Here is a 41,271-nt window from a genome sequence, read left to right as displayed (position 1 = left end):
TTTAAGATTGGGGAACTCTATGGTTTTAAAATACTTGTCAAAACGGAGGAAAGCCAAAAAGAAGGCTCGATGTTTAAAGACAACCGTTTCTTTATTGAGGGAGAGGGTAATATCAAATACTCCTATAACAACGGGCATATTGCGACAGACCCAATATTGGCATCAGTTAACTTCCTGAAAGCATTGGAAAGGATTCCTGCTCATATTGAGAAATACCAATCGGACAATCAAAAGCTGGAAAAAGATCTGCCTGTACTCAGAGAGGTAATGGATTCGGTATGGAAGAAGGAACCGGAACTAAAAGAGCTTAAGTCGCAGTTGGATTCACTCAGCAGGCAGATCAACCTCTCATTGGAGAATAAGGACAAAAACCAGGGACAAGCGCAAGCGACGAATGTTCAGGGGGAGAAGGATATGAAACCGGAAGTATCTGTTTCGGCGCCTACCGCAAACATCCGGGAAGAACCCTCCGGTATTCGTTCCGGACAGCCTATGTCTATCAAAGACATAGTGGAGGCCAATCCCGGCAGAATTATTATCGCCAGCCCTGATACGGGATTCCGGCAAGAGTCACAACCGGTAAAACCCAAAGGCTTTAAATTGTAAAGCAAGTAAAAAAAACAGATTGTAGAATATAATAAGCAGCAAAATATGGAAGTAAAAATGATAGAAGGCAAGGTTTATGAGCAACTCAGGCAATGTATAAAAGCCCTGTTGAGCCGGACCGCCAAATTAAGACCAAAGCCAGTGAGTGAAATATGGTACAACAACGAAGAGGTCTGCCGCCTGCTGGGCGTGTCGCTCAGGACACTGCAAACCTACCGGGACAAGGGACTAATCCCTTATTCGCAGGTGGGGCACAAGTGCTACTACAAGATAAAGGATGTGGAATGCTTTATTGAGAAGAACAGGACAGAAATGGGTTAAAAGAAGAGATAGATAATATTTAAACTTATAAAAGACTAACAGATATGGATGTACATGATATTTTAAATTACAGGTCTTCCGAGATACTCGATTTATTCCACGATTTTGAAAAAATAAATGAAGATATTTCCGGCTATGTGGATACCCATAAGCATAGCTTGTCAGACGAATCCTTTCTGGGGAACAAGGAGGTGTGCAGGCTATTGAAAATTAGTCCCCGTACTCTCCAGGATTACCGGGACAAGCGGCTAATCGCCTTCTATAAACTGGAAGGCAAAATCCGGTACAAAATGTCCGATATCCTCAGAATGCTGGAAAACAATTATTATGACGTATGGAAGCAGAAGAGGTAATTCCGGACCATTGACAGCGACAGCTAAGAATAAAAATACCCGAATGAACATTTGCCATTCGGGTATTTTTTATGTGATAAACGAATCCGGCTTCAATCCAGACAAAATCTGCCGTTCCCAATAATGGAGCCGAAACACCGGTTCCCGTTGGTAGCCTGTGTCTTTATCTATCGATGATTTGAAATACCTGTGGGTTTATTCTTTCTGTTATTTAGATATTTGTTAAATTTGGGGGTAAATCACAAAATACCTTTGAATGCAAAGAAATGGAACATTACAAAAAGATTACTAAATACTGGAGGGATTCTCTCGTCGACAAACAGTTTTCACAGGGAAAATATAAGTCGTCCGATTTAGCAAAAAACTTTCTGCTGAATGACAAAAACGCATTCTTTAGAGTAAATAGTAAAAATGTACTCCAACGTTTATTTTCATCGGAAGACAACACTGTTGAAACCTCATATATTCCATTTTCATTCAAGAAGGTCACCAGCCACAATAAATATGAAAAAGATTACCGACCGGAAATACTTTTCCCTGTAATTTTCAAAGTTCAGGTTTCTGAGTATGGTTTTATCTATCCTACCGATAAACCGGTTATTCCGAGGGATTTATTGCTTCCTTTGGACAAAGAGGATTTTTTCATAGGCAATATGGATGATTATGATTCGTTTGTAACCAAAAATGATATCCCCGCATTTGAATTCTCTGAAACTTCCGAATGGGAGAAATATTATTCGGAAAGCATTGAATCCGGGTATACAAAAGGATTAGTCGCCCATTTATTGGAAGAGTCGGTTATCGATGGCAAACAAGCTGAAGAAGATCATAAAAAATTAGTCAAATTGCTACTTGGAAAGAAAAATGCAAAAAGGAAGTTTCTTGACATTGTCAGCAGATATAATGGTGAATGGGAGAAAACTATTGAAGATGTATTGGCCGGTGACCCGGAATTTAATAAAGCTATCGAACCGTATATTACAAAATGGAATGATTATTTAAGATACATTGATAATCTTTTAGATAACGTTATTGAATCTAAAGAAGTATTCAACCATTATGAAAAAACAAATTCCGCTTATTTTACCAATGGCGAATTGGATATTTCTTCAAAAATCACCGCTGTTTATGAAGATATTTATACGCGTGACGAGAATCCGGATCTGAGCCTTTTTAGAAATTATACAACAGTTGAAGAAGGAAGCGAAATACCGGTAATAGGCTCTAACAATTTCTTCTCCAAAAGGTTAGGACACAATAACAATAAACATCCTTTAGCCGATGCGCAACGAACCGCTGTTTCTGCCCTGCTGGGTGCGCAACGGGGAGAAATACTGCCTGTAAACGGTCCTCCCGGTACAGGAAAAACAACGATGCTGCTTTCGGTAGTTACCTGTTTATGGGTGGAGAATGCCGTAAAAGAAACAGACCCACCGGTAATTATAGCCAATTCTACAAACAATCAGGCTGTAACCAATATAATAGATGCTTTTGCCAAAGATTTCTCTGAAGGAGAAGGCGATTTTGCAGGCAGGTGGATTGACGAGGTAAACAGCTTTGGAAGTTATTTCGTATCGAGTATGCGTTCAGCTGAAGCCAGGGATAAAGGCTACCTCACAGAGGATGCCGTAAAAGAGATGGAAACGGAGGATTTTTATGTCAAAGCAAAACAATCTTTTTTAGAAAAATCAGAAAAGGCTTTTCACAACAAAAATATAACGGTTGAAGAGTCGGTTCGAAGATTGCATAAATTATTGCTGGAAAAAAGGTCTTTATTGACAGATATCGAAAAGACTTATGAAAATTACCACAAGTCAGGGACACAGATTAGTGAGATTTTAGAGATTGACTATAAAAACAAAGATGCTGTAACAGATATTGGTGAAACACTCGATGAACACCAAAAAGATATAGAAGGAATTAAAGACAAGTGGGAGAGATATTTAGCGTCAGAAAGTCTTTTTCTATCCGCATTGTCATTTCTTCCATTTGTCAGAAAAAAGCGTAATCTGAAAGCAAAGGTATTTGCCAAAGGGAACGGTTTTTCCAAACATTTTGATATAGATAATCTGGATGCCGGAAGATTTATCGATAAAGTAAACGATAAAGAAGCGATTATCCTTGCCAACATCCAAAAACATGACTCATTCAAGGAGGCATTGAATGATTATACTCATGCGCTTAATAAATTAGAAAATAATACGGACCCGAATTTAGCGTTTATAGAAATTGACAAAAAAGCGGATACCAAAATAAGGTTTGAAATGTTTCTGGTAGCCACCCATTATTGGGAGGGGCAATGGTTGCTCGAGATGGAAAAACTGCTCGAGAAAGGGCATCTGAATAATACCCACTGGAAGTATAAAAATATATGTGAAAATAACTGGCGCAGGAGAATGAAAATTACACCATGTGCTGTAATGACCTCTTACATGCTGCCCAATTACTTTTCTTTTTCAAGGAAAATTCATGATAATCTGAATAAGGTAGATTATTTATATGACTTTATCGATCTGTTGATAGTCGATGAAGCAGGACAGGTATCTCCCGAAGTAGCAGGGGCCGGATTCTCTTTAGCTAAGAATGCGCTGGTTATCGGGGATACCAAGCAAATTCCTCCGATAAGCAAACTGACCAAAAGTATTGATATCGGGAATCTCCATAAGGCAAATCTGATTTCAAAAAATCAGGGGACAGATAAAATAGACGAGGCCTACAAAGAATTACAAGCAAAAGGAATTGCCTCAGATGGAGGCAGTGTGATGAAAATCTCACAAAACAGGTCAAAATATTATCCTGAAAAGAAATTGGAAAGAGGTTTATATTTATATGAGCACAGAAGGTGTTACGATAATATCATAGCATTCTGTAACGAATTATGTTACAAAGGAGTCCTCAAGCCTATGCGCGGTGAAGTTATGAAAGATGCCATCCTTCCCTCAATGGGCTATCTAAACATTGAGGGTAAATGCATGAATGTTTCAGGGAGTAAGCAAAATGAACTGGAAGCTAAAGTAATAGCGGGCTGGATCATCAGCAATTATAAAAAACTGAGAGAGGCATATAATGGAGATGAGATAAAGGACATCGTTGCAGTAGTAACACCTTTCAGGGAACAGTCCCGAAAAATAACAGAGTATTTAAAGGAGTCCAAAGATAAAAGTATAAAAGAAGAGCTTTCTCAGATAACCGTAGGAACAGTTCATTCGTTGCAAGGTGCGGAAAGAAAAGTCGTATTGTTCTCCCCGGCCTATTCCAGGCACAATAAAGGTAGTTTTATTGATAATGACAGAAGTATGCTGAACGTTTCCGTATCACGGGCGAAAGACAGTTTTTTGGTTTTTGGCGATATGTCGCTATTTAACAGGCAATCCGTATCCCTGACCGGCATATTGGCAAGATACCTGTTTGAAAATGAGATTAATGGACTATCATACGAGTATCAATATTCAAGGGTATTTGTAAGGGATGATCTGGTGTCTAAAGAACATTTCCCTCAGATTCTCACGAATTATGAAGAACATGATGAGTTCCTGAAAAAAGTATTCAGTGAAGCTGCCCGAAGAATAGTTATTATTTCTCCGTGGATCATTTATTCTACCATTGAGAAAAACGGATATGACAAATTACTATCCGGGAATACGAAGGTTACCATATATACGGATGAAAAATTCAATACTTATACTCAAAATAAACCCGATAAGAAAAAAGAAGAGGAATTTGATTTAACCTTGAACAAACTAAATGAACTGGGCGTTGACGTAAAAGTCAAAAATAATATCCACAGTAAAGTTGTTATAAAGGATAACGATACGATGTGTATCGGCTCTTTCAATTGGTTTAGTGCACAAAGAGGAGGCCTGTATTGCAACACAGAACATTCCATCGTGTATCAGAGTGAAAGTGCTAAGGATGAAATCGAAAACATTCTGATGCAATTAGTATGAAAGAGACTGATGTTTAAATAATATTGGAAATAACTATGACGCATGGAAGCCGGAACAGTAAATTCCGGATCATTGACAACAACAGCGAAGAATAAAAAATACCCGAATGGCAACATCCATTCGGGTATTTTTGTAATATACAGAGCCGGGATTAATTCAAACAAAAACCAGCCGTTCCAGATAATGGAGCCGGAATATTACTGCCCGGATAAACACATCGCCCGACAAACCACTGCCTGAGTATTTTTGCATTGTATGAATCAATACGGAAAGCCATTGCTATAATCACAACCAGATTCACTTCCCGTATATCATATCTGATGTGTTTTCTGTTGACATATAACTCATATTTACAGGATTCTTCCACATCAATGATATTTTCTTTAAGTACTGCATCCAGACAGGTATTTACCTTTTGGATGCTGACACCGAACAACTCCGGCAATTCCGCTTTTCGAAGCCATACCGTCGAATTTACAGGCTGGAATACAACCCCCGGTTTATTGTTATAGTCCGGTTCTATGGATAATTTTCCCTTATCTTTCATATAGCCTCCTGTTTTAGTTCATTAACCGTATTTGTGTCCGTACCTGTTTTTACCTGTGTCCCGGGAAGCATGTATTTGTTTCCCAGGCGTTTTTCCAGTGCCTGCATGTCTTCCTCTACTTTCTGATGGGTTATCTTGGCATAGATCTGTGTCGTATTTAAATTCTTATGCCCCAGCATACGGCTGAGCGTCTCGATAGGGATACCGTTCGACAGGCAAACGGTAGTCGAGAATGAATGCCTGCTCATGTGGAATTTTAAAACATCCAGTTTGATTGCCACCCTCAGCTTTTCCAGGTATATACGTGCTAAAGAATAATTTGGTACAGAAAAAACCTTCGCTTTTGCATTCATATCAGCGTTTCTATATTTGTTGTAGATGGCAAGCGGTATCTCCAACAAAGGCACAACAGCCTGTGTTCCCGTTTTCTGCCTCCTGATGCGTATCCACACCATGCCTTTGCCATCGGTGGAGATGTCCTTATTCCGCAGGTTCTGTAAATCGCTGAACGACAATCCTGTAAATGCAGCGAAAATAAACATGAGGCGTATGTATTCCACATCTTTATCCTTTTGCGTTGCATTCAGGATTGTATCCAAATCTGTTTTGGACAGCCACTTGCGGGTGGTATCTCCGGGACTGCATGGAAAGGAAGCAAACGGATTTTTACGGATAATCCCCCGGTTGATGGCTTTGCGAACCATACGCTTCAATTTCATAACTACATTGAACACGGTAGAAGGGGCATATCCAAGACCGACTTTCAGGAAGAATTCAAAGTCTTGTATAAACGAAGGCTGCAAATCATCGAAGGCAATATCTTCCAGTCCATATTTTTGGGTGATGAATTTCCCTAAAGCTTTATAAGCCTGGTCATACCCATCATAGCTACCCCTCGACTTGGTGATACCGACACTTTTGATATATTCTTCATTATGCGCCTTGAAGCCAGCCAAAAGCATCGGGACTTGTGATTCCCCGCCAAGAAAAGCATTCTTCAACCGTTCGGCTGTTACGCACGACTCTTTCTCAATCAGCCTGTGGTAATGCTTTTTTAGTTCATTGCGACAGGTCTCCAGTTTTTGATTGAGAGCCTTATCCGGTTTCTCCTTTCCTGAAGAGCGTCCCTCCTCTACAGACCATAAGGAAGGTGAGACTTCCTCTTTTATACTGAACTGCGCTATTTTCCCGTCTACGGTAATCCTGCACATGACAGGGCATTTCCCGTTCTTCCTGATTTTCTGTTTGTTGATGTAAAACAATATATTGAATGTACTGCGCATAGTTGATTGTTTTTTTATCGGTTCAGTTAATAAACTATTCAAATGCCTGTTAGAGCATGGTTAAGGTAAATTTTCCTGCTATTTGTTTCGACAGCAGCTGCATATCCTCCCTGATCTTGTCGATAGACAGTTCAGCATATCGCTGGGTTGTTTTGATGTATTTATGGCCGAGCATGCGGCTGACTGTTTCAATAGGGACACCTTCGGAAAGCGTAACGATACTGGCGAACGAGTGCCGGCTCATGTGGACTCCTATTCCCCTGTCGAAACCACATCGTTTTGCAATGGCGTTAATGCCCCTGTGTACTACCATTTTATCCGGCACATCAAGTACCCGCCCGTCTGTCATAACTCCCCTGTATTTGTCGATAATGGCAAGGGGGACAGCCAGGAGCCTGACACGGTATTCAACGCCCGTCTTTTGCCGTTTGGCTACAATCCACCTGCTGCCGTCTCCCATTGTTTTTATATCATCGCAGTTCAGGTGTTTCATGTCTATATACGAAAGCCCCGTGAATGTCCCGAAGAGGAAAACGTCTTTTGACTTTTCCTGCCGTCCGTTTTCAGGTACTGCCTGCATAAACCTGTCCAGTTCTTCTTTTGTCAGTGTTTTATGGACAATATCAGCTTTCTCCATTTCAAAACCATCAAAGGGGTCACGGGATAAAATCCCGTCATTGACTGCATTGCGTATGACTTTCCGGAAGTAAATCAGGTAAGAGTTGCTCGTGCCGGTTGATAACTTACGGTCTACACGCAAATAATCGTAGTAGTCCTCGATATAAGAAAAAGTCAATGCTTTGAGTGGAATATCGTTCAGTTTAAGTTTTTGACGTATAAACTGTTCCTGCGCTTTATAAGCGAAGCGATACTGTTCATAACCGGCCCGGCTGTAGTCAATTCCTGTACGCCGGGCGATTCCCTCATTCATCTTTGTGAACAAGTTCAGGATTGTGTCCTGTGCCGAAGCAATACCCTGGACTGCATTTTTCAGGTCACCGGCATCTACTTCCCTGTGGATTCCGGCAAGTTCCCTGTAACGGATATGGATGATCAGGTTGATGTGGTCGATGGCGCGGTTGACATCCCGGGCCAATTTGCTTTTTCCGCTCATCCGTCCTGCCTTGGTATCCCACAGTCCGGGATCGGCGTCTGTTTTCAGGCTGAATACCGACATGCCCCTGCCGGTTTGGATGCGTCCCATCACCGGGCAAAGTCCATTCTTTTTTACATGGTTCTTTTTCAGGTAGAACAAAACCTTTAGTTCCTGTTTCATAGGCTCATTTTTAGTTTTTTGAAATTACTGTTTATGAGCTGTCTGATCCTGTGAAATATAAAGCAGGCAGGGACAACAAAGCCTCACTGCTAAATTTGATTGCCAAAAACGAAATAACTTTGCCTTTTTACCCCCAAATCACTGTCGTTTTACTATCTTTAGCAGCGGATTTCGTTATAAAAAACAGGTAACGAACTGGTAACGGAAAGACTGCTAAAAGGCGCTTTTTCCTGCTTTTTTGAATGAGGAAGAATAACGCAACCTGATACCTTATCTACTGATTGACTGATTGATAATATTAAATTTTATTAATCGGCAAATAGGTGTTACCTTTGTTACCTTTTTATTCTGCCTGAGATCAAGCAATTATCCTTAAACAACGTGACAAAGGTGACAAAAGTGACATCTTTTTCTCTTTTTTTATTCACCCTTTTTTAGTTTTCATTTTTATCGTTTTCAATATTCCAAAGAACCCTCTTTGTATATAGATAAAAATAACACGTACCTATAATCGAAAATAGAGACATATCCCTGATATAATAAGGAGATTACTATAGCCGGATAATCACAAGGATTATGCCTACTTTTGGGTGGAGTAGCCCTCCTACTGCTAATTATTCATTATACCCTTACATTCTTTATTCATTAGAACGCAAGCAGCACAACATAAAACAGGTATTATTAAATGAACCTTTCAACTACAGGTTCGCATTATGTAACAAGAAAAAGGGGAGCCATGGCTCCCCTTTTATCTTTATCCCAGCAAGAAATATACAATTATTTAGTCTTGTCTTTTTCCACTCCATCTACTACTTTCTTTGCATCGGGAGGTGTTTGTTTTTTCTTCACTCCACTTCTTTCCAATAGTGCATCTATGGTAGGTTCTTGTCCTCTGAACTTCACATACAATGCCATCGGGTCTTCGGTATTCCCTTTCTCCAATACATTTTTACGGAAAGCTTCCGCTGTTTCTTTATTGAAGATTCCATCTTTCTTGAATGCTGCAAAAGCATCTGCATCTAATACCTCAGACCACTTATAGCTATAATATCCGGCAGCATATCCTCCTGAGAAGATATGTCCGAATGCAGTCGACATATTTGCGCCATCCGCTACGGGAAGCAGTGCAGTAGTAGCCATAGCTTTGCGTTCGAAGTCTTTTACATCTCCTTCGTATGGAGTTTGTAAAGTATGCCATGCCATATCCAGATATCCGAACGAAAGCTGACGATAGGACAGATATCCGGCGTTGAAATTCGAAGCATCGATCATTTTTTGTACGAGTGCGGCAGGAATAGCTTCTCCTGTTTTATAATGCTTTGCAAAACGATCCAGATATTCTTTTTCAGTCAACCAGTTTTCCATCACCTGAGAAGGCAGTTCAACAAAGTCGCGGGCAACATTTGTACCCGATAATGTTTCGTAATTACATGCGGTAAGCATTCCATGTAATGCATGACCAAATTCATGCAAGAAAGTTTCAACCTCGTCAAATGTCAGTAATGCAGGTTCTGTTTCAGTCGGACGGGTAAAATTCATCACAATAGAAACGTGCGGACGAGAGTCTACTCCATTTACTTTATACTGTCCTTTATATTCGGTCATCCAAGCACCCTGACGTTTTCCGTCACGTGGATGAAAATCCGTGAACAACACTGCTAAATATTGTCCGTTAGCATCAAATACATCAAAGGCTTCTACTTCTGAATGGTAAACAGGTATCTCGGTATTCTTTTTGAATGTCACACCATATAAATCTGTTGCCAAACCAAATACGCCTTTCTTCACATTCTCCAATTCGAAATAAGGACGAACCATTTCGTCGTTCAGGTCATATTTCTCATTTTGGAGCTTCTCTGAATAATAAGCCCAATCCCAAGGTTGAAGGATAACTTCTTTACCTTCATATTTAGATGCGAATTTCTGAACATCTGCTACATCTTCTTTTGCTCTTTCTTCAAAAGCATCATATAAGTTGTTCAATAAATTGTAGACACCTTCTTTATTCTTTGCCATCTTATTTCGCAACGAGAATGTTGCATAATCAGGATACCCCATCAGCTGCGCAATTTTCATACGGATATTAGCTATTTGGCGTACATTCTCCTGATTATCGAATTCACCACCGGCAACACACTTCGTATTATAAGCCAGATAAAGCTTTTCACGTAAGTCGCGTCTTTCCGAGTATTTCATAAATGCAATATAACTAGGTGCAGACAGGTCGAACATCCAACCCTCTTTGCCTTTGGCTTTAGCTTTAACCTGTGCCGCATCGCGAACGCTTTGCGGAAGGCCTGCCAACTCTGACTCGTCTGTCAAAAGCATTTCAAACTTATTGCTTTCTTTAAGCGCATTCTGCCCGAAGTTCAAAGTCAACTTGCTTAACTCGCTAGATAAAGCCCTGTATGTTTCTTTATCTTTAGCTGATAAAGTCACACCTTTATTCTCGAAACCTTCGTATATTTTTTCCGTTAACCGGATTTGTTCAGGATTCAGTCCTAAATTATTCCGTTGATCATAAACAGCCTTTACTCTGGCAAACAAAGTTTCGTTCAGGCTGATATTATTGCCATGATCTGATAATTTGGGAGATACACGTTGAGATATTTCCATCATTTCGTCATTGCTCTCGGCGCTCAGCAAGTTAAAGAACACATTACTTACCTGCGATAATAACTCTCCCGATTTTTCGTATGCTTCGATCGTATTGGCAAATGTAGGAGCCTCGGGGTTATTTATAATACGATCTATCTCCGTATTATGTTCTTCCATTCCTTTTTCGAAAGCCGGCTCATAATGCTCGTTCTTGATTTTATCAAAAGGAGGTGTACCATGAGGGGTTTTATATTCGGAGAAAAATGGATTTTGTGAATGTATATTTACAGTCATAATCGATAATAATAAAATTAAGATAAAGCTTTTTCTCATAAAAAACTATGATAATAAGTTAGTAATATTGTCAAAAAGTGTACCAATTAGCCGCAAAGTTCTTCTTTTTTGTGTACAACTACAAATAAATCCGATAATTCATCGGAAGAACGTTTGATTTAAAGCAATATTAAAGTTATTTTTGCATCGTTTGGGATAAAAATACATCCACTCTAAAAGAGCTTATTGCCAAAAGAATAAGTATATTGGCTGATTATTTAGGTCACAGGCCTTTTTATTATTTCATTAAGCATAATAACAACAGTTTGTTATGTTTCGAAACTGGCTCATAAAAGTAATTACTGTTATTTACATTTCTTTATTATGATTGATTATATAAAAGGGGAGATTACAGAACTAACGCCGGCATCTGTTACTCTCGAAACAGGCGGAATAGGTTATTTTATCAGCATTTCGTTGAATACTTACTCAGCGTTAGAGCATAAGAAAAACGAAAAGTTATTTATACACGAATCTATTCGTGAGGATGCACATCAATTGTTCGGATTTATCAACAAGCAAGAGCGTGATTTATTTATATACTTAATAAGCGTCTCGGGGATAGGAGCAAGCACCGCCCGTATGATTCTTTCGTCTATGACCATACCCGAACTCGAACTTGTGATCTCTACAGGCAATGTGGATATGCTAAAAACGGTAAAAGGTATAGGCCTGAAGACTGCACAACGTATTATTGTAGACCTGAAAGATAAAATAAAGGTTTCCGGTGAAGGAAGTCTGGATACCGGAATAAGCAGCGAAACTGCAAGTGAATCGATCGCCGCATTAGTGATGTTAGGCTTTGCCCAGGTGCCATCTCAAAAAGCTGTTGCCCGAATATTGAAGGAGAAACCTGACAGTAGCATAGAACAAATCATCAAAGCTGCATTAAAGATTTTATAAAATTTTTGATCTGGACGTAAAAATCGGGGAAATCTATTGGATAAGAATATTAAATATTTTATTCTAATCACATCACTTCTTATATGTGTATTTAGCCTGTTTTCGATTCCATCGGAGAGGGTTGAAAACAACTTGTCTTTCCCTTACGCCGATTCAGAAATAGCATTACCGGAAGATACGGGAACGATATACCCTGTCCGGAAGACACAAATAAACAATTACGAAGATATAACCCGCAAAACTCCTATAGACTTACGTGATCCGTCGAATGTCCAAACCCAGGTCGAATACGATGTCACACACAATGTCTACTTATTCAAAACAAAGATAGACAACGACGAATGGATAACTCCCTTTACCCTGAATCCTCAGCAATATCTGGACTATAGCCTGAAAGAATCGATGTCGCGGTATTTCAAGGAAAAGAATGATGAGACATTTGCCAACAAAGATAAAAAGGACGGATTCTCGCTGAAAGACATTAGAGTGAACATGAGTAACCTCGAGCGTATTTTCGGTCCGGGTGGTGTTCAGGTCAAAACTCAGGGATATGTGGAATTATCCATGGGTATTAAAAATACGAAAACAGACAACCCTACCCTTTCGCAAAGGAACCGTAACAGAACTATGTTCGACTTTGATGAAAAGATACAGGTAAATGTCGATGCTTCGGTCGGAGACAAGGTCAATTTCGGATTGAATTATGACACGCAGTCCACTTTCGATTTCGATTCGAAGAGGGCTAAACTTGCTTATGAGGGGAAGGAGGATGAGATAATACGCTATCTCGAAGCCGGAAATATCAGTATGAATACGACTAACTCTCTTATAACAGGAGCCTCTTCGCTATTCGGGGTACGTGCAGACCTTCAGTTTGGTAAGTTAAGAATAAATACCGTTATATCGCAAAAAGAGACCCAGAGCCAGACTGCCAATTCGTCAGGCGGTGTTCAGACTACAACTTTCGAGTTTAAGGCAAATGCTTATGACGAAAACCAGCACTTCTTTTTATCCCAGTATTTCCGTGATAATTTTGATTATGGGATGAGCAAACTCCCCTATATTCAATCATCCATACTTATCAACAAAATAGAAGTCTGGGTTACCAACGTACAAGGCAATTTTGATAATGCACGTAACCTTGTCGCTTTTTCGGACTTAGGTGAATATGATAAAATCGGGAATTCGAAATGGTCTAAACAAGGACGGTTAAATATTCCATATAATGCGGCGAACAACCTGTATACTACTATCAACTCTTCGTACAGTGGAGCACGTGACAAAGATCAGGTGAGTACTGTACTAACAGGTGCCGGACTTGAAAACGGGCAGGATTTTGAAAAGCTCGAAAACGCAAGAAAACTGGAATCATCGGAATATACCTTCAATGCTCAGTTAGGATATATATCACTGAATTCTTCACTTAACTCAGATCAGGTTCTAGCTGTAGCTTTCGAATATACCAAAGGCGGAGAAACTTATAAGGTAGGGGAATTTGCCAGTGAGATACCATCTCAATTAGGTAGTGCAACCAAATCAGGAGCTATATTTGTAAAACTTTTGAAACCCGTTGCACTGTATCCTACTTCATATACTTGGGACCTGATGATGAAAAACGTCTACAAACTGGGTTCGACACAAATACAGAAAGACAAGTTCAGGTTAAACATTAGTTATCAAAGTGATACCGTAGGGACTTATACCAACTATATTCCGGAAGGAAATATCAAGAATGAACTACTGCTGAGAGTTATGAACCTCGACCGCCTGAATTCGTCTAACAATACAAATCCCGATGGGATATTCGATTTTCTTGAGGGGTATACAATTAATGCAGAAAGAGGACGGATTATTTTTCCGGTAGTCGAACCTTTTGGCGAACATCTACGCAAAAAGATAGGTAATAATGCTATTGCCGACAAATACGTTTATCAGGAACTTTACGATTCCACAATGACCGTAGCCGAGCAGATTGCCGAAAAGAATAAATTTAGGATAAGCGGTTCTTACCGGGCGTCAGCCTCATCGAGTTCGGTTATCAGCCTTAATGCTATGAATGTAGCCAAAGGTTCTGTTACAGTTACCGCCAACGGTACCCCCTTAACCGAAAATTTGGACTACACAGTCGATTATATAGCAGGTACTGTTACCATTATCAACCAGAGCCTGATAGATACAGGAACACCTATCAGTGTCTCTTTGGAAGACCAATCGCTATACAGTATGCAGCGGCAGACTCTGTTAGGGTTAAACCTGAGTTACGACTTCACCAAGAACTTCAATGTAGGAGCAACTATCCTGCATATGTATGAGAAGCCGTTGACCTACAAGACATCCGTAGGAGAAGAAGCACTGAAAAATACTGTATGGGGGTTAAACACCTCATACCGCACCCAGTCTCAATGGCTGACTAACCTGATAGACAAGCTGCCTTTTGTCAACGCAACGGCTCCTTCCGAGATATCGCTAAATGCCGAATTTGCACAAATGATACCCGGGCATTATGAGAACCAATACACCGGAGGATACTCTTATCTAGATGATTTCGAGTCTGCAAAAACCCGGATATCATTGATCAATGCTTATGGCTGGAAGCTTGCAGCAACGCCTTTCGATAATAGTTCATCCGCTTTATTTCCCGAGTCGCAGCTGACCAACGATATCACATACGGAAACAACAGGGCGCATCTTGCATGGTTCAATATCGATAATCTTTTCACACGGAAAAGCTCGTCCCTGACACCATCCCATATCACCTCGAATGACAAGTCCGACCCGTATGTCCGCGAAATCGGTATTGAAGAAATATATCCGGGAAAAGATGTACTGTCAACCGAATCTTCCGCAATCACTGCACTCAACCTATCTTATTACCCTATACAAAGAGGACCGTATAACTTAGATGCGACAAATATAAATAGCGAGGGTGAACTCCTTACTCCTGAAAAACGCTGGGGTGGTATTACCCGCAAACTTGACAATACAAACTTCGAGAGCAGTAACATCGAATACATCGAATTCTGGCTACTCGATCCCTTTATTTACAATGATACGGCTATAGTAAAAAACACGGGAGGAGACCTGTATTTTAACTTGGGAGAAATATCTGAAGATGTACTGAAAGACGGTAAGAAATTTTTCGAAAACGGTTTACCGACCGATCCTAATTCGACCGACTATGCGACTACGACTTGGGGACGGGTACCTACACGGCAGTCCACGGCGTACGCCTTCGACAATACCTTAAGCGACGATGCCCGTGCACGGCAAGATGTGGGATTCAACGGTTTAAGTACAGCTGACGAGCTTTTATTTCCAACTTATGTTTCCTATCTGAATGCTTTGGAATCCAAACTATCATCGTCTGCCCTTTCCAGAATGAAGCAAGACCCTTTCTCTCCTTTTAATGATCCGGGTGGAGACAACTACCACTATTACAGAGGATCGGACTACGACAGAGATAAAGTAGGCATATTGGATCGTTACAAATACTTTAATGGAACTGAGCGAAATTCTATTACCGACAGTAACGAAAGTTATTCGACTGCGGCAAGTGCTGTTCCCGATGTTGAAGACCTGAATCAGGATTATACAATGAACGAGTCTGAAAATTATTATCAGTATAAAGTTACACTCGATCCTGATCGGATGGCAGTCGGTTCAAATTATATTTCCGAAGTGCGGGAGGTCAATGTAAGACTGGCAAATGGAGAAACAACCACGAATAAATGGTATCAGTTTAAAGTTCCTATCAACGATTATAATAAAAAGGTTGGAAATATACAGGGCTTCAAAACCGTTCGTTTCATGCGGATGTTCCTTACTAATTTTAAAAAGGAAACATTTTTACGTTTCGCGACACTCGACCTTGTGCGTGGCGAATGGAAAACATACGGACAGGTGTTAGACGATGGTGTTAATCAGGGACAGGGAACTATAAATGCCTCGGCTGTAAACATTGAAGAAAATGGTAATAAGACTCCGGTTAACTATGTAGTGCCTCCGGGAGTAAAAAGAATTGTAGACTCCAATCAATCACAGCTTGTACAAGACAACGAACAAGCATTGGCTTTACAGGTTCTTAATCTTGAGCCGAATGATGCCAGAGCCGTTTACAAAAATACGGTATACGACCTTCGCCGTTACAAGCGGATACAAATGTTTACACATGCCGAAGAAATAATAGGAGGAACGGATCTTAGTAAAAACGAAATAAGTGTATTCTTAAGGCTTGGTTCGGATTATAAGAACAACTATTACGAGTACGAGATACCTTTGAGTATTACTCCTGCCGGCAAATACAATACGAATAATACCAATGATCAGGAAATAGTATGGCCACAAGAAAACATGTTTGACTTTACGCTGAAATTACTGACCAACCTCAAACTCGAGCGGAATAAAGAAAAACGTAAAGCAGGATCGTCCACATCCTATACGACTCTGTATACGATCAATGACCCCGACAATCAACAAAACACCGTTAGTATCATCGGTAACCCTTCATTATCGGATATACAGGTAATGATGATAGGTATACGTAACAAATCGAGAACCGTAAAATCGGCCGAAGTATGGGTAAACGAACTACGACTGACCGACTTCGACGAAGAAGGAGGATGGGCTGCTCAGGGAAACCTCAATATCAAGTTATCGGATATCGGATCGGTAAGCTTTACCGGACGTAAAGAGACCATTGGGTTCGGATCGATCGACCAGAGCCTGAATGAGCGACGGAGCGACGATTACTCTTCGTACACTATAGCTACGAATCTCGATTTCGGACGCTTCCTTCCGGAGAAAGCTAAAGCGTCTATCCCATTCTATTACTCATACTCGAATCAGACTACAACCCCAAAATACGATCCTTTGGATCAGGATATAACGCTGGACGAATCACTATCGTTGGTTAGTACAAAAGCGGAGAAAGATTCAATTAAAAATCTGGCTCAGGATAAAACTACAACCAAGAGCCTTAGCTTCTCCAATGTCAAATTCGACATTAAGAGTAAAACCCCGATGCCTTATGACCCCGCCAACTTTACATTCGGATATGCTTATAGTGAAACCGAAGTAACTAATCCAACCACGGTCTATGATGTTTCGAAGAATTACAAAGCATCGTTAAATTATTCGTACTCTCCGACAGGAGGAAAATGGGAACCATTCAAAAATCTTGAAAGCAAAGCTCCGTTAGCAAAATATCCGAAATCGTTATCGATCAACCTGCTACCTAGTAATATTTCTTTCAACTCTTATATCACGAGATTCTATACCGAAACTCTGACAAGGGATCTCGAAAGTTACACACTGGGAGGAAATAACAGTAACAATGAATTTTTGTCATGGAATCAGGAATTCTATTGGGACAGAGATTTCAGTATAAACTGGGACTTGCTGCCCAATCTTAAAATAAGTCTCCAGACAGGAACACGTGCCGAGATAGAAGAACCTTACCTGCAAGTAAACAAAAAACTAAACAGGGACGATTACGAAATTTGGCGCGATTCGGTTATGCGGAGTATTCGTAATCTGGGAGACCCATTATCATACAAGCAAGCAGCAAAAGTAACCTATACCTTTCCGTTCAACAATATTCCGTTCCTGAACTGGATCAATTCATCAGCCAATTACGATAGCCAGTATACATGGGACAGAGGTGCCGAAGTAGACTCTGTAGAGGTTGGTAATATTATAACAAACAATATTACTTTCTCGTCAAACAACAGGTTTGATATGACAACCTTATACAACAAATCACCCTTCCTTCGCAAAGCGAATGAAAAATTCGGCTCCAACAACCGAAGGCCATCTACCCAGCGAAGGCAAACGAATCCGGTCAGGTTAAAGCGTTTTAATCAAGAGGTCGCATTAAATCCCGACTCTGCTACTGTTGTATCCCACGGACTCAACAGTAAAAATATTGATGTTGTAGCCAGACGCGATGGACGGATAATCAAGATAAAGTATAAGCGGATCGATGAAAATAATATCCGCATAAATCTGAAAGACACGGCAAATATACAACTCAGCATCTCACAAAAAGGCGATATTGAGGAAACGACACTCTACAAGGTAGCTCAATATGCAGCCAGAGGAGTGATGTCGTTACGTTCGTTCTCGATTAATTATTCAGCCCGGAACGAAACTGCAATAAGCGGATTCAGACCGAGTATCGGGGATGCCTTCGGACAAAAGAGAACCGAGTATGGAATAACACCCGGACTAGACTTTGCCTTTGGTTTTAAAGGAGGAGAGGAATATCTCGACAGGGCTTTGCATAATGATTGGCTTGTATTAGACGAGAACAATGTATCTCCGGCTGTATATAATTCAATACGGAAACTGGACATCGAGGCTCAACTCGAACCGGTCAGAGGATTTAAGATCAGATTAACGGCTTTACGGGAAAAGAATGACCGTACATCGTATCAATACTACAATTATCCCTCATCCACAATCAAGACTCTGGGCGGTAGTTTCACGATGACGACTATTTCATTATCATCCAGCTTCGATAGTGGAAACTCTAAGAACGGGTACCACTCGAAAGCTTTCGAAAAGTTCAGACAAAACCGGGATGTTATAGCTTACCGTCTGGAACAACAATACAATGGCATTACTTATCCGAACACCGGCTTTATCGCTTCATCCGGATTAGGAGGCAATCAATATCAAACCGGAACAGGTGAGAATGTAAATATCAATTCGTCCGATGTGCTAATCCCTGCATTTATTGCAGCTTATACAGGAAGGAATGTAAACTCTGTTTCGCTGAATCCTTTCATGGCACTTTCATCTATACTGCCCAACTGGCGTATCACATATGACGGGCTTACAACTTTACCTTGGTTTAAAGATAAATTCAAGAATCTCGTAATCAGCCATGGATATGTATCCCAATACAGTATCGGTTCATATAATTCATTCTCCAGCTGGATAGATGCCGGAAACGGGCTCGGTTTTATCAAGAATTTAGATGATACCCCCATGCCGGCACCATCTTCGATATATGACATATCGGCAGTCAGCCTGATCGAACAATTCAATCCTTTATTCGGAGCCGAAGGTACAATGAACAATAATCTTACGATCAAGGCTCGTTATAATTATACAAGGTCTTTAAATTTAAGTATCAGCTCATTCCAGATAGTAGAAAACCTACAGAAAGACCTTATCATTGGTGCCGGATACAGAATTAATGAATTTAATAAGATTATGGGATGGAATAAGAAAAAACAAAGCGGATTCAATAATGACCTGCTGTTGAATGTAGACTTATCAAGGAGAACAACCCAGTCTCTGATCCGTAAAATTGAGGACGGGTTTACCGAAGCAACATCCGGTACTACTATCTTCACCCTTAAATTCTCCGCCGATTACAGTCTAAGTAAAGCACTTGTTATGAGAGCCTATTTCGACCGCATAGTGAACTCGCCTCTTATTTCGACCTCGTCCTACCCTACCGCTAACACTAATTTCGGTGTTAGTCTGAGGTTTACACTTGGCGATTGAGAGCTGTACCAACCTTACTTTTTATTTAATAAATCTAATAAAATAAAAAAATACACGACTTCCCTTTTTTTCATAATTTGTTAAACAAAAATAGATTATCTTTGTTAAAACTAAAATTAAAGAAGTAAAATAGAGCAGATATTTAAGTATATACCGACTAAAATGTCGATACCGGCAATATCTTTTTTAGACTTACGGAAGCTATAAAAAGCAAATACTTTAATTTAATGCACTATCGAATAGTGCTTTTATCGAGTTTCGTAAAAAATGAAAAAATCTACAATCTGGCTACTAGCTGCAGTGATGGCAGTTACCTTTTTCGGGCTACTTTCATTACAAATTAATTATTTTCGTGCCACATTAAATATGCGGAACGACCAGTTTGATGAAGCAGTCCGTAGAAGCTTGTATCAAGTATCAAAAAATCTTGAACTCGAACAGACCAGAAAATACCTGTATCAGGAAGCGTCTGACTATTATAATAAAAAAGGCTTATACAAGGACATTCCGGTTACGAATCCAAATGGCGAAAAAGTTGTAACACATTCTCAAAGCATCCGGATTACCGACAACAACGGCGACCCGATCATGAATATGGAATACAATATATCGCAAACGACGAGCATAAAAAACAGCAAATCGTCCAGTTCCCGGCAGAAGGGCTCCAACGCTGTAGCTCAGGCTTCGTACAATATGCAGGAGCTTTTCAAACAGAGATATGAGTATCAACGGCAATTGGTAGACAATGTTATCTCGAAAGATAATGTTATTTCTAAAATCATACAAAGGTCGAGTACAGAGCCTATCAGCGAAAAAATCAATTTCAAGACCTTAAACGGAAATATCAGGGACGAACTTCGCTATAACGGTATAGAGATACCGTTTCAGTTCGAAATTGTTGATTATAACGACAAACCGCTGTACAGGCAGGAGAATTATTCCGACCCCGATAAGAACTCATTATATAAGCAGGTTCTATACCCTAACGACCCCATTGATAAGCTGAATAGTTTATGGGTGTCGTTCCCTACTAAAAATGATTACTTATTGAGTGAGATTTCTTTGCTATTGCCTGCCTTTGTGTTCACATTGATTCTATTGGTCACGTTCATTATAACGATATATCTTATCTTCAGGCAGAAACGCTTGTCGGAGATGAAAAGTGATTTCATGAATAACATGACTCATGAGTTGAAAACTCCCGTATCAACTATTTCGTTAGCTGCACAAATGCTGAAAGATCCGGGTATCATGAAGTCTCCTGATATTTTTAATCATATATCAAGTGTTATCAATGACGAAACCAAACGGCTTAGTTTTCAGGTAGAAAAAGTATTACAAATGTCGCTTTTCGAAAAACAGCAAGCAACTCTTAAGTTCAAAGAGTTGGACGTCAACGATATTATTGTTAATATTGCTAATACTTTTCAGCTGAAGGTCGAAAAATTCGGCGGATCGATCGATATTGACCTTGAAGCGGATGACACATTGGTGAACGCAGATGAGATGCATTTTACAAATGTTGTATTCAATTTACTTGACAATGCCCTTAAATACAGACGCGAGGATGTACCTCTTCAGTTGATGATAAGGACATGGAATCAGAACAATAAGATATACATAAGTGTTGAAGATAATGGTATCGGTATAAAAAAAGAAAATACGAAAAAAGTTTTTGAACGTTTTTATCGTGTTTCGACCGGTAATAGACATGATGTAAAAGGATTTGGGTTAGGTTTAGCCTACGTCAAAAAGATTATCGATGACCATAAAGGTTCGATTAAAGTAGAAAGCGAACTTGGACAAGGAACAAAATTTATAATAAGTTTATTCAATATAAAGTAGAGATATTATGGAAGAGAAGTTGAAATTATTTTTATGTGAAGATGACGAAAACCTTGGAATGCTACTCCGTGAATACCTTCAGGCTAAAGGCTTTGACACAGACCTATTCCCTGATGGAGAAGCAGGATACAAAGGATTCGTGAAAGAAAAATATGACCTGTGTGTTCTTGATGTTATGATGCCTAAGAAAGATGGTATTACTTTAGTAAAAGAAATCAGGGCTATTAATCCTGATATACCCATCATTTTTCTGACAGCAAAAAACATGAAAGATGATATTCTTGAAGGATTTAAAGCCGGTGCCGATGATTATATTACTAAACCATTCAGCATGGAAGAGCTTGTTCTTCGTATCGAAGCTATTTTCCGTCGTGTGAAAGGCAAAAAAGGTAAAGACCAACAAATATATCAGTTCGGAAAGATGGTTTTTGATACTCAGAAACAAATACTTACAATCAGCGGAGAGAGTACAAAACTAACTACTAAAGAATCTGAATTATTAGGTTTACTTTGTGCACATGCTAATGATATACTGGAACGTAATCATGCGTTGAAACAGATCTGGGTAGACGATAACTACTTCAATGCCAGAAGCATGGATGTATATATCACTAAACTAAGAAAGTTATTGAAAGCTGATCCGGAAATTGAAATCATCAATATCCACGGTAAAGGCTACAAACTTATTGCACCGACCAACGAAGAAGCTGAAGAATCTGAAGCTTAACATTATACGTTAAAAAGAAAAACCGCCGGATAATCCGGCGGTTTTTCTTTTTATATACACACTATATAATAAGTTAAGCCTTATTTATATATTTGTTCAATTGTATTATCTTATATAGCTATGGGTAGAACTATTTTCACTTTTACGCTCTTATTGTTCCTGACATCGTGCAGCTTTGGCGAAAAGGTTGCAGATAAATACAATCAGCCTGTCAATCGTAAGCCATACGGAAAGTCGATGAAAGGTAAACGCATCCTCCTATATGGAGACAGTATCTCTTCCGGGTACTATCCTTGGTATCGGTCTGCCCTATTAAGCTTATCGCAAGCCGCAGAGGTATATCCCGCAGGTTTTAGCGGATATACAACAGCCTTACTTGCACAGGATGCACAATTGCAACGCATATATGACTATAATCCTGATATTATTATCTGCCTTGTCGGAGGCAATGACACGGGGGAAGAAAATTCGGTAGGAACTTTCGGTGTTACCAATGAACCGAAAGTGGAAGAAACTGATCTGGAAGAAGATTACAACAGGGGTTATTTTATCCAATCCGTTTCACACATTATGCGTAAACTGGAGAGTCATTATTCAATGTCTGAAAGCAAACCTTTTATTGTATTTTGCACCCCTCTTCCTCAGAAAAGAAGTAACCGGTTCAACATCTTCTCACAGCCCGAAAACTGGTTACGTAAACGGGATGCTGTTGTAGAGGCATGCAATAAATATGATATTAAATGTATAGACTTTTATAACTTGTGTGACTGGGATTTTACAAAAGAACCTTATTTTACAATGCCTCCCGATCTGGTTAATAACCGGGGGATCTTTACAATGGATGGTTTGCATCCGAATCAACGAGGATATGAAGACATGGCGCGAATAATCTGTGAGGAAATGTAAATATGAACTTTATTAATGCTATGAGAAATTTAAAAATACAGAGTTTAATTATCAAATACTCGTCTTTAGTAATCATTGCCTTTTTAGTATCTAGAATCCTATCTGCAATTATTTACGTTTTGTACCCTAATATATTAACCTTTCGTCTCAATGGGGAATACCATACCTATGGCGATGGCTATCTAATAACTGCAATATTCTCGGTTTGTAGTCTTATGATCTCTATTTTTATGTTTAAGGATATGAGGATAATCAAGAAGATTTCGTATCCAATCTTATTCTTAACTCTTTTGTCACCCTTATCTGGTTGCATGTTTTTCTTAATACTTAATTATAAACAATCTAAAAAAATAAATGATGAACGAGAATTTACTGAGGATAATCTATAAATATATTTATCTTCTTATATTTTACTATCTTTTCACCAATTCTTGGTTATGGTTTTTCGCATACAATGACAGCAATGTAGAGGTTATAAATAAGATTATGACAGTAGGTACAATACTTACATCTATATTAATACCCTTTTTGCTATTCATAGATTCCCGCAAGATTGATATACCTACTATCTACCTTATACTGATATTAGTCAGTTCATTTATTTACCCTCTAATGGGAGTCGTTCTATTCAGTCTTATTTTTATATCCCATAAGCATCAATAAATCTATATCGAGACCAGAGTGTGTGTATCTAAAAAAATAAATAATGGTAATAAACAAAGGTAAAATAGCAGACATTGACAGTTTGGAAGCTCTATATAATGATTTAAATGACCATTTTGCCATTACAACCAATTATCCGGGGTGGATTAAACATATTTACCCTATACGTGAAACGGCAATCGAAGGTATTAATGAAGGAACCTTATTTGTCGCTACTGAGGATGAAATTATAGCCGGAAGTATTATCTTAAACCATACTCCTGAAGAAGCATATAATCAGGTAAACTGGCTTATTGATGCAGACTATAAAGATGTATTAGTTATACATACATTAGTTGTACACCCTTCTTTTTTCAGAAAGAATATAGCTCACTCTTTAATGGAATTCGCAAAACAATATGCAATGGAACACTCCATCAAATCTGTTCGCTTAGATGTATCTATTAACAATAAACCGGCAATAGCCCTATACGAAAAGATGGGTTATCAATATATCGGTACTGTTGATCTCGGACTACCCTATGAGCATCTAAAATGGTTCAGGCTTTACGAGTTGGTTATTTGAAGGAAATACTCCACTACATAATCTAAAGAAAAAGCCTGCTAGCAAAATAATTTTGACCAGCAGGCTTACTACATTTATTCCGAATACTATATAAATCTTATACAAGATATTTCTTCAACATAGCCGCTGAAAATATAGCTAAGCTTTTTACCGGAGATAATTCAGCAAATCCATTCAGTAACCCCCAGTCGTGAGTTACACCATTAAAACGAATCGTAGTTACAAATACTCCGGCTTCGTCCAAATGACGGCCTAGAGCTTCTCCTCCATCTCTTAAGATATCATTTTCAGCTACTTCAATTAATGTAGGAGGAAGTCCTTTCAATTGTTCTTTAGTCGCACGCATTGGCGATACATAATAGTTATCCCACTCCGACTTGTTATTTAAATAGTTGTCGCGCATCCATTCCATTAATGGTGTGGTGAGGAACCTTTGTGCTCCATATTTACGGTATGACTCAAAATCTGTTCCGGCATCGCTATATGGCCACATCAATATCTGGCATTTAATCTTGGGTCCGTTTTTCTCTTTTGCTCTAAGGCTTGTACCGATGGTCATATTACCACCTGCACTATTGCCTACTATTGCCAGATTTTTACCGTCGACATTGATTTCATCGCCATGCTCGGCAACCCATTTAGTCGCTGCATATATTTCGTCTAAAGCCTGAGGGAATTTTGCTTCCGGAGAACGTGTGTATTCTACAAAAACACTTGCAAATCCGGACTCTACAACAAGGTCACGAACAAGACGTTTATGAGTAGGATAGTCACCTAAAACCCATCCTCCGCCATGTATAAATATGAAAACCGGGAGTTTCCCACTCTTTCCACTAGGACGCGTAACTACTATCTTAACTGATAACCCGTCTGATTCAATAGTTTTGAATGTCTCTTCAATTCCGGACAAATCTACTTTGACCGAAGATTGAGCTCCTTCGAGCACTTTACGTGCTTCTGCCGGAGGCAGTGATTCTACCGGAGTATCTCCGGCGTTCAATACTTTTAAAAACTCTTTTGTGCCTACACTCAGATTGGGATCCTCTAAATAATTCAGAGGTTTTTCACTATTACTACTCATGATCTTATACTTTTAAAATTAAGCCAATTCAAATGAATTTTTCTTATAAAACAAGCTCTCTATTCAAATTGTTTTTTGCTGATAATTAAAAATACATAATCAACAACCCGAACTACATCACCAAAACATCGATTAATTATCAAACAGTTACAAGAAAGCTTGTCAGTTTGTAAGTTTCTCTTTAAATCAGTCTGCTTTAGAGAGTAACAGGTTTGGTCTCTGTTACTGATGATGATATTCCGGGTAGGTTATTGGTTTTAAAGCTCAGTAAATCGTTAGATATAAATTATACTTTACAGGACTTTTACTCTATAGTTTTCGATATTTTACAGAGTCAACATCTAAAGAATTAAGCATATTTATAGAATAGGCTCAAGACTTTAACTTATCTGAGAAAGAATATTGCTCTAACGCGATTCATTCTGATTCAAGGAAATTTAATTAAATTAGTGATTGAATAATTAAAACCGGATAAATGGAAATTAAATCTCTGGGTGAAATAGATTTCGATACTATTTTCGATGCCTTTAGTCGGGCTTTTGCCGATTATGAACTTCAATTAGATAAAAATCAGCTTCGAGCCATGCTCCAAAGACGTGGATTCAATCCCGACCTGTCGTTCGCCGCTTTTGACAAAAATCAAATAGCAGCCTTCACTTTTAATGGAATTGGAAATTTCAATGGAATAGCAACAGCATATGACACAGGTACAGGTACACTGAAAGAATACAGAGGTAAAGGATTGGCTACAAAAATCTTTGAACATTCCATTCCGTATTTACGGAAAGAAGGTATTAAACAATATTTACTTGAGGTATTACAATACAATACTAAAGCTATATCCGTTTATCGAAAACTCGGATTTAATACGATTCGGGAATTCAATTATTTCAGGCAGAAGAATGAAAAAATTAATTTCGATTTGCCAACCCACAATATTGAGTACCCGGTACGAAAAATTAATATGGAAAACTTTAAATTGCCAGATGCTTTCGGGGATTTTCATCCATCATGGCAAAATAGCCTCGAATCCATTCAAAGAGATATCAATAGTTTTGTGTGTTTAGGAGCATTCAGTGATGATAAACTTATAGGATATTGTGTATTTGAACCTAATTCGGGAGATATTACCTTAATTGCGGTCGATAAAGAGAATAGAAGGAAAGGAATTGCATCCCTATTACTCAAAGAAGTTGCCCTATTGAATAAAAATGATTCTATAAAAATTATAAATACCGATATCTCTTGCAGTTCAATTACAAACTTCCTGAAAGCAAAGAATATAGAAATTACAGGAACACAATTTGAAATGATAAAAGAATTATAGACTATATAACTCGTCAAACTCGATCCTTTATTTTACTTTCCATTCTCTTCTACAATCATAGCAATAATACACCCTTTTCAAGAAAGGAATAGGAAAACCGAGGAGAAGAATGCTTAACGCAAAAGTATATCCGGGCAAATTCTTTCTCACGATATTTGCTCCTCCACAATAAGGGCAGATATTTTTATACTCTGACGAAAACACTTCGATTTTTTGGGGTTCTTCAGACGGATTTTTGTCAATATATCCGCCTTCTTCCAATAGAGATAAGGCTTCTTCTGATTTATCTTTTTCAACAAAAATCTTTACACCTCCGATAGCATTTGAGAGAAAATTATGCATCTGCACAGTTAGTTCATCCTTGATAATTACTTCTATATCGTGGGCTTCCAGAAAAGCTTTAGCAAGATGCGCTTCGTGTGGGTATGTGAATGATATTATATTTATCCAATCTTTCATCTATTCCTTTATGACTCATAGTGTTCAGTACAAATATACGATTATTTGCCAAATAAAGGAGAAGTGGAGAATTGAATGGTTCAACTTACAATACGAATACTTGAAGATTTCTATTTGTAAAATTTAGTACCTAAATACCGAGTTCTTTTTCAGCAAAGACCTTGATAAAATCATTAGCTTTGTTGGATACTAATTTATTTCCGGGAATCTTACATTTAAAAGTAAACAATCCAAAAGTAGACTGTAAATAATTAATGCAATCAAAAACTTTCCGTATTATGGCAAAAAAAGTTCTTTTATTCTTATCTGAAGGGTTTGAAGCTTACGAAGCTAGTGTTTTCACTGATGTTTTTGGATGGAGCCGGGAAGTAAGTATCAATCCTGTTGATTTAGTTACTACAGGATTCCAGTCTACAATTAAATGTTATTGGAATCTTATTATAACGCCCGAACTACCCTTCGACCAAGTAGATATTAATGATTTTGATGCTTTAGCTATTCCCGGAGGGGCAGAAGAAGCCGGCTTCTTTCAGGATGCGTATGACGAACGATTTCTTGACCTGATCCGTGAATTTGACAAACAAGGAAAACCGATTGCTGCAATTTGTGTAGCTGCTATGCCGATTGCCAAATCCGGCATTTTAAAAGATAGAAAAGCAACTACCTGGGATCTAAATAATGGTGTCAGACGTAAACAACTATCAGATTTCGGCGCTAACGTCCAAGATAAAGACCTGGTTATTGACAGAAATATTATAACCTCAACAGGTCCTGCGACAAGCCTAAGTGTTGCCTTTAAATTACTTGAAATGCTGACAGATATTGAACATGTAAATGAGATAAAAAGAAATATGCGATTTAAATTAGACTGATATTAATCCAGCATTTTATCTGATAAAAATCTTAAGTAAAATAATAAACCCTAAAACATTTTAATGGGGATTCTGTGAAATATGTTAGCTTTATAGGTATACCCGAACTTATGGATAAATACTTCGTCGCGTCTTGGTTAATATCCTCAATATTTCATACTGAGAATAATAGTAAAGACTTTAATCTAATAAATGTTATTGCATATGCCGATTACTCCAATCATGCAGTTATGACTTATGATGAATTTTTTGATGGCTTGAAACATCTAATATCTATAGGTTTGGTTATTCAAGTCGAAAAAGAATTGTTTACAACAGAATTATATAAAAATTGGTGGAACGCTCGCTTTCAAAATAAAAAAAGAATATATGCTCTGAAAGAGATATCTGATGTAGAGAAATTTATTAGAAAAATTGAAAACACTAACAATTGCAGAAATTTTGATTTCATTGCAGAAATAAAACAAACCGATTTTGAAAAAGCGATACAACTATATTTGAATAGATTTGAAAACAAATAACTTCCACATTCATTAATGTCGGAAATTATTTATCGTAAAGCATAGTACCAAAAGCATCTAACTCATTTTTTGTAGATTTTGAATAGATCACTAACTTTATAAAGAATAAAATAATTAAAACTTACAATGAGAGCACTATACCCCCTTCTGTTATTAGCTTTTATATATTCCTGCCAATATAATCCATCCAATTATAAATATACAGAAACCGAAACGAACTTGTTTTTAGATAATATCATTCAAAATATAAAAGTACAGATTACTGATATTACTGAAATAGAAAGACAACCAACAAACAAATTCTTAATATATACTAGATATCCCTTATCTGAGATACAACTCGAGGAATACAATAAAGTAGGATATCTTTTAAATAGGGACGATGACATTTCGGACTTTGCAAAATATACTTTCAAAAAGTATGAATTAGTCAATGAAAAGAATGAAAAAGTGCAATTTTTCAACAACGGAAGAGCTATATATTTACAAGAATTTGGAATATGGGAGTATAATAATATTTTGTATCAGAATTTGGGCATTGACACCGAATTAAATATGAACTATGAAAAATTAAGCGGATACATTATCATGGAATTCGAAATGCCTTACAATATTAAGAAAGAAGTGAAAATACCTGTAAATATTAGTATCTACGATACAAATAATCAATAACAAATAAATCCTCAAACATTTCTGTCTGAGGATTCTAAATTCCTGTGGAGCACAGCACCGAAGTCTCGAACTCTTTTTATTAAGGATTATGAGAAATTTGTTAGTTTTATGATAAATATATAATTATCACCATATGTCAAGAAGCATTCACATAACAATTAAAAATTTTAGAGGATTGACAAAACAAGAATTAGAGAAACAGCATAAGGATAAAAACTCTGATTTGAATTTATGGGCTAAGAAGAAAGGTATAAAGAGAGCTAAAATAAGTAGTAGAAAGAAATAAAAACCCCCAAACATTTCTGTATGAGGATTCTAAATTCCTGTGGAGCATATCGGATGCTCCTTTTTTATTTTAAAAATCTTATATTCTGACAGTTATAAGTGTCTATTTTGTGTATGCCGTCTAAATTAAATTATAAGTGTCTATTAATCGCCGGATAATTTCGCCCTCAAAGAACCGACCTGTTGATTTAGTTCTTTTATCTCAATATCCTTTTCTGTTATTTTCTTCTCTAGATATTCTACCATTGCAGTAGTAGCTATATCAGTTTTCTCCAACATATCACCAATCCCTGTAAAGAGCCATCTTACATTCAAGTCTTTATTATCATTTATCAACCGTTCGAAGAATTCACAACTAGGTTTAGATTTTTCATTCCAAATATTTGATATAGTTTGCTTTGAAGCATATCCTGCTATCAATAGATCAATCTGTCTTTTACCCTTAGATTCCAGATATTGAACAATTCGCTGATTGATAGATTCTTCCATTTTATTAACTTATTTTAAGTCTAAATTTATTGACTTTTAGTCTAATTAAATATACCTTGCAGTCTAAATATAAGTTTAAAAAATATATTATGAGCAAAGAAAAAGAAACTTTAACAATCAAACAACGGATGGAATCTTTGTCCGTAAATGATCGAGTAGCTATCAGAGATCGTTTTTTGGCAAAGTTTGAATATGGATATCCTTCGTGGTATCAAAAAATTAATGCAAACAATTTTAAAAAACTTGAACGGGAACATATCGAACAAGAAATAACTAAAGTAGAAAGCGACAAATCACCAAATAATTAACTAAAACAATTACACTTATGAATTTCAAAAAAGCAGAAGATTCACCATTTACGATAGGGTCTACACAAAAAGGAAATACAATTTCTTTTGTTCCAATTTCAGAAGATAAATTGGTTTTTAGAAAAGAACTGGATAAACCCGAAGTATTGGAAGCCATCCGGTTATATACAGAAAAATCATTTGAGCCTGTGCCTAAACCAACACGTATAATCCTGTATTGTAACTTTTACATAAAGCCCTCGATGTTAGACGAATTGAATTCATCTAAAATAATCAGTGTTATCGAGGGTAGCAATACAAAACAGCAAATCATAGCAGAGCCTCTTAACTTTTTCGATTACGAAAAGTTAACCGATATCCTTTTTGACTTATGTAAGAAATTTGATTTATGAAACAACAGTGGGACAACCTCTCTAAATCAATAGGTGAAACACATAAAGTCATTGGTGATCTTTTTGAATGTATGTCTGAGAAAAAATATGACAAGGCTAAAAAGATCATACAGGAAAAATGGAATCGTTTAATTGTATTGCATAACGAATTCGACAAATTAGTTGAGCCCGTAAAACCAATACCTATAAAAATACCATTTGAATCACCTGAGTTCGCTGAAATATGGGTATTTTATAAAGATTATCTTTCTGAATCCCATAAATCATATTTAGGTTCCCGACATGAAGCCATGATACTTCGTAGGCTAGTTAAGTTAGCGAATAAAGACGAAAAGCAAGCTATTGAAATGCTTGAGTTCTTTATGGCTAATGGATATAAATCAATTTTTAAACCAACTGAAAAACAAATTCAGGGAGAAGAACCGGCTAAAACTGAAACACAAGATAATTCATCTTTTGATTCAACAGTTAATGCCGTCGATTTTTAAAATAAAACAGGAATATAATGAAAAAGGAAATAAGGTTTACAAGACAAGTCGAAAAAGGATTTCAACTCTTTAAGATAAATGCAACATATACAGTTACGATTGTTTGCATAGGATTTAAGACTGAGCTCGATGATCTTGGATGTGGTCAGGGCGTTACCGGCTATTCTAGACCTGCAGCAATCGTTGAATTTGAAAACGGAATGATTACGACATTATTTATAGGAGAAGACATACATATAGTAAGAGACATTATTTAAATCAGCAGTCATGATAAAACGATATAATTATGAATATGGCTTCGGAGAAGCAACAGTTTCATTTGAAGTAGATACAGACATTTTCACAGCTGAACTAGCAAATGAAACTTTAACCTTTTTCTGTTGGAATTACGATAAAGATGCAGATCCGGTAGATGAAGTTATGAAAAAATATGCACTGGAAGCCATAAAACAAGCAACCTTCAATAATTATAATGAGTTCGGAGTTATAGACGCTTTCAACAACAATGAAGGATTTGGACGTCTGGACGGTAGTATCGGCATTACTCTCAAGGAAGTAACAGGCTATGAATTTGACGAATCACAATTAACCATAGATTAAAATAAGCCATGAAATATTTGAGTACAGTTTGGATACTTGTAAAGGTTTTATTCGTTATCGGTTTAACCTTATTGATGGAATTACTTATACTGATAAGTAAAGTTATCGGACTTTTAATCGCGATATTTTTCAGTCCGTTTACTCTTATAAGTATACGTGTTATGAAAGAATATGCTATTCATCTGATGGAAGCTTTTAAAGAATAAAAACACTTCCAAATATAACTGATTATGATACCACTAAAAGCAGGCATAAAATTCAGAGCCTTATGGAAAGGACACGAAAACCGGATATATCAGATTAGATCAGTGTACAAAGATTATGAGACAAAACCACATGTACACATCAAAGCGGACTTAGTTGATTGTCCGCACGAAAAACAGTATTCAAGTGGATTCTGGTTTACCATATACGAAGATACCTTAACAGACATCAACAATCCGGAAAACAAAATAGAATTACTTGAAATTAAAGGAGTTCAATGCACCTTATTTAAAAATATGAAACTATTAATAACATGTTCCGGAGGAAAAGATAGTGTAGCCGCTTTGTTATGGATGAAAAACAATGGGTATAAAAATGCAGATATAGTATTTTGTGACACTAATTGGGAATCAGACTTAACATATTCTTATATCAAATATTTAGAAGAAAAGACCGGGCATAAATTCATATTCTTGAAATCAAAAAAATATGACGGTCTTATTGATTTAGCAGAAAAAAAAGGACGGTTCCCATCCTCACAAAGACGCTTTTGCACATCTGAATTAAAATCTATCCCGATGATAGATTATATACTGGATGAAGTAAGGGATGATTTTATAGTAGTTCAAGGAATCAGAGCCTCAGAAAGTGAGAACCGGTCAAAAATGGAGTCTCAATGTAATTATTTCAAATATTACTTAGAGCCAATAGAAACTAATACATCAAGACTTGAAAAGCTAGAAAAATACATTGACGGTTTAAAATCTAATATAGATCATCAATTGGAATTATTCCCAGATGATGAGATTGAAGGTTCAAAAGATGATAAAATAATAGCTATTCAAGAAAAAATCGATCATTTAAAATCTAGGTTGGCGAAAGGAAAAGAAGACCCCAAATATCATACATATAGACGAAAAGAGGTTTTAGCATATTGTAAAAAATACGCAACCGATGTTTTAAGACCTGTATTTAGATGGACGTCACAGGAAGTAATAGACTATGCCTTGGATTGTATGATTGATGTTAACCCATTATATAAAATGGATATGAAAATATGACAGTAGAAGAATTAGATACCAATATAAAGAAAAAGCAGGCTGAAATAAGAGAACTTGTCGCTGCACGTAATGCTGCAAAATATGAAAATCTAAAGCCAAAAGTTGGTAAATACTACCAGAATAAATTCACTAAAGATAAGTACATGTTTATAGATTTTATAAGCAAAGATACTTTTCGTCCATTCGGATATATAGTTACTTATAAAGAAATGCATATAGCATGTATGGATGATCCGGCTGATTGGGTAGAAATTCCTAAACAAGAATTTGAGATAGCATTCAACTCCGAAGTTGATCGTTTGCGAAAAGAAATGAAACTATAAATAAAGATAAATAATGGATACAATGACAAAATCTAAACAATTGAGATTTAATAGAGAACCAAGTAAATCTGAGTTGAGACATATTGCCACTCGTATTTGGGGATTCTGTGTTGATTTTGAAACACTGAGAGAATTTAATGATACTCCGAAATTCTACCAAGATGTAATATCTGTAATTAAAGGAGATATGCCCATTGATTCATTTTCGAGTGATTATATCTGTGATACTATCCAAGATCTGGACTTTAATATGATATATGACACACTTAGATATTTGTTACGAAAAGGAATTATTAATGAAATATAAATGATAGATACAAATATGAATATTTTAGAAACAAGAATATTTTACACGAAAGGTCAGATAAGCAAAATTGTTGTTTTAGCTGATTATACTTCTGTCGGTAAACCTTATTCAGACATTAGAGCTTTGGAAGCGAAAAATCAACCTTGTAGTGGATATGAATTTATTAAACCAAATGAAACCTTATCTGATGATTTAATCAATAGAATAGCGGATTTTGGCATAGAAGTAAATCCCAGTGATGCTTTTCCCGATTGGAAAAAACAATACAAGTAACCCAAACCGCAAATTTACGTAATGAAATTATATGATTTATGGAAACCAAACGATGTCCTATTTGTCTCCAGACAAAGAATATAACTGAATACTATAGCTACTACAGCAAATCCCGGGCAAAAAACAGGATAAGTAACTATTGCAAACCTTGTGGCAAAAGCTCCTCTCTTATCCGTGCAAAAAGGCATTACCAAAATAATATTGAAGAAAAAAAGATATACGCTAAGGCTTATCAAGCTAATCCGGAAAATAGGGAGAAAGTAAAGCGCTGGAGAACTGATGCCAAAATACGACATCGGAAAAATCTGCAAAATTGTTATGTCCGGGAATTGTTGAGAACAAGAAACAATCTCACTAATGCAGATATAGAATCGATACCCGAAATAGTGGAGACGAAAAGGCTGCAGGTAAAAATAAAAAGAAAACTTAAATCATTAAGAAATGGCAAAGAATAAGCTATCAGACCTCAATGATCATCTGTTCATGGCCCTGGAGCGATTGAACGACGAAGATATGACTCCGGAGAAAATAGAGATGGAAGCCAGGCGGGCAGATGCTATAATAGGCATATCAACTCAAATAGTGGGGAGTGCTAAAGTTACTATTGATGCCTTGAAACTAGTATCGAATGGATCGCTATCATTCAAAGAGATACCCCAGAATTTCGGTTTGACAGAAAAAAACGATCCAGTATGACTAAAGATCAGCTATGCAACCTATTCTCCATAGAGGATATCAACGATCTTCCTGATGTTGTCACAAAGCTGCTGGAAGGAGATATAAAGGTCAGAGATGTGATATTTAGAGAACTAATATTACTGAATAACAAAGACATGTCATATGACTGGTTTCAGGAGATATACGAGTTGGAATTAGCGCAGCGCCGGCAAGGCAAACAAGACTTCACGCCTAATCAGGTCGGACGCCTGGCTTCCCTTCTTACAGGTAATCCTGAAGGCTGTATTCATGAACCGACTGCCGGTAATGGCGGTATGATCATCGCCGACTGGTGGAATAGATGCTGCAAATATACATTCCCATGGGATCATAAACCATCAAAACATATGGTCTATTGCTGGGAATTATCGCCCCGATCTATCCCATTACTGCTATTAAATCTATCCATTAGGGGTATCATGGGGTATGTATACCATGGTGATGTTTTGACCCGGGAAATAAAGATGAAGTATGTTCTGTTGAACAGGACAGATGACACTCTTGAATTTTCCGAAATAGTTAAAGATCCTGATGGCAAAATGCAAATTGTCGCAAAAGCAACAGATGTAACCATAAAATAATATTGATATGAATTTTAAAGACTTATCCGAATTATGGATCAAAGAACATTCGGTTGATATTAAGATATCTACATTGTCGATTTACAGATTATCCTTGAAGAACTGGATATTACCTTATTTTGGCAATAAAAACCAGGTGTCAAACCAGGATGCTCAAGATTGGGTAGACTTACAGCTCAGTACCGGGAAGATGTCCCAGAAAACAATAAAGGATGCCCTCATTGTTTTACAAATGGTATTGAAGTATGGTAAGCGTGAAGGCATATTTGAATATTCAGGGCAATTTTATATTAAATACCCTCGTGTAAATGTCAAGGATGTTAATAAGAAGTTAGAAGTGCTTGCTAAACCCGATTTCAAGAAGTTGAAATTATACCTTGAAGATAATTTCTCTTTCCCGAATTTAGGCATACTTATAGCCATGCACACAGGTATGCGAATCGGCGAAATATGTGGTCTTCGATGGAGTGATATCAATCTGCAAGAAGGTGTGGTAACTGTGAATAGGACCATGCAACGAGTTAATTTCGACGGTGAGATCCATGATACTTTTTCAAAAGATGAACTGCAACGATATGCAGATATCGACGGCTTAGAAATGGTAATACCTGGTAGGCAGTATAAGAATAGAGGTAATTCGATGGTCATAATATCAAATCCGAAGACTGCTAATGCAAACAGAGATATACCGTTATCTTCTAATTTGATAAAGATATTCAAAAAGGTGGATAAACTATTAAATAACAAAGAAGTATTTGTTATAACTGGTAATGAATACGTATCGGAACCTCGTACGTATCGGAACTACTTTTATAATCTGTTAGATAAGCTCAGTATTCCAAGGATTAAATTCCACGGAATCCGGCACACCTTTGCTACTTATTGTATCGAGTCTGGGGCAGATATCAAGACTACAAGTCTAATGCTCGGACATTCAGATGTGTCGATCACTCTGAATGTATATGTAAATCCGGATATGAAGACTAAAAGAGCCGTTATCAATAAGATTTTTAAATAAAAAACATTATGAATATGAAAACAATAAAAGAATTAACTGTAAAAATGACATTTAGAGTAGGTCTTGAAAATGTCGAAGTATCGGACGTAGTATTTAATGGATTAAATAAAATAGAAGAACAAGGTAATTTTTCCGATGATAAGATGAATATATCTAAAGATCAAGAAATGCTTACAGCATGGGATTGGCTAGGTAGAAATATAGATAGTAATGATGCTATGGATACAGAATATGAAATAGAAGATTTTATCAAATAGTATTATGGAAAAGAAAACATTGCAAATAGATGTAATTGGCCCAATAGAAGGCGTCTCTGATGTAGTTAAATGCCTGATTTATTATAACGGACATTCTTACGGTTTTTTCATGCACAAAGTTAGTTATGAAGCCTTAATGTATGATGAACTTTTTATCAGGGATGGCAAAAGTGAAGACAGTGCCGGAGTAATTAATACGACAAATGTATTTGTCGAAGAAAAGTAACTAATTATGATACTCAACTTTAGTAAAAAATTCCCATGGGGTGAAAATACCGATTTTGTCGACAAAATTGATGATAAAATAAAAGTTCACTCAATCCGTGAAGACAAATCAGACCGATGGAAACCTGGAAAACTAATACACCTTACAACCGGTTCCCGAACAAAGTATTATGACTGCTTTAATGAACTAGATTGTATTTCAGTACAATCTATAGAAATTAAAGAGATTGATGAATTTGACTCTAAACATGGATGGATACATAGAGTACAAATCAAACATAAAGCTGGCTGGGTAGATGAGTTCGTTCGGGTTTTTAATGTTATTGTCGATGGTAGGATACTTTGTACTTCTGAGATTGTCAAACTAGCTAGAAATGATGGTTTTGATTCTACTCATGACTTCTTTCGTTGGTTTAACGGTAATTATACCGGAAAAATTATTCACTGGACTGATTTAAGATATTGAACATTATGACACCAACACAAGAAAAATTAAGAAAACAATACCCAACTTATCAGAAATTCAAGACTGATGTAAACCCCGGCAACCTGTTGGTAACATTCGCGAATATAAACACTATACAAGAATCTATTCAGAAAAAAAGGGTAACGTTAGAAGATATACAGGTTACATATTCTGATCAGGTAGATGGAGAAGCTGGGATATATTATATTCGGGACTGGATACGTGCACTTCAGAGATTTTTAAACATCAAAGAAGGTTTGCCGGAAGAGATGGCTGTTGGATATATGATATATAAGAAATATAAGCATCTGTATATTGCAGACTTAAAATTAATATATGAAAAAATATCACTTGCTGAATATGGCAAATATGCTCAGTTCTACAATGCCTTAGAAACACAGAAAATACTCTATTCTTTTTCCATGTATAATTACGAAAGGCACTGTCTTCTAAACAAAGAAGCTGATAAAATAGCCATAAAATACGACGCCCTCAAAAAGCAATATGAAGATGAATTCAAGAATAAGATATTTGCCGGGGTCGTTGCCGATGGCTTTGAAGATGGAAAGAAGTTCGAAGAATATAACCGCCGGGTTGATTTAGAACTCCCAAAAATGATAATGGATAAAATGAAAGAATTGGATGAAGCAGACAAAAACGCACCCCAAAAATAGTATATACTGTTTAGTGTACAGGTGTAAAAAGCAAGGTTTACGTGTCTCTGTGAGAACGAAAACTATTTATTACAATTGCACCGATCCTGAATCAGCCAAAACCAAATCATGTGAGAGACTTTGTTCCGTACATGGTTTTGCCAGGCAATCAGAAATAAGATAATAACTAAAAGGAAGGGACTAAATCATTTATGGCACAATATGATAAGTTGGAAACGAATAAACCTCAGAAAGATTTATTCAGTGACGAAATACAAAATATCGTTTCATTTTTACAGGAGCATTACGATATCCGGATACCGGCACACGACCCATCCAAAATAAAGATAAGCTGCAAAGATGAAAGCCGGTATAATTTTCCTCCATCATCAGATGATATTTGGTTACACATGAAGTCGGAAGGGTATTCTGTCAGCGAATCAGTATTAAGGAAGATATTACGCAGTCCCAACTATATCACGCCGTTTAATCCTATCACCGACTATTTTGACAACCTCAGAAAGAAGTTTAAAGGAGAAAGCCAGATAGACTTATTAGCAAAGCATATCATACCCCGGTGCTTTGACGATAACACACCTGAATACTACAGATCGAGAACCGATAAGCTTCTAAAAAAATGGTTTGTCGCCTGTGTCGCCTGTTGGATGGGTAATATACCTAATGATGTTGCACTGGGATTTATCCATAGCCGGGAAGGTATAGGCAAAACATGGCTGATCGAGTTCTTTATGCCTGAATCCCTTCGTGAATATCACGTCAAGTCAAGCCGGGATGATCGCAAATTCGAAATGGAAGATGCCTTTACCCGTTATATGCTTATCAATTTTGATGAATTCGAAGGGATTAATAACCGGAACATCGACCAGTTCAAAAAATGTATGTCAGACAAAGCAATTCTGAATAAACGCCGGCACGAAGAATATCCGACCGAAAAAGACAGGATCGGATGTGCAGCGTTCACTTCGAACAGAAATCAGGAGAAAGGCGGCTTTCTTAAAGAAAGTTACGGATACAGACGGTTTGGTATAATAGAACTTGAAGATATTAACCACGACTACAGGAAAGTTGTAGACATTGATCAGTTATGGGCGGAAGCTCTAAACCTATATGAAGAAACCGACTTTGATTATATTTTCGGTTTATCGGACTTCGAAGAATTTCAAACGTATAACCGTCGATTCCTGGAAGAAACTATTGCGATGAAGTACATACTTATGTATCTCACTGTTCCCGAATCGAAAGAAGAAGGTGAAAATCTAAATGCTACCGATATACATAGCCGGTTAAGAAAGCTTGTAAAACGGGAACATCTAAGCGATTTTACCGTAAATAAAATCGGTACAGCACTCACAGCCCTCGGATATTCAAAAGTATCATACCGGGATGGCAATGGAAATCCTTTGAAAGGGTATCACGTAAAGTTTATCGAATAATTATGAGCCACGATTCAAGTAAGATTATAGCATTCAATTATTTTGGGGGTAAGTTTACGTACCTCGATTATTTATATTCTAATTTCCCTGAAAAATTTACCCATTTGGTTGAACTATTCGGAGGTAGTGCCGTTGTTTCGCTCAATTACAGAGGGCGTGTGATAAAAACAATTAATGAGATAAACGAAGATGTCACCAACTTTTTTGAGGTCCTTAGAAATCACGAAAATGATTTAGTTAAGCTTTTACTTTTAACTCCATGTTCTGAAACGGAATACAATAACTGTTGGGAACCATCTGCAGACAAAATAGAACAAGCCCGTAGATTCTATGTAAGAGTGAAACAATCCTTTTTCGGATTGGGCGGACAACGAAAAAACAAAGGCTGGCACATGGCTAAGATACACGTAAACTCACAAGGAGGCGAAACCGTTTCACGTTGGAACAATGCTATTTACAACCTTTATAAAGTTGCTCACGTCCTCAGATCTGAATGTCAAATTATGAGTATGGACTTTGAAGACTGTATTAACCGGATTGATCACCCGAAAGCTTTTTTCTATGGTGACCCACCCTATCCTAAAGAAGTCAGGAAGTCATTCCATGATTATAAATTTGAATTCAGCGATGAAGATCACAGGAGGTTAGCTGATCGTTTACACCATATAGAAGGGCTGGCCATGGTAAGCAGTTACGAAAGCGATCTATATGATGAAATATACTCGGATTGGTATAAAATAAAGTTCCCGGTCAAAAAAAATAATATTAGATCTGGTGAAGTTCAGGAAATAATATATACAAATTACGATCCCCGAAAAAGAAGCACATTACTTTTCTCTGAATAGTCCCACGCTCTTAATTCGTTCCCCACTCCCTTGTAACTTTAGTAGTGAAATTCTGACTCGCTACTTTTAGGTTGCAGGGGAGTTTTGTATATATACATATTATATATTAAATAGTAAATAATAAGTTTTATTTATATATATAATATTGTTTACATGAAATACTTTCTATGCAAACAAAACTACTACTTACTACAAAGCATAAAAAAACGCTTGAAAGCCTTTACTGTAAACACTTTCTTTGTAGTAGTTTTAAAATTTAAAATAAAACTACTACAGCCTACTACAAGTTACTACAAAACAAGCCTACTACAAGAATAATCACACTAAAACACTGAATATAAATAATATAAACCTTGTAGTATGTAGTAAGCAAAAAAACACAAACAATTTTATTTACCAAAAGTCTATTTTTGTTTACTTTTAACACGTAACATATTGATAATATGAGAAATATTGACTATTTTTAAAATAATAAAAATAACAAAAACTATGAGTAGTGAGATTTATATTTATTTGAAAATGGAGCGTTATTTAGGTCAATATGTAACCCATCATTGGGGTGACCCTATCAGATTAAGTTCAAATTCACCGGAAGCAAAATTAGTTCGCCGGTTTTTAGACAAAAATCCAAAGGACACAGAACTTGATTCGCTCTCTGACGAAGACATTACCACATACTACCGTCTTGAAATACCCTGGTCGAAAGAGAAAGACCCACGGGTTTATAATTACCTGTATCCCGGTTCTAAGAAATTACTGATTGACTATTTCGAAAGCATTCTGGTTAACAATATGTGTACTGAACTTCTCGAACTCTCATGTGACCCTAATATCGTTCTCAGTGATCTGATATTAGCATACTGTGAAAAACATGGAATGACAAATATCGACGATCAGAAGAACTTTGAAACCATACGTCAGAAATTTTACAGGGCACGTAAAAAATACATGGAGGAAAACAACGTTAAACTTAGTTAATTTAACATAAATATGTTACGACTTTCA

General features: G+C 37.2%; 41 protein-coding genes and 1 pseudogene. 35 read left to right on the top strand and 7 right to left on the bottom strand.

Going from position 1 to position 41,271, the window contains the following annotated elements; all coding sequences use genetic code 11:
• From BUC12_RS03320 to BUC12_RS03305, 4 genes and pseudogenes are all read left to right on the top strand, one after another.
• Nucleotides 1-606 (top strand): annotated as a pseudogene (locus BUC12_RS03320) (DNA methylase); the annotation flags it as partial.
• Between the two features lie 45 nt (nucleotides 607-651).
• A complete protein-coding gene (locus BUC12_RS03315) occupies nucleotides 652-927 on the top strand; it encodes a helix-turn-helix domain-containing protein (RefSeq protein WP_062175805.1) in 276 nt (91 codons plus the stop codon).
• Between the two features lie 44 nt (nucleotides 928-971).
• A complete protein-coding gene (locus BUC12_RS03310) occupies nucleotides 972-1,280 on the top strand; it encodes a helix-turn-helix domain-containing protein (RefSeq protein ID WP_062175803.1) in 309 nt (102 codons plus the stop codon).
• A gap of 266 nt (nucleotides 1,281-1,546) precedes the next feature.
• Complete coding sequence (locus tag BUC12_RS03305; protein WP_062175801.1) at nucleotides 1,547-5,227, top strand: AAA domain-containing protein; 3,681 nt, start codon at nucleotides 1,547-1,549, stop codon at nucleotides 5,225-5,227.
• A gap of 151 nt (nucleotides 5,228-5,378) precedes the next feature.
• Here the strand turns inward: BUC12_RS03305 and BUC12_RS03300 are convergent, their stop codons facing one another.
• From BUC12_RS03300 to BUC12_RS03285, 4 genes are all read right to left on the bottom strand, one after another.
• A complete protein-coding gene (locus BUC12_RS03300; RefSeq protein ID WP_062175800.1) occupies nucleotides 5,379-5,774 on the bottom strand; it encodes a hypothetical protein in 396 nt (131 codons plus the stop codon).
• Nucleotides 5,771-7,057, bottom strand: a complete 1,287-nt coding sequence (locus BUC12_RS03295) for a site-specific integrase (RefSeq protein WP_062175798.1) — start codon at nucleotides 7,055-7,057, stop codon at nucleotides 5,771-5,773. The genes BUC12_RS03300 and BUC12_RS03295 overlap by 4 nt, the downstream gene beginning before the upstream one ends.
• A 49-nt stretch (nucleotides 7,058-7,106) precedes the next feature.
• Entirely contained in the window at nucleotides 7,107-8,333 is a 1,227-nt protein-coding gene (locus BUC12_RS03290; protein ID WP_062175796.1) for a site-specific integrase, read from the bottom strand.
• A gap of 777 nt (nucleotides 8,334-9,110) precedes the next feature.
• Nucleotides 9,111-11,264, bottom strand: coding sequence for a M3 family metallopeptidase (locus BUC12_RS03285; RefSeq protein WP_062175794.1), 2,154 nt, complete (start codon nucleotides 11,262-11,264; stop codon nucleotides 9,111-9,113).
• 324 nt (nucleotides 11,265-11,588) lie between these two features.
• Here BUC12_RS03285 and ruvA point away from each other — a divergent pair, with 324 nt between their 5' ends.
• The 6 genes from ruvA (at nucleotide 11,589) to BUC12_RS03250 (ending at nucleotide 24,388) form a co-directional block, all read left to right on the top strand.
• Nucleotides 11,589-12,167: a Holliday junction branch migration protein RuvA gene (gene ruvA / locus BUC12_RS03280; protein ID WP_062175793.1), complete on the top strand. Its 579-nt coding sequence runs from the start codon at nucleotides 11,589-11,591 to the stop codon at nucleotides 12,165-12,167.
• 36 nt (nucleotides 12,168-12,203) lie between these two features.
• Nucleotides 12,204-19,682, top strand: a complete 7,479-nt coding sequence (gene sov, locus BUC12_RS03275; RefSeq protein WP_062175791.1) for a T9SS outer membrane translocon Sov/SprA — start codon at nucleotides 12,204-12,206, stop codon at nucleotides 19,680-19,682.
• 267 nt (nucleotides 19,683-19,949) lie between these two features.
• Nucleotides 19,950-21,527, top strand: a complete 1,578-nt coding sequence (locus tag BUC12_RS03270; protein WP_062175789.1) for a sensor histidine kinase — start codon at nucleotides 19,950-19,952, stop codon at nucleotides 21,525-21,527.
• A 7-nt stretch (nucleotides 21,528-21,534) separates the two neighbouring features.
• Nucleotides 21,535-22,254: a response regulator transcription factor RprY gene (rprY, locus tag BUC12_RS03265; protein WP_062175787.1), complete on the top strand. Its 720-nt coding sequence runs from the start codon at nucleotides 21,535-21,537 to the stop codon at nucleotides 22,252-22,254.
• A 120-nt stretch (nucleotides 22,255-22,374) separates the two neighbouring features.
• Nucleotides 22,375-23,160 (top strand): SGNH/GDSL hydrolase family protein, encoded by a 786-nt coding sequence (locus tag BUC12_RS03260; protein WP_062175785.1) that lies wholly within the window; start codon nucleotides 22,375-22,377, stop codon nucleotides 23,158-23,160.
• A 706-nt stretch (nucleotides 23,161-23,866) separates the two neighbouring features.
• Nucleotides 23,867-24,388 carry a GNAT family N-acetyltransferase gene (locus tag BUC12_RS03250; protein WP_062175781.1) on the top strand — a complete coding sequence of 174 codons (522 nt, stop codon included), beginning with the start codon at nucleotides 23,867-23,869 and terminating at the stop codon, nucleotides 24,386-24,388.
• 97 nt (nucleotides 24,389-24,485) lie between these two features.
• On the opposite strand, the gene BUC12_RS03245 is transcribed toward BUC12_RS03250, so the two are convergent.
• Nucleotides 24,486-25,469 carry an alpha/beta hydrolase gene (locus tag BUC12_RS03245; protein ID WP_062175779.1) on the bottom strand — a complete coding sequence of 328 codons (984 nt, stop codon included), beginning with the start codon at nucleotides 25,467-25,469 and terminating at the stop codon, nucleotides 24,486-24,488.
• 475 nt (nucleotides 25,470-25,944) lie between these two features.
• Between BUC12_RS03245 and BUC12_RS03240 the strand changes: the two genes are divergently transcribed.
• Nucleotides 25,945-26,796: a GNAT family N-acetyltransferase gene (locus tag BUC12_RS03240; RefSeq protein WP_062175777.1), complete on the top strand. Its 852-nt coding sequence runs from the start codon at nucleotides 25,945-25,947 to the stop codon at nucleotides 26,794-26,796.
• 27 nt (nucleotides 26,797-26,823) lie between these two features.
• Here the strand turns inward: BUC12_RS03240 and BUC12_RS03235 are convergent, their stop codons facing one another.
• Nucleotides 26,824-27,255 (bottom strand): putative signal transducing protein, encoded by a 432-nt coding sequence (locus BUC12_RS03235; RefSeq protein WP_062175775.1) that lies wholly within the window; start codon nucleotides 27,253-27,255, stop codon nucleotides 26,824-26,826.
• A 278-nt stretch (nucleotides 27,256-27,533) separates the two neighbouring features.
• Between BUC12_RS03235 and BUC12_RS03230 the strand changes: the two genes are divergently transcribed.
• From BUC12_RS03230 to BUC12_RS03220, 3 genes are all read left to right on the top strand, one after another.
• The gene (locus BUC12_RS03230; protein ID WP_062175875.1) at nucleotides 27,534-28,127 is read left to right on the top strand and encodes a DJ-1/PfpI family protein; all 594 of its coding nucleotides are present in this window, start codon (nucleotides 27,534-27,536) and stop codon (nucleotides 28,125-28,127) included.
• Between the two features lie 110 nt (nucleotides 28,128-28,237).
• Nucleotides 28,238-28,648: a hypothetical protein gene (locus BUC12_RS03225; protein ID WP_139261992.1), complete on the top strand. Its 411-nt coding sequence runs from the start codon at nucleotides 28,238-28,240 to the stop codon at nucleotides 28,646-28,648.
• 126 nt (nucleotides 28,649-28,774) lie between these two features.
• On the top strand, nucleotides 28,775-29,320 hold the full coding sequence (locus tag BUC12_RS03220; protein WP_062175771.1) for a hypothetical protein: 546 nt from the start codon (nucleotides 28,775-28,777) through the stop codon (nucleotides 29,318-29,320).
• Nucleotides 29,321-29,749: 429 nt separating this feature from the next.
• Here the strand turns inward: BUC12_RS03220 and BUC12_RS03215 are convergent, their stop codons facing one another.
• Entirely contained in the window at nucleotides 29,750-30,094 is a 345-nt protein-coding gene (locus tag BUC12_RS03215; protein ID WP_062175768.1) for a hypothetical protein, read from the bottom strand.
• Nucleotides 30,095-30,183: 89 nt separating this feature from the next.
• Between BUC12_RS03215 and BUC12_RS03210 the strand changes: the two genes are divergently transcribed.
• The 21 genes from BUC12_RS03210 (at nucleotide 30,184) to BUC12_RS03110 (ending at nucleotide 41,244) form a co-directional block, all read left to right on the top strand.
• A complete protein-coding gene (locus BUC12_RS03210) occupies nucleotides 30,184-30,402 on the top strand; it encodes a hypothetical protein (RefSeq protein WP_062175766.1) in 219 nt (72 codons plus the stop codon).
• A 17-nt stretch (nucleotides 30,403-30,419) separates the two neighbouring features.
• Nucleotides 30,420-30,794: a hypothetical protein gene (locus tag BUC12_RS03205; RefSeq protein WP_062175764.1), complete on the top strand. Its 375-nt coding sequence runs from the start codon at nucleotides 30,420-30,422 to the stop codon at nucleotides 30,792-30,794.
• Nucleotides 30,791-31,282, top strand: a complete 492-nt coding sequence (locus BUC12_RS03200; RefSeq protein ID WP_062175762.1) for a hypothetical protein — start codon at nucleotides 30,791-30,793, stop codon at nucleotides 31,280-31,282. The genes BUC12_RS03205 and BUC12_RS03200 overlap by 4 nt, the downstream gene beginning before the upstream one ends.
• A 17-nt stretch (nucleotides 31,283-31,299) precedes the next feature.
• Entirely contained in the window at nucleotides 31,300-31,539 is a 240-nt protein-coding gene (locus BUC12_RS03195; RefSeq protein WP_062175760.1) for a hypothetical protein, read from the top strand.
• A gap of 10 nt (nucleotides 31,540-31,549) precedes the next feature.
• Nucleotides 31,550-31,882 carry a DUF2528 family protein gene (locus tag BUC12_RS03190; protein WP_062175758.1) on the top strand — a complete coding sequence of 111 codons (333 nt, stop codon included), beginning with the start codon at nucleotides 31,550-31,552 and terminating at the stop codon, nucleotides 31,880-31,882.
• Nucleotides 31,883-31,890: 8 nt separating this feature from the next.
• A complete protein-coding gene (locus tag BUC12_RS03185) occupies nucleotides 31,891-32,088 on the top strand; it encodes a hypothetical protein (RefSeq protein ID WP_062175756.1) in 198 nt (65 codons plus the stop codon).
• Nucleotides 32,089-32,112: 24 nt separating this feature from the next.
• Entirely contained in the window at nucleotides 32,113-33,147 is a 1,035-nt protein-coding gene (locus BUC12_RS03180; protein ID WP_062175754.1) for a phosphoadenosine phosphosulfate reductase domain-containing protein, read from the top strand.
• Complete coding sequence (locus BUC12_RS03175) at nucleotides 33,144-33,470, top strand: hypothetical protein (RefSeq protein ID WP_062175752.1); 327 nt, start codon at nucleotides 33,144-33,146, stop codon at nucleotides 33,468-33,470. Before BUC12_RS03180 ends, BUC12_RS03175 begins: the two co-directional genes overlap by 4 nt.
• 13 nt (nucleotides 33,471-33,483) lie before the next feature.
• Entirely contained in the window at nucleotides 33,484-33,777 is a 294-nt protein-coding gene (locus tag BUC12_RS03170) for a hypothetical protein (protein ID WP_062175750.1), read from the top strand.
• Between the two features lie 15 nt (nucleotides 33,778-33,792).
• Nucleotides 33,793-34,050, top strand: coding sequence for a hypothetical protein (locus BUC12_RS03165; protein ID WP_139261991.1), 258 nt, complete (start codon nucleotides 33,793-33,795; stop codon nucleotides 34,048-34,050).
• A gap of 38 nt (nucleotides 34,051-34,088) precedes the next feature.
• Nucleotides 34,089-34,505: a hypothetical protein gene (locus tag BUC12_RS03160; RefSeq protein WP_062175746.1), complete on the top strand. Its 417-nt coding sequence runs from the start codon at nucleotides 34,089-34,091 to the stop codon at nucleotides 34,503-34,505.
• Nucleotides 34,492-34,746 carry a hypothetical protein gene (locus BUC12_RS03155; protein WP_062175743.1) on the top strand — a complete coding sequence of 85 codons (255 nt, stop codon included), beginning with the start codon at nucleotides 34,492-34,494 and terminating at the stop codon, nucleotides 34,744-34,746. The genes BUC12_RS03160 and BUC12_RS03155 overlap by 14 nt, the downstream gene beginning before the upstream one ends.
• The gene (locus BUC12_RS03150) at nucleotides 34,743-35,348 is read left to right on the top strand and encodes an N-6 DNA methylase (protein WP_062175740.1); all 606 of its coding nucleotides are present in this window, start codon (nucleotides 34,743-34,745) and stop codon (nucleotides 35,346-35,348) included. The genes BUC12_RS03155 and BUC12_RS03150 overlap by 4 nt, the downstream gene beginning before the upstream one ends.
• Nucleotides 35,349-35,355: 7 nt before the next feature.
• Nucleotides 35,356-36,366, top strand: coding sequence for a tyrosine-type recombinase/integrase (locus BUC12_RS03145; protein WP_062175738.1), 1,011 nt, complete (start codon nucleotides 35,356-35,358; stop codon nucleotides 36,364-36,366).
• A gap of 14 nt (nucleotides 36,367-36,380) precedes the next feature.
• Nucleotides 36,381-36,623, top strand: a complete 243-nt coding sequence (locus BUC12_RS03140; protein WP_139261990.1) for a hypothetical protein — start codon at nucleotides 36,381-36,383, stop codon at nucleotides 36,621-36,623.
• Between the two features lie 4 nt (nucleotides 36,624-36,627).
• The gene (locus BUC12_RS03135; RefSeq protein ID WP_062175734.1) at nucleotides 36,628-36,849 is read left to right on the top strand and encodes a hypothetical protein; all 222 of its coding nucleotides are present in this window, start codon (nucleotides 36,628-36,630) and stop codon (nucleotides 36,847-36,849) included.
• A 6-nt stretch (nucleotides 36,850-36,855) separates the two neighbouring features.
• Nucleotides 36,856-37,314, top strand: a complete 459-nt coding sequence (locus BUC12_RS03130) for a hypothetical protein (protein ID WP_062175732.1) — start codon at nucleotides 36,856-36,858, stop codon at nucleotides 37,312-37,314.
• Nucleotides 37,315-37,319: 5 nt separating this feature from the next.
• Nucleotides 37,320-37,988, top strand: coding sequence for a hypothetical protein (locus BUC12_RS03125; protein WP_062175731.1), 669 nt, complete (start codon nucleotides 37,320-37,322; stop codon nucleotides 37,986-37,988).
• A 191-nt stretch (nucleotides 37,989-38,179) separates the two neighbouring features.
• The gene (locus BUC12_RS03120) at nucleotides 38,180-39,421 is read left to right on the top strand and encodes a VapE domain-containing protein (protein ID WP_062175729.1); all 1,242 of its coding nucleotides are present in this window, start codon (nucleotides 38,180-38,182) and stop codon (nucleotides 39,419-39,421) included.
• Nucleotides 39,422-39,423: 2 nt separating this feature from the next.
• Nucleotides 39,424-40,266, top strand: a complete 843-nt coding sequence (locus tag BUC12_RS03115) for a DNA adenine methylase (protein WP_062175727.1) — start codon at nucleotides 39,424-39,426, stop codon at nucleotides 40,264-40,266.
• 489 nt (nucleotides 40,267-40,755) lie between these two features.
• A complete protein-coding gene (locus tag BUC12_RS03110; RefSeq protein WP_062175725.1) occupies nucleotides 40,756-41,244 on the top strand; it encodes a hypothetical protein in 489 nt (162 codons plus the stop codon).
• The last annotated feature ends 27 nt before the right edge of the window (nucleotides 41,245-41,271 follow it).

Source organism: Indolivaga macrotermitis, assembly GCF_900128985.1.
In the GTDB taxonomy this organism is placed as follows: Bacteria; Bacteroidota; Bacteroidia; order Bacteroidales; family Dysgonomonadaceae; genus Dysgonomonas_A; species Dysgonomonas_A macrotermitis.
Note: the sequence above shows the minus strand (reverse complement) of the source record. Positions and strands in the feature narration are given on the sequence as shown.

Bases quoted from the DNA above. Each gene is read 5' to 3' on its own strand.
- BUC12_RS03315 (WP_062175805.1), top strand. From the start codon at position 652: ATGGAAGTAAAAATGATAGAAGGCAAGGTTTATGAGCAACTCAGGCAA.
- BUC12_RS03310 (WP_062175803.1), top strand. From the start codon at position 972: ATGGATGTACATGATATTTTAAATTACAGGTCTTCCGAGATACTCGAT.
- BUC12_RS03305 (WP_062175801.1), top strand. From the start codon at position 1,547: ATGGAACATTACAAAAAGATTACTAAATACTGGAGGGATTCTCTCGTC.
- BUC12_RS03300 (WP_062175800.1), bottom strand. From the start codon at position 5,774: ATGAAAGATAAGGGAAAATTATCCATAGAACCGGACTATAACAATAAA.
- BUC12_RS03295 (WP_062175798.1), bottom strand. From the start codon at position 7,057: ATGCGCAGTACATTCAATATATTGTTTTACATCAACAAACAGAAAATC.
- BUC12_RS03290 (WP_062175796.1), bottom strand. From the start codon at position 8,333: ATGAAACAGGAACTAAAGGTTTTGTTCTACCTGAAAAAGAACCATGTA.
- BUC12_RS03285 (WP_062175794.1), bottom strand. From the start codon at position 11,264: ATGAGAAAAAGCTTTATCTTAATTTTATTATTATCGATTATGACTGTA.
- ruvA (WP_062175793.1), top strand. From the start codon at position 11,589: ATGATTGATTATATAAAAGGGGAGATTACAGAACTAACGCCGGCATCT.
- BUC12_RS03270 (WP_062175789.1), top strand. From the start codon at position 19,950: ATGAAAAAATCTACAATCTGGCTACTAGCTGCAGTGATGGCAGTTACC.
- rprY (WP_062175787.1), top strand. From the start codon at position 21,535: ATGGAAGAGAAGTTGAAATTATTTTTATGTGAAGATGACGAAAACCTT.
- BUC12_RS03260 (WP_062175785.1), top strand. From the start codon at position 22,375: ATGGGTAGAACTATTTTCACTTTTACGCTCTTATTGTTCCTGACATCG.
- BUC12_RS03250 (WP_062175781.1), top strand. From the start codon at position 23,867: ATGGTAATAAACAAAGGTAAAATAGCAGACATTGACAGTTTGGAAGCT.
- BUC12_RS03245 (WP_062175779.1), bottom strand. From the start codon at position 25,469: ATGAGTAGTAATAGTGAAAAACCTCTGAATTATTTAGAGGATCCCAAT.
- BUC12_RS03240 (WP_062175777.1), top strand. From the start codon at position 25,945: ATGGAAATTAAATCTCTGGGTGAAATAGATTTCGATACTATTTTCGAT.
- BUC12_RS03235 (WP_062175775.1), bottom strand. From the start codon at position 27,255: ATGAAAGATTGGATAAATATAATATCATTCACATACCCACACGAAGCG.
- BUC12_RS03230 (WP_062175875.1), top strand. From the start codon at position 27,534: ATGGCAAAAAAAGTTCTTTTATTCTTATCTGAAGGGTTTGAAGCTTAC.
- BUC12_RS03225 (WP_139261992.1), top strand. From the start codon at position 28,238: ATGGATAAATACTTCGTCGCGTCTTGGTTAATATCCTCAATATTTCAT.
- BUC12_RS03220 (WP_062175771.1), top strand. From the start codon at position 28,775: ATGAGAGCACTATACCCCCTTCTGTTATTAGCTTTTATATATTCCTGC.
- BUC12_RS03215 (WP_062175768.1), bottom strand. From the start codon at position 30,094: ATGGAAGAATCTATCAATCAGCGAATTGTTCAATATCTGGAATCTAAG.
- BUC12_RS03210 (WP_062175766.1), top strand. From the start codon at position 30,184: ATGAGCAAAGAAAAAGAAACTTTAACAATCAAACAACGGATGGAATCT.
- BUC12_RS03205 (WP_062175764.1), top strand. From the start codon at position 30,420: ATGAATTTCAAAAAAGCAGAAGATTCACCATTTACGATAGGGTCTACA.
- BUC12_RS03200 (WP_062175762.1), top strand. From the start codon at position 30,791: ATGAAACAACAGTGGGACAACCTCTCTAAATCAATAGGTGAAACACAT.
- BUC12_RS03195 (WP_062175760.1), top strand. From the start codon at position 31,300: ATGAAAAAGGAAATAAGGTTTACAAGACAAGTCGAAAAAGGATTTCAA.
- BUC12_RS03190 (WP_062175758.1), top strand. From the start codon at position 31,550: ATGATAAAACGATATAATTATGAATATGGCTTCGGAGAAGCAACAGTT.
- BUC12_RS03185 (WP_062175756.1), top strand. From the start codon at position 31,891: ATGAAATATTTGAGTACAGTTTGGATACTTGTAAAGGTTTTATTCGTT.
- BUC12_RS03180 (WP_062175754.1), top strand. From the start codon at position 32,113: ATGATACCACTAAAAGCAGGCATAAAATTCAGAGCCTTATGGAAAGGA.
- BUC12_RS03175 (WP_062175752.1), top strand. From the start codon at position 33,144: ATGACAGTAGAAGAATTAGATACCAATATAAAGAAAAAGCAGGCTGAA.
- BUC12_RS03170 (WP_062175750.1), top strand. From the start codon at position 33,484: ATGGATACAATGACAAAATCTAAACAATTGAGATTTAATAGAGAACCA.
- BUC12_RS03165 (WP_139261991.1), top strand. From the start codon at position 33,793: ATGAATATTTTAGAAACAAGAATATTTTACACGAAAGGTCAGATAAGC.
- BUC12_RS03160 (WP_062175746.1), top strand. From the start codon at position 34,089: ATGGAAACCAAACGATGTCCTATTTGTCTCCAGACAAAGAATATAACT.
- BUC12_RS03155 (WP_062175743.1), top strand. From the start codon at position 34,492: ATGGCAAAGAATAAGCTATCAGACCTCAATGATCATCTGTTCATGGCC.
- BUC12_RS03150 (WP_062175740.1), top strand. From the start codon at position 34,743: ATGACTAAAGATCAGCTATGCAACCTATTCTCCATAGAGGATATCAAC.
- BUC12_RS03145 (WP_062175738.1), top strand. From the start codon at position 35,356: ATGAATTTTAAAGACTTATCCGAATTATGGATCAAAGAACATTCGGTT.
- BUC12_RS03140 (WP_139261990.1), top strand. From the start codon at position 36,381: ATGAAAACAATAAAAGAATTAACTGTAAAAATGACATTTAGAGTAGGT.
- BUC12_RS03135 (WP_062175734.1), top strand. From the start codon at position 36,628: ATGGAAAAGAAAACATTGCAAATAGATGTAATTGGCCCAATAGAAGGC.
- BUC12_RS03130 (WP_062175732.1), top strand. From the start codon at position 36,856: ATGATACTCAACTTTAGTAAAAAATTCCCATGGGGTGAAAATACCGAT.
- BUC12_RS03125 (WP_062175731.1), top strand. From the start codon at position 37,320: ATGACACCAACACAAGAAAAATTAAGAAAACAATACCCAACTTATCAG.
- BUC12_RS03120 (WP_062175729.1), top strand. From the start codon at position 38,180: ATGGCACAATATGATAAGTTGGAAACGAATAAACCTCAGAAAGATTTA.
- BUC12_RS03115 (WP_062175727.1), top strand. From the start codon at position 39,424: ATGAGCCACGATTCAAGTAAGATTATAGCATTCAATTATTTTGGGGGT.
- BUC12_RS03110 (WP_062175725.1), top strand. From the start codon at position 40,756: ATGAGTAGTGAGATTTATATTTATTTGAAAATGGAGCGTTATTTAGGT.